Raw genomic sequence first — 55,331 nt, forward strand, 5'->3', positions numbered from 1 at the left:
GTACCAGGCAAACAGGTCACGCTGGCGCACCTGATTGCTCACCCGGGGGTGGAACTGGCGAAAAAGATCGGCGTACCCGAATCCGGCGCCATCGGCATTATGACGCTGACGCCGGGGGAAACGGCGATGATTGCCGGCGATCTGGCGATGAAGGCCGCCGATGTTCATATCGGTTTTCTCGACCGGTTTAGCGGCGCGCTGGTGATCTACGGCTCGGTCGGCGCGGTGGAGGAGGCGCTCCTGCAGACCATCGGCGGATTAGGAAGATTATTAAATTATACCTTGTGCGAATTAACGAAAAGTTAATTGAGAGCGACCATGAAGCGTATTGCGATTGTTGGCGCCGTCGGCGCAGGAAAAACCACGCTATTTAATGCCCTGCAGGGAAATTATTCCCTCGCCAGAAAAACGCAGGCGCTGGAATTTAACGATCGTGGTGACATTGATACGCCAGGGGAATATTTCAGTCATCCCCGCTGGTATCACGCCTTAATTACCACGCTACAGGATGTGGACACCCTGATTTATGTCCATGCGGCCAATGATACCGAGAGTCGCCTGCCTCCCGGGTTACTGGATATTGGCAGCCGAAAGCACCTTATCGTCGCGATCAGCAAAACGGACCTCCCGGATGCCAACGTCGCCGCGGTGCGGCAACTGCTGGAGGGGATGGGGTTCCAGGCGCCGGTTTTCGCCCTCAACGGTTGCGATCCGCAAAGCGTCGCACCTCTGGAAAATTACTTGAGTGAGCTCAGCCAAAAGGAGGAAGGGCCAGGTGAAGAAACTCATTACCGCTAACGATATTCGTGCCGCCCATGCGCGCGGCGAACAGACGATGTCGGTCGTACTGCGTGCCAGCATCATTACCCCGGAAGCGCGCGAAGTCGCCGAGCTGCTGGGATTCACTATCACCGAGGACGATGGCGCCGCGCCGGCGGCGACAGCGGCGGACAGCGACAAAACGGAAAGCCAGCGGATCCGCGAAACCATTCTGGCGCAGCTACCGGAAGGCCAGTTTACCGAAAGCCTGGTGGCTCAGCTGATGGAAAAGGTGATGAAGGAGAAGCAGTCCCTGGAGCAGGAGGCGATGCAGCCGGGATTTGACGCGGTGACCGGCAAAGGGGGCATCAAAGTGATCGACGGCAGCAGCGTGAAGTTTGGCTGCTTCGACGGCGCCCAGCCGCACTGCGTTGGTTTAACGGACCTGGTGACCGACCAGGATGGCAGCAGCATGGCGGCCGGATTTATGCAGTGGGAAAACGCCTTCTTCCCGTGGACGCTGAACTACGACGAAATCGATATGGTGCTGGAGGGCGAGCTGCATGTGCGCCATCAGGGGGAAACGCTGGTTGCCAAAGCGGGGGACGTTATGTTCATCCCGAAAGGCTCCAGCATCGAATTCGGTACCCCGTCGACGGTGCGCTTCCTGTACGTTGCCTGGCCGGCAAACTGGCAATCGCTATGAACGATTTTATTACCGAAGCGTGGCTCAGGGCGAACCATACGCTCAGCGAAGGCGGTGAAATCCATCTTCCTGCCGACGCTCGCCTGACGCCCTCGGCGAGGGAGCTGCTGGAAAGCCGCCACCTGCGGGTCAAATTTCTCGACAGCCAGGGACGCTTGTTTGTCGAAGATGACGAGCAGACGCCGCAGCCGGTGCATGTCCTGACCAGCAGCGACCATCCGCCCCAGGCCTGCTGTGAGCTCTGTCATCAGCCGGTGGGCAAAAAGCCGGACACCTTAACTCACCTGACGGCCGAGATCCTGGTAGCGAAAAACGATCCGCGACTGGCCTTCCGCGCGGTGCTGGACAGCACCATCGCCCTGACGGTATGGCTGCAAATTGAGCTGGCGGAGCCCTGGCAACCGTGGCTGACGGATATCCGTTCGCGGCTGGGCAACATCATGCGCGCCGACGCGCTTGAGGAGCCGCTGGCGGCGCAGTCGATCGCCGGGTTCAGTGAAGCGCAATTGCATCGTCTGTCCCATCAGCCGCTGCGCTATCTGGGGCACGATCACCTGGTACCGGAGGCCCGCCATGGGCGCGATGTCGCGCTGCTCAATCTGCTGCGCGGCAAAGTGCGCGAGGCGGAGGTCACCGCGGCGCAGGTGTTTATTACGCCGCAATTTACGGTGCGGCGCGCCGATATTATGCAGGCGCTCAACCGTCTCTCCAGCGCCGTCTACGTGATGATGGTGCTGGACGCGACGGACTCGCCGCCGGCGCTCAGTCAACTGCAGCAGCAGCTGGGAGGGGAAGATGATCATTGACCAGTGCCGCAAACTGGCCCTGCGCGCCCCCGCCAGGGTGGTGTTCCCGGATGCGCTGGACGTTCGGGTGCTGAAGGCCGCGCATTATCTGCAGCAGCAGGGCCTCGCGCATCCGATCCTCGTCGCCAGCCCCTTCGCGCTGCGGCAGTTCGCCCTCAGCAAGCGCCTGCCGCTGACCGGAGTGCAGGTTATCGATCCGCACAGCAACCTGGCGATGCGCGAGGCGTTTGCCGCCGCCTGGCAGGCGCGCGCCGGCGATAAAACGCCCGCTGACGCCGTCGACAAGCTGGCCGACCCGCTGATGTTCGCCGCGGCGATGGTCAGTGCCGGGCAGGCCGCGGTCTGTATCGCCGGGAATCTCTCGTCAACCGCCAGCGTGCTGCGCGCCGGTCTGCGCCTGATCGGCCTGCAGCCGGGGTGTAAAACGCTCTCTTCACTGTTTCTGATGCTGCCGCAGTATGCCGGCCAGCCGCTGGGGTTTGCCGACTGCAGCGTGGTACCGCAGCCGACGGCGGCGCAGCTGGCGGATATCGCTATCGCCAGCGCTGAGACCTGGCAAGCGATCACCGGCGAAGCGCCGCGGGTGGCAATGCTGTCTTTCTCGACGCACGGCAGCGCCCGCCATCCCTGTGTGGCTAATGTTCAGCAGGCCACGGAGATGGTGCGTCAACGGGCACCACAGTTGATGGTCGATGGCGAGCTGCAGTTTGACGCCGCCTTCGTACCGGACGTCGCTGCGCAAAAAGCGCCCGCCAGCCCCCTGCAGGGCCGGGCCAATGTGCTGGTCTTCCCGTCGCTGGAGGCGGGCAACATCGGCTACAAAATCGCCCAGCGGTTGGGCGGGTATCGCGCCATCGGGCCGCTGATTCAGGGCCTGGCCGCACCGCTTCACGACCTCTCGCGAGGCTGTAGCGTAGAGGAAATTATCGAACTGGCGCTGGTGGCGGCAGTACCGCGCCAGGCGGATGCGAGCCGGATCCCCGACTCGTCCACGCTGGTTGAATGAATGGTCCCGTTCAGGACCCCTTATGAGAGGAAAACACAATGGAAGCATTAGGAATGATTGAAACCCGGGGCCTGGTTGCACTGATTGAGGCCTCTGACGCCATGGTCAAAGCCGCCCGCGTCAAGCTGGTCGGCGTGAAACAGATTGGCGGCGGCCTGGTGACCGCTATGGTGCGCGGTGATGTCGCGGCGTGCAAAGCCGCGACGGATGCCGGGGCAGCGGCGGCTCAGCGTATCGGTGAGCTGGTGTCTGTACATGTCATCCCGCGTCCGCATGGCGATCTGGAAGAGGTTTTCCCGATCAGCTTTAAGGGCGATAGCAACATCTAAAGGGTAGCTGAGCCGAACAGTCCTGGCCGCATAAGAGGCAAACGGCGCGCCATCCGGCAATGACAAGGCATGAATGCCGGATGGCGCTGGGCTTATGCGGCCTGGACATCACACGCGGAGACGGAAATGAAGCTGGCTGTCGTTACCGGATATGTGGTCTGCACCGTACGTCATGAAGGGCTGGCCCACGACAAACTGCTGATGGTGGAGATGCTCAATGCCCGCGGCGAGCCGGACGGGCAGAGCGCGGTCGCCATCGACAACATTGGCGCGGGATGCGGAGAGTGGGTGCTGCTGGTCAGCGGCAGCTCGGCGCGACAGGCGCACGCACAGGGAGCCTCTCCGGTCGATTTGTGCGTGATTGGCATCGTGGATGAGGCCGCGGCCGGTGGTCAGGTGCTCTTCCATAAGTAGGGTGGAAAATCATGAATCAACAGGACATTGAACAGGTGGTGAAAGCGGTACTGCTGAAAATGAAAGACAGCAGTCAGCCTGCCGACACCGTTCATGGCATGGGCGTTTTTGCCTCTCTGGATGACGCCGTCGCGGCGGCAAAGGTGGCCCAGCAGGGATTGAAGCGGGTGGCGATGCGCCAGCAGGTGATTCAGGCCATTCGTGAGGCGGGTGAAAAGCATGCCCGGGAACTGGCGGAACTGGCGGTGACCGAGACCGGCATGGGACGCGTGGAGGATAAGTTTGCTAAAAACGTGGCGCAGGCGCGCGGCACACCGGGCGTGGAGTGTCTGACTCCGCAGGTGTTGACCGGCGATAACGGCCTGACGCTGATTGAAAACGCGCCCTGGGGCGTGGTGGCCTCGGTTACGCCGTCCACCAACCCGGCGGCGACGGTGATTAACAATGCTATCAGCCTGATTGCCGCTGGCAACAGCGTGGTGTTTGCCCCTCATCCGGCGGCGAAGAAGGTCTCGCAGCGGGCAATTACCCTGCTTAACCAGGCGGTAGTGGCCGCCGGTGGCCCGGCTAACCTGCTGGTGACCGTGGCGAATCCGGATATCGACACCGCCCAGCGGCTGTTTAAGTACCCTGGCATCGGCCTGCTGGTGGTGACCGGCGGCGAAGCGGTGGTCGAGGCGGCGCGCAAACATACCAATAAACGTCTGATTGCCGCCGGAGCCGGCAACCCACCGGTGGTGGTGGACGAAACCGCCGATCTGCCGCGCGCCGCGGAGGCAATCGTCAGGGGCGCCTCTTTCGATAACAACATCATCTGCGCCGACGAGAAGGTGCTGATCGTGGTCGATAGCGTCGCCGACGAGCTGATGCGCCTGATGGAAGACCAGCAGGCGGTGAAACTCACCGCGGCACAGGCCGAACAGCTTCAGCCGCTGCTGCTGAAAAATATCGATGAGCGCGGCAAAGGCACGGTCAGCCGCGACTGGGTCGGCCGCGATGCGGGCAAAATCGCCGCGGCGATTGGCCTGCAGGTGCCGGCGCAAACCCGTCTGCTGTTCGTTGAAACCTCCGCCACCCATCCGTTCGCAGTGACTGAACTGATGATGCCGGTGCTGCCGGTGGTGCGGGTGGCGAACGTCGACGAGGCGATCGCCCTGGCGGTCACGCTGGAAGGCGGTTGCCACCATACGGCGGCGATGCACTCACGCAATATCGACAACATGAACCAGATGGCGAATGCCATCGACACCAGCATCTTCGTCAAAAATGGGCCGTGCATCGCCGGGCTTGGGCTGGGCGGCGAGGGCTGGACCACCATGACCATCACCACCCCGACCGGCGAGGGCGTGACCAGCGCGCGCACCTTCGTTCGTCTGCGTCGCTGTGTGCTGGTGGATGCGTTTCGAATTGTATAAGGGATGAACATGGCGCACGACGAACAACGCTGGCTTTCGCCGCGACTGCAAACGGCGGCGGCCCTGTGTAACCAGACGCCCGCCGCCAGCGACTCACCGCTGTGGCTGGGCATCGATTTGGGCACCTGCGACGTGGTGTCAATGGTGGTCGATAGCGACGGCCAGCCGGTTGCGGTGTGTCTTGACTGGGCCGACGTGGTGCGCGACGGCATCGTCTGGGACTTCTTTGGCGCTGTCACCCTCGTGCGCCGTCATCTCGATACCCTCGAACAACAGCTGGGCTGTCGCTTCACCCATGCGGCGACCTCGTTTCCGCCGGGGACCGATCCGCGCATTTCGATCAATGTCCTGGAATCCGCCGGGCTGGAGGTCAGTCATGTCCTGGATGAGCCGACCGCGGTGGCGGATCTGCTGCAGCTCGATAACGCCGGGGTGGTGGATATCGGCGGCGGCACCACCGGGATCGCCATCGTTAAACAGGGCAAGGTGACGTATTCGGCGGATGAAGCCACCGGCGGCCACCATATCTCCCTGACGCTGGCCGGGAATCGCGACATTGGGCTTGAGGAGGCGGAGCAGTACAAGCGCCGCCATGCCGGGGAGATCTGGCCGGTGGTTAAGCCGGTGTACGAGAAGATGGCCGAGATTGTCGCCCGGCACATTGCCGGACAAGGGATTGATGATTTGTGGCTGGCGGGCGGCGCCTGTATGCAGCCGGGCGTGCATGCGCTGTTTCGTCAGCGCTTCCCGGCATTACCGGTGCATTTGCCGCAGCACAGCCTGTTTATGACCCCGCTGGCAATCGCCAACAGCGGGAAGGAAAAAGCGGAGGGGATCTATGCAAGCTGAACTGCAGACGGCGCTGTTCCAGGCCTTCGACAGCCTGAATCTCCAGCAGGTAAAAAGCTTCAACGTTCCGCCGGTGACGCTGCACGGCGTCGGCGCGCTGGCGGCCTGTGGACTGCAAGCCCACGCCCGTGGCCTGAAGCATCTGTTTGTTATGGTCGACAGTTTTCTCCATCAGGCGGGAATGACCGCCGGGCTGGAACGTAGCCTGGCGATGAAAGGGATAGCCATAACCCTCTGGCCCTGTCCCGCCGGCGAACCCTGCGTCACCGATGTCTGCGCCGCGGTCGCCCAGCTGCGGGACGCGGGTTGCGACGGGGTGGTGGCTTTCGGCGGTGGGTCGGTGCTGGATGCGGCGAAGGCGGTGGCGCTGCTGGTCACCAATCCTGAGCAGACGCTGAGCGGTATCACGGAACACAGCGCATTACATTCGCGTCTGCCGCTGATCGCGGTGCCGACCACCGCCGGCACCGGGTCAGAAACCACCAACGTGACGGTGATTATCGATGCGGTGAGCGGACGCAAACAGGTGCTGGCGCATGCCTCGCTGATGCCGGATGTGGCGATCCTCGACGCCGCGCTGACCGAAGGCGTTCCCCCGCCTGTCACGGCGATGACCGGGATCGATGCGCTGACCCACGCGATCGAGGCCTACAGCGCCCGCCACGCCACACCGTTTACCGACAGTCTGGCGATGGGAGCCATCGCCATGATCGGCGAAGCGCTGCCGAGAGCGGTGGGCTTCGGCCAGGATCTGGCGGCGCGGGAGAACATGCTGCTGGCCTCCTGCATGGCGGGGATGGCGTTCTCCAGCGCCGGGCTGGGGCTATGCCATGCCATGGCGCATCAGCCGGGGGCGGCGCTGCATATTCCGCACGGGCTGGCCAACGCCATGCTGCTGCCGACGGTGATGGAGTTTAACCGCATGGTGTGCCGGGCGCGCTTCAGCCAGATCGGCAGGGCGCTGACCGGCAGGAAAACCGATGACCTTGAGGCAATCGCCGCCGTGCGCGAACTGATTGCGGAAGTCGGTCTGACGATGCGGCTGTCGGATGCCGGCGCGACGCCCGCGCACTACGCCACCTGGGCACAGGCGGCGCAGGACGACATCTGTCTGCGCACCAATCCACGCACCGCCACCCGGGAGCAGATTATCGAGCTGTACGCGGCGGCGCAATAAATGCGGATTTTCCCGGGGGCGTGTAGCGGTGTCTTTCCCGGCTCGCGCTGCGCTTAGCCGGGCTACAGCGCCGCGACCCGGGAAAGTTCCCCGAGTGCGGCTAATGTCCCGGTATTCACAGTATCTACAAATCATAAATGACAGGGAGTAAGGGCTATGGGAATTAACGAAATCATCATGTACATCATGATGTTCTTTATGCTGATTGCCGCCGTGGACAGGATCCTGTCGCAGTTCGGCGGCTCGGCACGCTTCCTCGGCAGGCTGGGGAAAAGCATTGAAGGGTCGGGCAGTCAGTTTGAAGAAGGGTTTATGGCGATGGGGGCGCTGGGTCTGGCAATGGTCGGGATGACCGCCCTGGCGCCGGTGCTGGCCCATCTGCTCGGCCCGGTGATTATTCCGCTGTATGAGATGCTCGGCGCCAACCCGTCAATGTTCGCCGGCACGCTGTTGGCGTGCGACATGGGCGGTTTCTTCCTCGCTAAAGAACTCGCGGGCGGCGACGTGGCGGCCTGGATGTACTCAGGCCTGATCCTCGGGTCCATGATGGGCCCGACCATTGTGTTCTCCATTCCGGTGGCGCTCGGCATTATTGAACCAACCGATCGCCGCTGGCTGGCGCTCGGCGTGCTGGCGGGCATTGTCACCATTCCCATCGGCTGTATCGCCGGCGGTCTGGTGGCGATGTATTCCGGGGTGGAGATCAACGGCCAGCCGGTAGAGTTTACCTTCGCGCTGATCCTGATGAATATGATCCCGGTGATCATCGTCGCCGTACTGGTGGCGCTGGGGCTGAAGTTTATTCCGGAAAAAATGATCAACGGCTTCCAGATCTTCGCCAAATTCCTCGTGGCGCTGATCACCATCGGCCTGGCGGCGGCGGTGATCAAGTTTCTGCTCGGCTGGGAGCTGATCCCGGGACTCGACCCGATCTTTATGGCGCCTGGCGACCAGCCCGGCGAGGTGATGCGCGCCATCGAAGTCATTGGCTCCATCTCCTGCGTGCTGCTCGGCGCTTACCCGATGGTGCTCCTGCTGACCCGCTGGTTTGAAAAGCCGCTAATGCGCATCGGTAACCTGCTGAAAATCAACAATATGGCTGCTGGCGGTATGGTCGCCACCCTGGCGAATAACATCCCGATGTTCGGCATGATGAAGCAGATGGATACCCGCGGCAAAGTGATCAACTGCGCTTTCTCGGTGTCGGCGGCATTCGCGCTGGGCGACCATCTCGGTTTTGCGGCAGCCAACATGCACGCCATGATCTTCCCGATGATTGTCGGCAAGCTGGTCGGCGGCGTTACCGCGATTGGCGTGGCGATGCTGCTGGTGCCGAAAGAGAAAACGATCCCGGCGGCAGCGAAAAGCGACGCCGAAGTGGAGGCACACTCGTGAACACGCGCCAGCTGCTCAGCGTCGGTATTGATATCGGCACCACCACCACGCAGGTGATCTTCTCGCGTCTCGAGCTGGTTAACCGCGCCGCGGTCTCCCAGGTGCCACGCTATGAATTCATCAAACGCGAGATCAGCTGGCAAAGCCCGGTGTGCTTTACACCGGTCGATAAGCAGGGCGACCTGCAAGAAGCTGAACTGAAGGCGCTGATCCTCGCCCAGTACCAGGCCGCGGGTATCGCCCCGGAAGCGGTGGACTCCGGGGCGATCATCATCACCGGCGAAAGCGCGAAAACCCGTAATGCCCGCCCGGCCGTGATGGCACTCTCGCAGTCGCTGGGCGATTTCGTTGTCGCCAGCGCCGGGCCGCACCTTGAATCGGTCATTGCCGGCCACGGTGCCGGGGCGCAAACCTTGTCCCAGCAGCGGATGTGCCGGGTGCTCAATATCGATATCGGCGGCGGCACGTCGAACTATGCCCTGTTTGCATCCGGTAAAGCGATCGGCACCGCCTGCCTTAACGTCGGCGGCCGGCTGCTGGAGACCGACGGTCAGGGCCGGGTGATTTACGCCCATCAGCCGGGCCAGCGCATTGTCGATGCGGTATTCGGCCCGGGAACCGATGCTTTAGCCTTGACTGCGGGGCAGCTGGCGCAGGTGGCGCGCCGGATGGCGGCGCTGATCGTCGAGGTGATCGAGGGCACCCTCTCACCGCTGGCGCAGGCGCTGATGCAAACGGGTTTACTGCCGGCGGGTGTTCAGCCTGAGGTGATTACGCTTTCCGGTGGGGTGGGGGAGTGCTATCGCCATCAGCCCGCCGATCCTTTCTGCTTTTCCGATATTGGGCCGCTGCTTGCCACGGCCCTGCATGAGCACCCGCGACTGCAGGCGATGAACGTGCAGTTCCCGGCGCAAACCGTGCGCGCCACGGTGATTGGCGCCGGGGCGCATACCCTGTCGCTGTCCGGGAGCACCATCTGGCTGGAGGGGGTACAGCTGCCGCTGCGCAATCTACCGGTGGCCATCGCGCAGGACGTCGGCGATCTGCCGAATGCCTGGCTGCAGGCGTTGACGCAGCTCGACCTGGCCCCCGACGCGGACGCTTACGTGCTGGCGCTTCCCGCTTCACTTCCGGTGCGCTACGCCACCTTACTGGCGGTGATTGACGCCCTGCTGGCGTTTGTCGCCCGCTTTCCTAATCCCCACCCGCTGCTGGTGGTGGCTGAGCAGGATTTTGGTAAAGCGCTGGGCATGCTGCTGCGGCCTCAGCTACCACACCTTCCGCTGGCGGTCATCGATGAGGTGAGCGTGCGGGCGGGAGACTATATCGACATTGGTACGCCTCTTTTTGGCGGATCGGTTGTGCCGGTGACGGTGAAATCACTCGCATTTCCTTCCTGAGGGAACGACTTATGAAACTAAAGACCACATTGTTCGGCAATGTTTATCAGTTTAAGGATGTAAAAGAGGTACTGGCGAAAGCCAACGAACTACGTTCGGGGGATGTGCTGGCGGGCGTGGCAGCGGAGAGTTCGCAGCAGCGCGTGGCGGCCAAGCAGGTGTTGTCGGAGATGACGGTGGCGGATATCCGCAATAACCCGGTGATCCCGTACGAGGAGGACTGCGTGACGCGCCTGATTCAGGACGATGTCAACGAAACCGCCTATAACCGCATCAAAAACTGGACCATCAGCGACCTGCGTGAATACGTGCTGAGCGATGAAACCTCCGTGGACGACATCGCCTTCACGCGCAAGGGGTTAACCTCAGAAGTGGTGGCGGCAGTGGCCAAGATCTGCTCCAACGCCGATCTGATCTACGGCGGCAAAAAAATGCCGGTGATCAAAAAAGCCAATACTACCATCGGTCTGCCGGGAACCTTCAGCTGCCGCCTGCAGCCGAACGACACCCGTGACGATGTGCAGAGTATTGCTGCGCAAATCTATGAAGGGCTTTCTTTTGGCGCGGGCGACGCGGTGATCGGCGTTAACCCGGTCACTGACGACGTGGAGAACCTGAGCCGGGTGCTGGATACGGTGTACGGGGTTATCGACAAGTTTGCCATTCCTACCCAGGGCTGCGTGCTGGCGCACGTCACCACCCAGATTGAAGCCATCCGCCGCGGCGCGCCGGGCGGGCTGATTTTCCAGAGCATCTGCGGCAGCGAAAAAGGGCTCAAAGAGTTCGGCGTCGAGCTGGCAATGCTTGATGAAGCGCGGGCGGTGGGGGCGGAGTTTAACCGTATCGCCGGGGAGAACTGCCTCTATTTTGAAACCGGGCAGGGCTCGGCGCTCTCCGCGGGCGCTAACTTCGGCGCCGATCAGGTGACGATGGAAGCGCGTAACTATGGCCTGGCGCGGCACTACGATCCGTTCCTGGTGAATACCGTGGTGGGCTTTATCGGGCCGGAGTACCTCTATAACGACCGGCAAATTATTCGCGCCGGGCTGGAAGACCACTTTATGGGCAAGCTGAGCGGCATCTCGATGGGCTGCGACTGCTGCTACACCAACCATGCCGATGCCGACCAGAACCTCAACGAAAACCTGATGATCCTGCTGGCGACCGCTGGCTGCAACTACATCATGGGGATGCCGCTCGGCGACGACATCATGCTCAACTACCAGACCACCGCCTTCCACGACACTGCGACCGTGCGCCAGCTGCTGGGCCTGCGGCCGTCGCCGGAGTTTGAACGCTGGCTGGAAACGATGGGCATTATGGCAAATGGTCGCCTGACCAAACGGGCGGGCGATCCGTCACTGTTCTTCTGATGACGCGGGGATGACACACCATGGATCAAAAACAAATCGAAGACATTGTACGCAGCGTAATGGCGTCAATGGGACAACCACAGCCGCAGGCCCCCGCAGCGTCAACGCCGGCCTGTGAAACGAAATCGTGCGCAGCCGATGTCCCGGCGGAGAGCTGCGCGCTGGATCTGGGCTCAGCAGAAGCGAAAGCCTGGATTGGCGTACAAAACCCGCATCGCCCTGAGGTGCTCACCGAGCTGCGGCGCAGCACCGCGGCACGCGTCTGCACCGGTTGCGCCGGGCCGCGTCCGCGCACCCTGGCGCTGCTGCGCTTCCTGGCGGATCACTCGCGTTCGAAAGACACAGTGCTCAAAGAGGTACCAGAGGCGTGGGTGAAAGCGCAGGGGCTGCTGGAAGTGCATTCGGAAATTAGCGACAAAAATCACTACCTGACGCGCCCCGATCTGGGACGCCGTCTCAGTCCGGAGGCCATCGATGCGTTGAAGGCGCAGTGCGTGATGGATCCGGATGTGCAGGTGGTGGTCTCCGATGGCCTGTCGACGGATGCCATCACCGCCAACTATGAAGAGATCCTGCCGCCGCTGCTTGCCGGCCTGAAGCAGGCGGGGCTGAAGGTCGGCACACCGTTCTTCGTCCGCTATGGCCGCGTCAAGATTGAAGATCAGATCGGCGAGATCCTCGGCGCGAAGGTGGTGATCCTGCTGGTTGGCGAGCGCCCGGGGCTCGGCCAGTCGGAGAGCCTCTCCTGCTACGCGGTCTACTCCCCGCGGGTGGCCACCACCGTTGAGGCCGACCGGACCTGTATTTCCAATATCCACCAGGGCGGCACCCCGCCGGTAGAAGCCGCCGCGGTGATCGTGGATTTAGCCAAACGCATGCTGGAGCAGAAAGCCTCCGGCATCAATATGAGCCGTTAAGGAGGCATCATGCCAGCATTAGATTTGATTCGACCCTCAGTCACCGCCATGCGCGTGATTGCCTCGGTGAACGACGGTTTTGCGCGCGAACTGAAATTACCGCCGCATATACGGAGTCTCGGGCTCATCACGGCAGATTCGGATGACGTGACGTATATTGCCGCCGACGAAGCGACCAAACAGGCGATGGTGGAAGTGGTCTATGGCCGCTCTCTGTACGCCGGCGCGGCCCACGGCCCGTCGCCTACTGCCGGCGAAGTGCTGATTATGCTGGGTGGCCCAAACCCGGCGGAAGTTCGCGCCGGGCTGGATGCGATGGTGGCGCATATTGAAAGCGGGGCGGCGTTCCAGTGGGCCAACGACGCGCAAGATACTGCCTTTCTGGCGCATGTGGTGTCGCGTACCGGCTCTTACCTTTCATCGACCGCTGGCATCGCGCTGGGGGATCCGATCGCCTATCTGGTGGCGCCGCCGCTGGAAGCGACGTTCGGCATCGATGCGGCGATGAAGTCGGCCGACGTCCAGCTGGTGACCTACGTGCCGCCGCCGTCGGAAACCAACTATTCGGCCGCCTTTTTGACGGGAAGTCAGGCCGCCTGTAAAGCCGCCTGTAATGCCTTTACCGACGCCGTACTCGATATTGCCCGTCATCCTGTACAGCGTGCGTAATGGAGGGAGCGATGATCAATGCGCTGGGATTGCTCGAAGTGGAGGGTATGGTCGCTGCTGTAGACGCCGCGGATGCCATGCTCAAGGCGGCCAATGTGCGCCTGCTTAGTCACGAAGTGCTTGACCCCGGCAGGTTAACGCTGGTGGTGGAGGGCGACCTGGCGGCCTGTCGCGCCGCGCTGGATGCCGGGGCCGCCGCTGCCCGGCGTACCGGCTGCGTGATCAGCCGGCGGGAAATTGGCCGGCCGGAAGAAGATACTCAGCGGCTGATAGGCGGCTTTCAGCCACCGCCGCCCGCGCCCCAGCCGCCTGCTGACACGGCATCATCGGAAGCGTTACTGACGCTGCTGGCTTCAGTTCGTCAGGGCATGACGGCCGGCGAGGTGGCCGCGCATTTTGCCTGGCCGCTGGATAAGGCCCGCCAGGCGCTGGAGCAGCTCTTTTCCGCAGGGACGCTACGAAAACGCAGTAGCCGCTATCGTCTCAAAAATCCATAACCTGTCGGAGGTGCCGGGAGCGGCTTGCCCCCGGCTTTAACGATTATGAAAAAGCGTCGTTCTGCAAATTTGCACCATCTCTGTTGCGAGGCGTTACCTGATGACACCAGGCTGACGCCCCAGGTTGAAATTGACAATATTCATCAACGACACACGACGGATGTGTATGAGCACGCCCTGACCATTACCGCCTGGCAACAGATCTACGATCAGCTACATCCAGGTCAGTTTCGCGGCGAATTTACCGAAATCCTGCTCGATGAGATCCAGGTCTTTCGCGAATATACCGGGCTGGCGCTGCGTCAGTCCTGCCTGGTCTGGCCGAACTCCTTCTGGTTTGGCATTCCGGCGACCCGGGGAGAGCAGGGGTTTATCGGCTCGCAGTGCCTGGGCCGGGCAGAAATCGCCACCCGTCCCGGTGGGACGGAGTTCGAGCTGAGCACGCCTGATGATTACACCATCCTCGGGGTGGTGATTTCAGAGGAGGTGATTTCGCGTCATGCCAGTTTCCTGCACCATCCGGAGCGGGTGTTGCATATGCTACGCAACCAGTCAGCGCTGGCGGTACGCGAGCCGCATAAGGCCGCACTGTGGGGATTTGTCCAGCAGGCGCTGACCACTTTTAGCGAGCATCCTGATACCCTTCATCAGCCGGCTGTGCGTAAGGTCCTGCGGGATAATCTGTTGCTGGCGATGGGCACGATGCTCGAAGAGGCGCAGCCGATGGTGAGCGTGGAGAGCGTCAGCCACCAGAGCTACCGTCGCCTGCTGGCGCGGGCGCGTGAATATGTGCTGGAAAACAGCGCAGAGCCGTTAACCGTGCTCGACCTGTGTCAGCAGCTGCACGTCAGCCGACGTACTCTGCAAAACGCCTTCCATGCGATTCTGGGGATTGGTCCCAACGCCTGGCTTAAACGGATCCGCCTGAACGCCGTGCGCCGGGAGCTGATAAGCCCCTGGTCAGAGCGGGAGACGGTCAAGGAAGCGGCCATGCAGTGGGGGTTCTGGCATCTGGGGCAGTTCGCCACCGACTATCAGCAGCTGTTTGCCGAAAAACCGTCGATGACACTGCACCATCGCCTGCGCCAGTGGGTGTGAGCGAAGCGACGCCGCTGCCGGGGGCACAGCCGCCATCCGGCAGTTATAGCCAGTCGCGCACCTGAATAAACTCGTTCAGCGCCGCCTCCGGGCTGCCTTCTTCCGGCTGGTAATCATATTCCCAGCGTACCAGCGGCGGCATCGACATCAGAATGGATTCTGTCCGTCCCCCGGTTTGCAGGCCGAACAGGGTGCCGCGGTCCCAGACCAGATTGAACTCGACGTAGCGGCCGCGGCGATAGAGCTGAAAGTGGCGCTCGCGTTCGCCGTACGGCGTGGCTTTTCGGCGTTCGATGATGGGTAAATAGGCGTCAGCATAGCCGTTCCCTACCGCCTGCATAAAGGCGAAGCAGTGGTCAAAATCCGGGGTGTTCAGGTCGTCAAAGAACAGACCGCCGATACCGCGCTGTTCCTGGCGGTGCTTCAGATAGAAGTAATCATCGCACCATTTTTTATAGCGCGGATAGACATCTTCGCCGAACGGCAGACACAGATCGCGGGCGGTACGATGCCAGTGGACGGCATCCTCTTCAAAACCGTAGTAGGGGGTTAAATCAAAACCGCCGCCGAACCACCATACCGGGTCGGCGCCGGGCTTTTCGGCAATAAAGAACCGCACGTTGGCATGGCTGGTGGGCACGTAGGGGTTCAGCGGATGAACCACCAGCGAGACGCCCATGGCTTCAAAGCTGCGTCCGGCCAGCTCCGGGCGGTGCGCGGTCGCTGAAGCGGGCATCGCATCGCCGTGGACGTGGGAGAAGTTGACCCCGGCCTGTTCGAACACAGCGCCATCGCGCAACACCCGGCTGCGCCCGCCGCCGCCGCCTTCCCGCTGCCAGGCGTCTTCAATAAACGGGGCGCCATCGACAGCGCTCAGCTGCTGACAGAGGCTGTCCTGAAGCTGGAGCAAAAAAGTTTTAACCTGCGTGGCATCGGGTTTCATTAACGTCTCTTCGAATGGGCTTTCTGGTTATCGAACCAGTGGAAATAACTGATAATGCCGTTGGCAATGGCGGTGGCGATTTTCTGCCGGAAGGCGGTGGTACCGAGCAATTTCTCCTCGTTCGGGTTGGTAATAAACGAGGTTTCCACCAGCACGGATGGAATGGAAGGCGACTTCAGTACCACGAATGCCGCCTGTTCAGTATTGCGGCTGTGCAGCTTATGCACCGGCTTGATCTTTTTCAGGATATGCGAGCCCAGCGTCAGGCTGTTTTTAATGGTGTCAGTCTGCACCAGATCGAACAGCACCTGCTGCAGCAGATGATCTTTATCCGTCGCTTTCTTACCGGCAACTTCATCGGCGCGGTTTTCGCGATCGGAGAGGTATTTTGCCATGGCGCTACTGGCGCCGCGGTTTGACAGGGCGAACACCGAGGCGCCGGCAGCGCTCGGGTTAGTGAAGCCATCGGCGTGGATCGACATAAACAGATCGGCGCCGTGCTGATGGGCGATCTCCACCCGGTCATAAAGCGGAATAAAAGTATCGCCGGTGCGGGTCAGGCGAGCGTCGATGCCGTTGCTGCGCAGAATGCTGCGCACGTTTTTAGCGATCGCCAGCACCACATGCTTCTCTTTCGACCCGTTATGGCCGATAGCCCCGGTGTCGATACCGCCGTGGCCCGGGTCCAGCATCACAATGCGGCGGCCACCGGCCTTTTTGGCGGCGGGCTTGCTGTGTCCATTCGATGTTTTCAGTGGCTGTTCTTTTGCGCTGACCTGCGCGGCGACGCCACTCAGCGTCATCGCAGCCAGCCCGGCTTTCAGCACCTGACGGCGCGAAGCAAGTATTTTTAAGGGTTTAAAAGTGCTCATTCGGCCTGAATTGTAAACAAGTGATGTCCAATGTTATATCGTATCGCGTTTGCCGTTACGACCATTCAAAATAAGAATTGTTTTACTTTTCATTTCAATACATGACAAAGTCATATTATGCCATTTTTTGCCGCTGATTTCGCCTGATATTGGCTATCAGTTATATTCGCGCCATAATCACTGTTTTTAACCGTCAATGGTGGGGAATACCATGGAGATTCGCGTTTTTCGCCAGCAGGATTTTGAAGAGGTTGTGACGCTGTGGGAGCGCTGCGATCTGCTGCGCCCGTGGAACGATCCGGAGATGGATATTGAGCGTAAGCTGAATCATGACGTTAGCCTGTTTCTGGTGGCGGAAGTGAACGGTGAAGTCGTTGGTACGGTGATGGGCGGTTATGATGGTCATCGCGGCTCCGCATATTATCTGGGCGTCCATCCGGAATATCGTGGCCGGGGCATCGCAAACGCGCTGCTCAATCGTCTGGAGAAAAAGCTGATTGCCCGCGGCTGCCCGAAAATCAACATTATGGTCCGTGAAGACAACGACGTGGTGCAGGGAATGTATGAGCGGCTGGGCTATGAATACGCCGATGTCCTGACCCTGGGCAAGCGCCTGATCGAAGATGAAGAATACTGAGTTTATCCCCGCCGATTTTGATGCCCATGGCCGTCTGCGCCTGCCGTTTCTTTTCTGGTGCGTGCTGTTGTTGCAGGCCCGCACGTGGGTGCTGTTTTTAATGGCCGGAGCCTCACGCCAGCAGGGCGACGCGATTCTTAATCTGTTCTATCCCGATCACGACCGCTTCTGGCTCGGTTTACTGCCCGGCGTGCCGGCGGTACTGGCTTTTCTGCTTAGCGGCTATCGTCAGCGCCTGCCGCGCCTGTGGTCGGCGATGCGCTGGCTGCTGGTGCTCTCGCAGTTGCTGCTGTTGCTGTGGCAGCCGATGCTATGGCTTAGCGGTGAATCCCCCTCTTCATTAACCATCGGGCTGCTGGCGGCGGATGGCTATGCCCTGTGGTGGCTGCTAACCAGCCGTCGCCTGGGAGCCTGTTTTCGCCAGACCACCTTTTAATGGCACTTTTTGCCGATCGCGAACTCCAACATGCGTTGAATGACTCAGAAAGGATTGTGATATGAAATCGCTACGTGTAATGCTCTGCGCGCTTCCGCTGGCACTGACCGGCTGCTCCACGATGAGCGCGGTCAACTGGTCGGCGGCCTATCCGTGGAACTGGTTTGGCGCTTCCACCGAGGTGACCGAGCAGGGCGTGGGTAAACTGACGGCTTCCACGCCGCTCAATGAACAGGCCATTAGCGATGCGCTGGGCAGCGACTACCGTTTGCGCAGCGGGATGAAGACCGATAAGGGCAATATCGTCCACTACTTTGAAGCGCTGAAAGACAACAGCGTGGCGCTGACCATCAATGGCGACAACGGTACCATCAGCCGGATTGACGTGCGCGATGTCGAAATCAAAACCGCCAGCGGCGTGAAAATCGGCACACCGTTTAGCGACCTGTACAGCAAAGCCTTTGGCAACTGCCAGAAAGGCAGCAATGACAACGGCGCGGTCGTCGAGTGTCAGGCCGAGGGGAGTCAGCATATCAGCTACGCCTTTACCGGCCACTGGAGCGGCCCGGACGAGCTGATGCCCTCCGACGATACCCTGAAAAACTGGAAGGTCAGCAAGATTATCTGGCGTCGCTAAATTGATCTGAAGAGACACGACAGCTCTGAAAAACAGTTACAATAGCGCGTTAGCAACGCGACAGCGTTGTGGTTGCATCATTTCAGGAGGAGCGATGTCTCAGGTTCAGAGCGGCATTTTGCCGGAACATTGCCGCGCGGCGATTTGGATTGAAGCCAATGTTAAAGGGGACGTTAACGCCCTGCGCGAAGCGAGCAAAAAATTTATCGATACCCTTGCCACCTTCCAGGCTAAATTCCCCGACGCCAAACTCGGCGCGGTGGTGGCGTTCGGCAATAGCGTCTGGCGTCAGCTGAGCGGCGGCGTAGGGGCAGAGGAGTTAAAAGATTTTCCGGTCTATGGCAAAGGGCTGGCGCCGTCCACCCAGTATGACCTGCTGATTCATATTTTATCCGCCCGTCATGAAGTTAACTTCTCGGTGGCGCAGGCCGCGATGGCCGCCTTTGGCGACGCTATCGACGTGAAAGAAGAGATCCACGGTTTCCGTTGGGTGGAAGAGCGTGATCTCAGCGGCTTCGTCGACGGCACCGAAAACCCGGCGGGGGAAGAAACCCGCCGCGAAGTGGCAGTCATTAAAGACGGTGTGGACGCGGGCGGCAGCTACGTGTTCGTCCAGCGCTGGGAACATAATCTCAAACAGCTGAACCGCATGAGCGTACCGGATCAGGAGATGATGATCGGCCGTACCAAAGAAGCCAACGAAGAGATCGATGGTGATGCACGTCCTGAGACCTCGCATCTGTCGCGCGTTGACCTCAAGGAAGACGGTAAAGGGCTGAAAATTGTCCGCCAGAGCCTGCCGTATGGCACCGCCAGCGGCACCCATGGCCTCTATTTCTGCGCTTACTGCGCGCGCCTGTATAACATCGAGCAGCAGCTGCTGAGCATGTTTGGCGATACCGACGGCAAACGCGACGCGATGCTGCGATTCACTAAACCGGTGACCGGCGGCTATTACTTCGCACCATCGCTGGAGCGTATTCAGGCGCTGTAATTTTTTCCCCTCACCCTAACCCTCTCCCCAAGGGGGAGAGGGAACCGTTCGGTACGGTTGGCAAGCCCCAGTACGGACCGCCTTTCACCCTCTCCCTCAGGGAGAGGAGACGGTACGGTGCGGCTATGGAATCTGCGTGCGGACTCTCTTTCTCCCTCTCCCTCAGGGAGAGGGGCGGGGTGAGGGTATCGGCGACTCAAGCGCTTCAAGTATTCTCTCCATCACCGCATCCTCATACTCTTCAAACTCATTATTCCAGAAGCGTAAAACCCGCCATCCCTGGCTCTGTAGCCAGCGGGTGCGGCGAACATCGTAGGCACGCCTCTCATCGTGTTGGCCGCCGTCCAGTTCAATCGCCAGCCGTATTGCGCAGCAGGCAAAATCGAGAATATAGGGACCCACGGGATGCTGGCGGCGAAATTTATAGCAAGCAAAACGGCGGTTGCGCAGTAAGTACCATAGCCGACGTTCTGCTGGCGTTAAGCTACGTCTGAGCTGATGAGCAAAAATCTATGTGTTTTTCATATAAACACAGTGCACGCCTGGCTGCCGTTTGTCACAATGACACGTCTAATCTGCGAGCCGCTTTCAGCAAAGCTTTGCCAGTTGCTTATTCTCTTTTCGACTTCCAAATCGCCAAACGGTATATAAAACCGTTACTCCTTTCGTACCCGTTATAAATATGATGATCATCAGAAAATGTTCAACGTTGATAAGGGTGCGCAATGGCCGTTAAATCACTGAAAAAAGGATATCTGGCGCTGGCGGCTTCCATGCTGCTGGCCGCGCAGGCGCAGGCGACGGAGCTGCTGAACAGCTCCTATGATGTCTCCCGCGAGCTGTTTGCCGCCCTTAACCCGCCTTTTGAGCAGCAGTGGGCGAAGGACAATGGCGGGGACACGCTGACGATTAAGCAGTCGCATGCCGGTTCATCCAAGCAGGCGCTGGCTATTTTGCAGGGTCTGAAGGCGGACGTGGTCACCTACAACCAGGTGACGGACGTGCAGATCCTGCATGACAAAGGCAACCTGATCCCGGCCGACTGGCAAAGCCGCCTGCCGAACAACAGCTCACCGTTCTATTCGACGATGGGTTTCCTGGTGCGCAAAGGCAACCCGAAAAATATTCATGACTGGAACGATCTGGTTCGCTCTGACGTCAAGCTGATTTTCCCGAACCCGAAAACCTCGGGTAACGCCCGATACACCTACCTGGCGGCATGGGGCGCGGCGGATAAAGCCGACGGCGGCGATAAAGCCAAAACCGAACAGTTTATGACCCAGTTTCTGAAGAACGTCGAAGTCTTTGATACCGGCGGACGCGGGGCGACCACCACTTTTGCTGAACGCGGCCTGGGCGATGTGCTGATTAGCTTCGAATCGGAAGTGAACAATATTCGTAAGCAGTATGAGGCGCAGGGATTTGAAGTGGTGATCCCGAAAACCAACATTCTGGCGGAGTTCCCGGTGGCATGGGTGGATAAAAACGTCAAAGCCAATGGCACCGAAAAGGCGGCGAAAGCCTACCTGAACTGGCTCTACAGCCCGCAGGCGCAAACCATCATTACCGACTACTACTACCGGGTAAACAACCCGAAAGTCATGGACGCGCTGAAGGATAAATTCCCGCAGACCGAACTGTTCCGCGTGGAGGACAAGTTTGGCGCCTGGCCTGAGGTGATGAAAACCCACTTCGCCAGCGGCGGCGAACTGGACAAACTGCTGGCGGCGGGGCGTAAGTAATGTTTGCTGTGTCGTCTAAGCGCGTGCTGCCGGGCTTTACCCTGAGCCTCGGCACCAGCCTGCTGTTTGTCTGTCTGATTTTGTTGTTACCGCTCAGCGCGCTGGTAATGCAGCTGGCGCAGATGAGCTGGGCGCAGTACTGGGATGTGATCAGCAACCCGCAGGTGGTCGCGGCCTATAAGGTGACGCTGCTGTCGGCATTCGTGGCCTCGATATTTAATGGCGTATTCGGTCTGCTGATGGCGTGGATCCTGACCCGCTATCGTTTTCCGGGCCGCACGCTGCTCGATGCTTTAATGGATCTGCCGTTTGCGCTGCCCACCGCGGTGGCGGGCCTGACCCTGGCCTCGTTGTTTTCGGTTAATGGTATTTACGGGGAATGGCTGGCGAAGTTCGATATTAAAGTCACCTATACCTGGCTCGGCATCGCCGTGGCGATGGCCTTTACCAGCATCCCGTTTGTGGTACGTACCGTGCAGCCGGTGCTGGAGGAGTTAGGGCCCGAGTATGAGGAAGCGGCGGAAACGCTGGGCGCGACGCGCTGGCAAAGCTTCCGCAAGGTCGTACTGCCGGAGCTGTCGCCGGCGCTGCTGGCGGGTATTGCCCTGTCGTTTACCCGCAGTCTCGGCGAGTTTGGCGCGGTGATTTTTATCGCCGGCAACATCGCGTGGAAGACCGAGGTGACCTCGCTGATGATCTTTATTCGTCTGCAGGAGTTTGACTATCCGGCCGCGAGCGCGATCGCCTCGGTGATCCTTGCTGCTTCACTGCTGCTGCTGTTTTCCATCAATACCCTGCAGAGTCGCTTTGGTCGACGGGTGGTAGGTCACTAATGGCGGAAGTTACTCAATTGAAACGCTACGACGCGCCCCGCATTAACTGGGGTAAATGGTTTCTGATTGGCGTCGGGATGCTGGTCTCTGCCTTCATCCTCGTGGTGCCGATGGTCTATATCTTTGTCCAGGCTTTCAGCAAAGGATTGATGCCGGTGCTGGAAAACCTGGCCAACCCGGACATGCTGCATGCTATCTGGCTGACGGTAATGATTGCCTTGATTACCGTCCCGGTGAACCTGGTGTTCGGTACGTTGCTGGCCTGGCTGGTGACACGTTTTACCTTTCCGGGGCGCCAGCTGCTGCTGACGTTACTGGATATCCCGTTCGCCGTCTCGCCTGTGGTGGCCGGCCTGGTTTACCTGCTGTTCTACGGCTCTAACGGCCCGCTGGGCGGCTGGCTCGACGCGCATAATCTGCAAATCATGTTCGCCTGGCCGGGCATGGTGCTGGCGACCATCTTTGTCACCTGTCCGTTTGTGGTGCGCGAGCTGGTGCCAGTGATGATGAGCCAGGGCAGTAATGAGGATGAGGCCGCGGTGCTGTTGGGCGCTTCCGGCTGGCAGATGTTTCGCCGGGTGACGTTGCCCAATATCCGCTGGGCGCTGCTGTACGGCGTGGTGCTGACTAACGCTCGCGCCATCGGCGAATTTGGCGCGGTGTCGGTGGTCTCCGGTTCGATCCGCGGTGAAACGCTGTCGCTGCCGCTGCAAATTGAATTACTGGAGCAGGATTACAACACTGTCGGCTCGTTTACCGCCGCCGCCCTGCTGACATTAATGGCTATTCTGACCCTGTTTTTAAAGAGTATGTTGCAATGGCGTCTGGCCAATCAGGAAAAACGCGCGCAACAGGAGGGAAATCATGAGCATTGAGATTGCCAATATTAAGAAATCGTTTGGTCGCACCCAGGTGCTGAATGATATCTCGCTGGATATCCCTTCCGGACAAATGGTTGCGCTGCTGGGGCCCTCGGGCTCCGGAAAAACCACCCTGCTGCGAATTATCGCCGGTCTGGAGCATCAGACCAGCGGTCATATCCGCTTCCACGGTACCGACGTCAGTCGGATGCACGCTCGCGACCGTAAAGTGGGCTTCGTTTTCCAGCACTATGCGCTGTTCCGCCATATGACGGTGTTCGATAACATCGCCTTTGGCCTGACTGTGCTGCCGCGCCGCGAACGCCCCAATGCGGCGGCGATTAAAGCCAAGGTGACCAAACTGCTGGAGATGGTGCAGCTGGCCCATCTGGCGGATCGCTATCCGGCGCAGCTGTCCGGAGGCCAGAAGCAGCGCGTGGCGCTGGCGCGCGCCCTGGCGGTGGAGCCGCAAATTTTGCTGCTGGATGAACCTTTCGGTGCGCTGGATGCGCAGGTGCGTAAAGAGCTGCGCCGCTGGCTGCGTCAGCTGCATGAAGAGCTGAAATTCACCAGCGTGTTCGTCACCCACGATCAGGAAGAGGCGATGGAAGTTGCCGACCGGGTGGTGGTCATGAGCCAGGGCAACATCGAACAGGCCGATGCCCCGGAGCGCGTATGGCGTGAGCCGTCTACCCGTTTCGTGCTGGAGTTTATGGGGGAAGTGAACCGCCTGCAGGGGGTCATCCGCGGTGGACAGTTCCACGTCGGCGCCCACCGCTGGCCGTTAGGCTATACCCCGGCATACCAGGGGCCAGTGGACCTGTTCCTGCGCCCATGGGAAGTGGACATCAGCCGGCGGACCAGCCTGGATTCGCCGCTGCCGGTGCAGGTCCTGGAGGCCAGTCCGAAAGGGCACTACACCCAATTAGTCGTCCAGCCTCTGGGGTGGTATGACGAACCGCTGAGCGTGGTGTTAACGGGCGATGAGGCGCCGTCCCGCGGCGAACGGCTGTTCGTCGGGCTGCAAAACGCGCGTTTGTACAACGGTACCGAGCGTATCGAGCCGCGCGGCGAGCTTGCTCTGGCGGAGTCGGCCTGATAGCTTAAATCCATGTGCTTTTGCCGGGTGAGGCTCTGCTTACCCGGTCTGGAATTATCACGCGTCTGCCAGGCCGGGTAAGCGAAGCGCCGCCCGGCTTTTTTATTGAGTAAAAATCGTGAATACACTCGAACAAACCATCGGCAATACCCCTCTGGTCAAACTTCAGCGTCTGGGACCGGACAACGGCAGCGAAGTCTGGGTCAAACTCGAAGGCAATAATCCGGCCGGCTCGGTGAAAGATCGCGCCGCGCTGTCGATGATCGTCGAAGCGGAAAAACGGGGTGAAATCCAGCCTGGCGACGTACTGATCGAAGCGACCAGCGGCAACACCGGCATTGCGCTGGCGATGATCGCTGCGTTGAAAGGTTATCGCATGAAGCTGCTGATGCCCGACAACATGAGTCAGGAGCGTCGGGCCGCCATGCGCGCCTACGGCGCCGAGCTTATCCTGGTGACCAAAGAGCAGGGAATGGAGGGGGCTCGCGACCTGGCGCTGGAGATGGCCCAGCGCGGAGAAGGCAAACTGCTCGATCAGTTTAACAACCCGGATAACCCCTACGCCCACTACACCACTACCGGACCGGAAATCTGGCAGCAGACCGCGGGGCGAATTACCCACTTTGTCTCCAGCATGGGGACCACCGGCACCATTACCGGGGTATCGCGCTTTTTGCGCGAACAGAGTAAGCCGGTGGCTATTGTCGGCCTGCAGCCGGAAGAGGGCAGCAGTATTCCCGGGATCCGCCGCTGGCCAGCAGAGTATATGCCGGGCATTTTTAACGCTTCGCTGGTAGATGCGGTGCTGGATATTCATCAGCAGGATGCCGAGAACACCATGCGTCAGCTGGCGGTACGGGAAGGGATTTTCTGTGGCGTCAGCTCAGGCGGCGCGGTGGCGGGCGCGTTACGCATTGCCCGCGAAAATCCCGGCGCGGTGGTGGTGGCGATCGTCTGCGATCGTGGCGATCGCTACCTCTCCACCGGCGTATTCGGCGAGGAACATTTTAGCCAGGGGGCGGGCATTTAATCATCGAGCAGGTCAGTGCCGTAGGAGTTATCGACAGTGCACAGCCAGCGCTCGTCCTGCTTCTGAAAGACGTAGGTGGCGCGCCGCGTAACCTGGGATATCCCGTCCGCCGTCGGGATATCCAGCCGGGTTTCCATAATGACCAGCGCATTGCCGCCGCCTTCAATAACCTCCATTTTTCCCTGAGTCACCACCAGTCGGTGCTGGAAATAGTCGGCAATGGCGATAAAGGCTTTGCGGATATTCTCTTTCCCTCTGACCACCATGCCCGGTTTGACGACCAGCGCGGCGTCTTCTGCGTAATGGGCCATCAGGGTATCGTAATCCTCCTGCGAGATTGCGCGATCGCAGGCTTCAATGACTGCTTTTAACGTGGAGCTGGAGTGAGGCATTGCTGGGACTCCTGTTCGTGAGTTATTTTTCCGCCACCGTCACAGTTTTATCCGTCTGGGCGATCAGGGTATGCAGGTACGGCCGGGCCTGCTGATCGTTTTTACCAGGGAACCTGACGATATAAGGCTTGCCGGTGACAGAGGATGATGATGCCACCTTATCGATAAATTGTTCTGCAGTATCGATACGGTTGCGCGTATTACTTAATTTCAGCCTCAGATGTGCCACGGCTTCATCGCAAGTATGGGCATCGCCATTGCGCACGAAGATGAGATCGCTTTTTTGCGCCAGGGCATCAAGCATCGCATTAATGCGCGCTTCCTGGTAGGCGTTAAGTTTAGCTATAACGGGAAAAGAGAGTAACAGTGTCAGCAGCGCGCAGAAAATGCTTTTCATTTTGCGTCCCTTCCGGATTGGGTTGTCCGGTAAAGTCTACTCTCTTCGCGCCATGGCAATTAAGTTTTCGGAATAGCGCCTGTTTCCGGTTGTTTTTCCGTCAGTTTGTCGAGAAATGTCCAGAGTTTCTGATTCATCTCTCGATAGTCCCAGGTGCGCATTTCCTCTTCGCGACGGACAAAACGACGGCCTCTGGCGGCGTTAAGTTCCTGCTGTGAATTGGCGATCAGCAGTTCGATTACCGCAGTATCAAACTCCATATGGCACTGGAAACCGTAGACCCGTTCGCCATATTTGACTATCTGTCGTGGGCAGCCTTCGCTGGAGGCAAGCACTTCCGCCGTTGGGGTCAGGCCGGGCATATCGTTATGCCAGTGGCCAACCACTACGGTATGGCCGAAGTGAGCGATTTTGTCATCCATCAGTCCGGCGGTGGTTAGCGTCAGCGGATAATGGCCAATCTCTTTTTCCGGACTTTCCATCACCGGCGCGCCCAGCGCTTCGCCAATCAGCTGCGAGCCGAGGCAGATACCCACCACGATGCGACCCGCGTGAACGGCCTGAGCGATCAGCCGCTGTTCCGCCTGCGCATTAAAGTAGGGACATTCTGCCAGCGTAGTGCGTGGAGACTGCGGGCCGCCAAGCACCACCAGCATATCAAAATCGTGTGCGTTTGCCGGCAGTGGATCTCCGGCATAAATCCGCGACCAGGTGGTGGAATAGCCATGCTTTTGCACCCAGGTCAGGTAAGCGCCGGGCGCTTCAAAATGCTCATGAACAATAAAATGGACCCGCATGTTATGGCCTCCGTTAGGGGTGGGTTAGGACCAGCGCCAAATCTTCCGCCAGTCGGTTAATCTCAGCGTCATTCAGGCGACCCAACGACAGGCGCAGCCCGTGTGCTGGTGTTCGCACGCCAAATACTTCCCCTTCGCGTACCAGCCAGCCCGCGCGGGCCAGGCGTAACGCGTAAGGCTGGCTCGCCGCCGGCAGCGGCAGCCAGAAATTGAGGCCATCGCCCGGCGGAAAATGACGGGATCCGTGCCGGGCCAGTGCCGCCGCCAGTTTCTGATTTTGCTGTTGATAGTGATCGCGGCTCTCGGCCATCGAGGCGATAAACAGGTCATCGGTCAGGCAGGCGAGCGTCAGGTCCTGTAGCAGATGGCTGACCCACTGGCTGCCAGCGTTTAGCCGCAGACGCAGCGCGGCTGAGGTTTCGCTATCGCTGGCGATAAAGGCCAGCCGCAGGTCCGGCCCCAGGGTCTTCGACATTGAGCGGACCAGCGCCCAGCGTTGCGTGCTCGCGGGCAGAGGGGAGTACCACGGCGTGGCCGACAGCAGGGCAAAATGGTCATCGACGATAGCCAATACCTGCGGATAGCGGGCCAGCACCTCCCGCAGCGCTTGCGCCCGGGGTTCCGTCAGGCTACAGCCGGTAGGATTATGCGCCCGCGGGGTTAAGATCACTGCCCGCGCGCCGTTACGCAATGCCGTCTCCAGCTCGTCAGGATCCATCCCCTCGGCATCCACCGCCACCGGACAGGGGGTAAAACCAGCGTAACGCACCATATTGATACTGCTGAGAAAACAGGGATCTTCCACGACCACGCCATCCCCCGGGAGCAGCAGCGCGCACAGCAGGCGTTCCAGAGCGTCAATCGCCCCGCTGGCAAGATTGACTTCAAACGGAGCGGACAGTTCGCGAGCAAACCAGGCCGTGGCCCACTCCCCCAGTCGGGGGTCGACAGCGGCATCCCCATACAGGCGCGGCGTGCGGATAATGTGATCCAGATAGCGGGTGAGATTGGGTAGTCTGGCAGGATCTGGATTGCCGCCGGAGATATCGTTCAGCGGCGTGGATGGATCGCCTCCCTCCAGCACTGGCAGTGTGTCCCGCGCTTTGATGGCCGTACCGTTGCGTCCCTGACTGACGGCCAGGCCAGAGGTCACCAGGCGTTTATAGGCGGCGGCGACGGTATTGCGATTCACCGCCAGCTGACTGGCGAGCTCGCGTACCGGCGGCAGAATTTCGCCGGGTTGCAACGCGCCGCTTTGCACCAGGTGGCGTATATTATCGAAGATTTCGCTGGCGGTTTTTCCGGCTAACATTATTGACCTATGACAAAATGAAATTTAGCATAGGACGAATCATAATCAGAGCGTGACCCGCTGTCCAGCGGGGGGAGAAAAGATGGGCCAGCAAGATGACATACAATCAGTGCTCTTTCATGACAAAAGCCGGGCGTCGGAGGTTGATATCGTCGCCGTGCAGTCACAGGTAGTCTACGGCAGCGTCGGTAACAGCATCGCGGTTCCGGCGATTAAACAGCACGGCCTGCGCGTGCTGGCGGTGCCGACGGTGCTGTTCAGCAATACGCCTCATTATGAGACGTTCTATGGCGGCATTATCCCGGAGGAGTGGTTTGTCGGATATCTGCAGGCGCTGGAGGAGCGCGACGCGTTGCGTGAACTGCGGGCGGTGACCACCGGCTATATGGGCAATGCCGTGCAAATCGAGCGCCTGGCGCAGTGGCTGACACGGGTTCGTGTGCGCCATCCTGAGCTGTGCATCCTGGTGGATCCGGTCATCGGCGATGTCGACAGCGGCATCTACGTTAAGGCCGAGATCCCGGACGCCTATCGTCAGCATTTGCTGCCGCTGGCACAGGGGATCACCCCGAATCTGTTTGAACTGGAGACGCTGAGCGGCAGGCGCTGTCGCAATCAACAGGAGGCGGTTGCCGCGGCGCGAAGTCTGCTGTCAGATACCCTTAAGTGGGTGGTGATCACCAGTGCACCGGGGGAGGCGAGTTCGACGATCAATGTGCTGGTGGTAACAGCCGATGCGGTGGAGGTGGTGGTTCATCCACGGGTGGAGACAGATTTGAAGGGGACGGGCGATCTGTTCTGCGCCGAACTGGTGAGTGGCCTGCTCAGCGGCCTGGCACTGGGGGCCGCGACACAGGCTGCCGCGCAGCGCGTGCTGGAGGTGATGAACTGGACCGCCGCGCAGGGTTGCGATGAACTGATCCTGCCACCGCTGGAGAAAAATCGATGAAAAGCTACCGGTTAGTGATCCGCCAGCAGGGGCGTATTGTCGGTCATTTTGATACGACGGGGGAGGCGGCGCTGGAGGATGCCTGCGTGGCGCGGTCGCTGTTCGGCCTGGCCGGAGGGTATCAGTGCGAACTGCTGGTTTCTGACAGTGAAAGACGCATTCTGGAAAGTACGCCGGAAGGTATGCGCGTTCTTTCCCGGGAGAAATGCTACCAGGTAGTGACCAACGCGATATAAAAAAATGGCGCCTTTCGGCGCCATTTTTATGCAGCAAGCATTACTTCTTGATGCGGATAACCGGGGTTTCGCCCACAGTCACGCTACCGGACAGTTTGATCAGCTCTTTGATCTCGTCCATGTTGGAGATAACCACCGGCGTCAGGGTAGACTTGGCTTTCTCTTCCAGCAGCGGCAGATCGAATTCGATTACCGGGTCGCCGACTTTCACGCGCTGGCCTTCTTCAGCAATACGCTTGAAGCCTTCGCCTTTCAGTTCAACGGTATCAATACCGAAGTGAACGAAGAGCTCAATGCCGCTATCAGATTCAATAGAGAACGCATGGTTGGTTTCGAAAATTTTACCAATGGTACCGTCTACCGGCGCGACCATTTTGTTACCGGTCGGTTTGATGGCAATCCCATCGCCCACAATTTTTTCCGCAAAAACCACATCCGGCACGTCTTCGATGTTGACGATTTCACCGGAAAGGGGAGCAATAATCTCAATAGTTCCGGTGTCTTTCTTGTCATCAGAAACCAGAGATTTCAATTTATCAAACAAACCCATGATCTTCTCCTAAGCAGTAATTTGGGCCGCGCATCTCGTGGATTAGCAGATTGTTTTTTCTTCAATGAACTTGTTAACCAGCGTCATTAACTCGTCCGTTGTCGGTTGAGCAAGAGCCTGCTCTGCTAATACTTTTGCATCTTCGAAGTTCGTGTTACGAATAATCTTCTTGATGCGCGGGATGGAAATGGCGCTCATAGAGAATTCGTCCAGCCCCATACCCAGCAACAGAAGTGTAGCACGTTCATCGCCCGCAAGCTCACCGCACATGCCAGTCCATTTACCTTCAGCGTGAGAAGCATCAATAACTTGCTTAATCAGATTCAGTACAGACGGTGACATTGGCTGGTAAAGATGTGAAATCATATCATTACCACGGTCAACTGCCAGAGTATATTGCGTTAAATCATTGGTGCCGATACTAAAGAAATCAACTTCTTTGGCCAGATGACGAGCAATAGTCGCCGCAGCCGGTGTTTCCACCATCACGCCGATCTCAATGGATTCGTCAAATGCTTTACCTTCGTCACGCAGTTCCTGTTTGTAGATTTCGATCTCCTTCTTCAGTGCACGCACTTCTTCAACAGAGATGATCATCGGGAACATGATGCGCAATTTACCGAAAGCAGAGGCACGCAGAATAGCGCGAACCTGATCGCGCAGGATCTCTTTACGATCCATCGCGATACGTACGGCACGCCAGCCGAGGAACGGGTTCTCTTCTTTCGGGAAGTTCATGTACGGCAGCTCTTTGTCGCCGCCGATGTCCATGGTACGGACGATAACGGCCTGAGAGCCACAGGCTTCAGCCACCGCTTTATAAGCTGCAAACTGCTCTTCTTCTGTCGGCAGCGCGTCGCGATCCATGAACAGGAATTCGGTACGATACAGGCCTACGCCTTCGGCGCCGTTGCGCTCAGCACCTTCGACATCGCGAACGGTACCAATGTTGGCGCACACTTCAACCTGATGGCCGTCGAGGGTAATCGCCGGCAGATCTTTCAGTTTCGCCAGTTCGGCTTTTTCTTCCGCAACCTGAGCCTGCAGATTACGCAGCGCTTCAATTTGCTCGTTAGACGGGTTGATCAGAACCTGATTGTTCACCGCGTCAAGAATCAGATAGTCGCCGTTTTTCACCTGCGCCGTAATGTTGCCGGTGCCCACAATCGCTGGCAGTTCCAGGGAACGCGCCATGATGGAGGTGTGAGAAGTACGGCCGCCCGCGTCGGTGATGAAGCCCAGCACTTTTTTCAGGTTCAGCTGTGCGGTTTCAGACGGGGTCAGATCGGCAGCGACGAGGATAACTTCATCCTGAATCGCGCTCAGATCGATGATCGCCAGACCAAGGATGTTGCGCAGCAGGCGCTTACCGATATCACGTACGTCAGCGGCACGTTCTTTCAGGTATTCATCGTCCAGCTCTTCCAGGGCAGTGGCCTGACCGTCGATAACTTCATTGGCTGCCGCGTCGGCAGTCATGTGCTTATCTTTAATCAGGGCTATGATTTCCTGCTCAAGCTCCTCATCTTCCAGCAGCATGATATGCCCTTCGAAGATGGCTTCTTTTTCTTCACCGAAAGTTTCACCAGCTTTGGTTTTGATGACCTCCAGCTGGGCGGAGGCCTTGGCGCGGCCGCTCAGGAAACGTTCGACTTCCTGATCAACCTTATCGGCAGAAATTTTCTTCCGGTCGATGACAATTTCATCTTCCTTCAGCAGCAGTGCTTTGCCGAAGGCGATACCCGGGGATGCTAAAATGCCTGAAATCATAACCCTACCTTACTTGTGACTGATATGAAAAAGAACCCGTGAACTTACTCGAGTTCAGCCATCAGTTTAACCAGATGTTCAACAGCTTTCTGCTCATCTTCGCCTTCAGCGGAGAGGGTCACTACGGTGCCCTGGGTCAGGCCCAGAGTCTGCAGTTTGAACAGGCTTTTGGCGCTGGCGCTTTTGCCGTTGGAGGTTACAGTGATCTCAGAAGTGAAGCCTTTAGCTTCTTTAACAAACTGAGCAGCAGGGCGGGTGTGCAGACCGTTCGGAGCGGTAATGGTAACTTCTTGCTGGAACATTATATTTCCCCAACTTATAGGTTTAGTGTTGTGGACCTAAAGTCTAGTCTAACGACTCGACTTTAGCCTGTATTGTTAGCGCCGGCGTTACGTTTCCGGCCTTGGCGTCGGCAGCGCCTGGCGCTGCGAAGACCTGAGGGCCATTGACGTCTAGCACGTCATTAAACATTATGCCGCGAAAGGAAGACTTGAACCAAATCATAAAATCGATTCAGCTGGCGGAAATCCTCTTCTGAATAATTTCGCGCATCAAAATAAATGTGCTGGTTAAATACCAGACCCTACGAGGTGAATCAATGCCAGGAGGGGTAAAACTTTGACGTATGCCACAAAAAAGCACCTGAAAAGGTGCTTTTTTACACATTATTTACAAGCTGGCACTACTGTTGCAGTTCTTTCTCTGTGAAGAGATCGGCAAACAACGCGGTGCTTAAATAACGCTCACCTGAGGAAGGTAGGATAACCACAATATTCTTATTGGTAAAGGCCTCATCTTCCTGCAGCTTCAGCGCGGCGGCAACGGCGGCCCCGGAAGAGATACCTGCCAGAATGCCTTCTTCTTCCATCAGACGGCGTGCCGTCGAGATAGCTTCATCATTGGTGATACCGATGACTTTATCCACCAGCTTCAGATCCAGGTTGCCAGGGATGAAGCCAGCGCCGATACCCTGAATTTTGTGCGGACCCGGCTTGAGCTCTTCGCCTGCCAGCGCCTGAGAGATGACCGGCGAGTCGGTCGGTTCAACCGCGACGGTGATCAGATCTTTTTTACCCTTGGTGTTTTTAATATAGCGGCTGACACCGGTCAGCGTTCCGCCGGTACCAACGCCAGAGATAAACACATCCACTTGACCGTCGGTGTCTTCCCAGATTTCCGGGCCGGTGGTTTTCTCGTGAATTTCCGGGTTTGCCGGGTTGCTGAACTGCTGCAGCAGCAGGAATTTTTCCGGGTTGCTGGCGACAATCTCTTCCGCTTTCTGGATGGCGCCTTTCATACCTTTGGCGCCTTCGGTCAACACCAGGTTTGCGCCCAGCGCTTTCAGCAGCTTACGACGCTCAATGCTCATGGTTTCTGGCATGGTTAGCGTCAGTTTATAGCCGCGTGCCGCCGCCACGTAGGCGAGGGCGATACCGGTGTTGCCGCTGGTCGGTTCGACCAGTTCCACGCCAGGTTTCAGAACGCCGCGCTTTTCAGCATCCCAGATCATATTGGCGCCGATACGGCATTTTACGCTAAAGCTCGGGTTACGAGATTCTACCTTTGCCAGGATACGGCCGTTACCAATGCGGTTCAGTCGTACCAGCGGCGTATGACCGATAGTCAGGGAGTTGTCTTCAAAAATCTTACTCATGGCCCGTCCTTAACTGTATGAAATTTGGGGGTACGGCATCAGCATACCCGCTTAAAGAATATGCGGAAGTAAGGATTTAGCATATCTATATGCGGAAGGGAAATAATGGTGAGCAAGAAGGAATAAGCGAGATATAAGGAGCGGCCTTTGCCGCTCCTGGATGGACGTATAAGAGCTACTTCCAGAGACCGTGTTTATCGCGATAGCAATCAACCCACATGGCGGTGGCGCCGCAGATAGCCACCGGGAGGATCACCAGGTTTACTACCGGGATCATGGTGAACAGGCTGGTGAGCGCCCCAAACTGCATATTCATCACCTTGCGGCTGCGCAGTGCTTCACGCATGGTTTTGAAGGGGACCTTATGATTATCAAAAGGATAATCACAGTATTGAATCGCCAGCATCCATGCGCTGAACAGGAACCAGAGTACCGGTGCTACTGTCTGGCCAACGCCAGGAATAAAATAGAGCAATAACAGCACGATGGCACGCGGCAGATACCAGGCTAGCTTCTGCCACTCCCGTTTCATAATGCGCGGAATATCCTTCATGATGCCAAACACGCCGACATCCGGCGGGGTGGCGCCGGTCAGGCGTGCTTCCAGCTGTTCTGCCAGCAGTCCACTGAACGGGGCGGCTATCCAGTTGGCGATTGTCGAAAAGAAGTAGCCAAACACCAGCAGGATTGAGATCACTACCAGCGGCCACAGCAGATAATTCAGCCACTGCAACCAGTCCGGTACATGGCTCATCAGCGAGGGGATCCAGCTGCCGAGACGGGTAAACAGCCACCAGAAGGCACCGCCCATCAGCAACACGTTAACCAGCAAAGGCAGGAAGACATAACGACGTATGCCCGGCAGACCGATGAGTTTCCAGCCCTGCGAAAAATAATAAACGCCGCTACGCGGGGTTGGTGCGGATGATGAAACCATAGCCAGGCAATGCTCCTTTTTTAACATCCAGGGTGAATGCGCGCTTATTTTATCGGGTCGTCAGACAATAACCAGTTAGGAAATGTTCGAAAAAACAGCAAAAAGCACGATTTAGTTCATCTTTATGTGGTGAAAGCCACCGACGCACTTGCACTTGAGGTAATCGGCAAATACTCTTAGTGAGTAAATGTTTGCCGTGGTGGCAAGGTGTTAGAACAACAGAGAATATAATGATGCAGGATTTGCGTCTGATATTAATCATTGTTGGCGCGATCGCCATAATCGCTTTACTGGTACATGGGTTCTGGACCAGCCGTAAAGAACGTTCTTCGATGTTTCGCGATCGCCCACTGAAACGTATGAAGTCGCGCGACGATGAGTCAGAATATGACGACTTTGATGATAATGTTGAAGGCGTAGGTGAAGTCCGCGTTCATCCGGTCACTCACGCCCCGCACGGCGCGCATGGGGAGCATGAAGCCCCTCGTCAGGCGCCACAGCACCAGTACCAGCCGCCTTACGAGCGTCAGATGCAGCAGCCTGTGCGTCCCGAAGAACCGGTTCGCCAGCCGCCGCGCCAGGCTCCGGTTCCGCCGCAGGGGCAGCAGCCTGTGCCGCATGCGGCACCACAGCCCGGCTGGCAACAGCCACAGCCCGCGCAGCCGCCCGTGCAACCTCAACACCAGCCGCAGCCGGTTGTGCAGCAGCCCGTGGCGCCACAACCGGTGACGCCGTCTGTCGCCCAGCCGCAGCCGACCGCACCGCAGCAGCCTGTCGCCGCGCCGCAGCCCACTGTGGCTGAGCCACAGCCAGCGGAACCGCAGCAGCCTGCTGCCCCTCAGCCGAAAGAGCGCAAAGAGACGGTTATCGTGATGAACGTCGCCGCTCATCACGGCTCGCAGCTTAACGGTGAGGTGCTAATCAACAGCATTCAGCAGGCCGGTTTCAAGTTTGGCGAAATGAATATTTTCCACCGTCACCTGAGCCCGGACGGCAGCGGACCCGTGCTGTTTAGCCTGGCCAACATGGTGAAGCCGGGGACCTTTAATCCGGACAGTATGGCGGATATGATGACCCCCGGGGTGACTATCTTTATGCAGGTCCCTTCCTATGGCGATGAACTGCAGAACTTCAAGCTGATGCTGCAGTCTGCGCAGTATATCGCTGATGAAGTGGGCGGCGTGGTGCTTGACGATCAGCGTCGCATGATGACGCCGCAAAAACTGCGTGAATATCAGGATCGTATTCGCGAAGTGAAAGACGCGAACGCCTGACGTCCCGCGTTATCTCAACTCCTTCTCAACCCCCGCCTGTCGGGGGTTTTTTATCATTGATGGTGTGATATGGAACCGATCGAACAACAACTGACTGAACTGCGAACCACGCTTCGCCATCATGAATATCTGTACCACGTTATGGACGCACCGGAAGTACCCGATGCGGAATATGACCGCCTGATGCGCGAGCTGCGCGAGCTGGAGAGTCAGCATCCGGAGCTGATTACCCCGGACTCGCCGACGCAGCGGGTGGGGGCGGCGCCACTGACCGCCTTCAGCCAGATCCGCCATGAAGTACCGATGCTGTCGCTGGACAACGTATTTGATGAAGAGAGTTTTCTTGCCTTCAACAAGCGGGTGCAGGATCGTCTGAAAAGTACTGACGGTCTCACCTACTGCTGCGAGCTTAAGCTCGACGGCCTCGCGGTGAGTATTCTCTATGAAAACGGCGTGTTAATGCAGGCGGCGACCCGCGGCGATGGCACCACCGGCGAAGATATTACCTCTAACGTGCGAACCATTCGCGCCATCCCGCTCAAGCTGCATGGCGAAAATATCCCCGCCCGCCTTGAGGTGCGCGGTGAGGTGTTCCTTCCGCAGGCCGGGTTTGAAAAAATCAATGAAGAAGCGCGCCGCACCGGCGGAAAAGTGTTTGCTAACCCGCGTAATGCGGCGGCGGGTTCGCTGCGCCAGCTCGATCCACGCATCACAGCGAAGCGACCGCTTACTTTCTTCTGCTATGGCGTGGGCGTGCTGGAGGGCGGCGAGCTGCCCGCCAGCCACTCGGCCCGTTTGCTGCAGTTTAAAGCCTGGGGGCTGCCGGTGAGCGATCGCGTCACCCTGTGCCATACCCCCGAGGAAGTGCTCACTTACTATCGTAAAGTTGAGGAAGATCGTCCTCATCTGGGCTTTGACATTGATGGCGTAGTGATCAAAGTCGATTCGCTGGCATTGCAGGAACAGCTGGGTTTCGTGGCCCGCGCGCCGCGCTGGGCTGTGGCCTTTAAGTTCCCGGCACAGGAGCAGATGACTTTCGTCCGGGACGTGGAGTTCCAGGTGGGGCGCACCGGAGCGATTACCCCAGTGGCGCGCCTGGAGCCGGTCCATGTTGCCGGCGTGCTGGTGAGCAATGCCACCCTGCATAACGCCGATGAAATCGAGCGCTTAGGTTTGAAAATCGGCGACAAGGTGGTGATTCGCCGGGCTGGCGACGTGATCCCGCAGGTGGTCAACGTGGTGCTTTCCGAGCGTCCGGCAGATGCCCGGGATGTGGTCTTCCCGACCCACTGCCCGGTATGTCAGTCAGACGTTGAGCGGGTCGAGGGCGAAGCGGTGGCTCGCTGTACGGGCGGCCTTATCTGCGGTGCGCAGCGCAAAGAGTCGCTCAAGCACTTTGTCTCTCGTCGCGCACTGGACGTTGACGGCATGGGCGACAAAATCATCGATCAGCTGGTAGAGAAAGAGTATGTCCATACCCCGGCGGATCTTTTCCGCCTGACGGCAGGAAAACTGACCGGGCTGGATCGGATGGGGCCGAAGTCTGCGCAAAACGTGGTGAACGCCCTGGAGAAAGCCAAAGAGACAACCTTTGCGCGCTTCCTTTACGCGTTGGGTATTCGCGAGGTAGGAGAAGCGACGGCGGCGGGGCTGGCGGCGCATTTTGGCACCCTTGACGCTCTGGAGCAGGCGTCCATTGAGGATCTGCAAAAGGTCCCTGACGTTGGCATCGTAGTCGCCACCCATACCTTCAACTTCTTTGCCGAAGAGAGCAACCGCGATGTCATCGCGCAGCTGCTGGCCGAAGGCATCCACTGGCCGGCGCCCGTGGTGGTGAAGGCGGAAGAAATTGATAGTCCGTTTGCGGGTAAAACCGTGGTTCTGACCGGTAGCCTGAGTCAGCTGTCGCGGGATGATGCCAAGGCACGTCTGGTGGCGCTGGGGGCGAAGGTAGCGGGCAGCGTGTCGAAGAAAACCGATCTGGTGATTGCCGGCGAAGCTGCGGGCTCTAAGCTGGCGAAAGCGCAGGAGCTGGGCATTGAGGTGATTGACGAAGCCGAAATGATGCGCCTGCTGGGAGAATAACGTGGATAAAGCGCAGCTGGTCGAGATAGCCAATACCGAGATGCCGTTCGGTAAATACAAGGGACGTCGTTTAATCGACGTCCCGGAAGAGTATTTGTTGTGGTTTGCGCGCAAGGATCAGTTCCCTGCCGGCCATCTCGGCGAACTGATGGCGTTGACCCTGCTGATTAAAACCGAGGGGCTGAGCGATCTGGTCCAGCCCCTGAAGAAAGCGCGTTAAGCTTTGGCGGCGTTGGCCTTTTCCTGCGCGATACGCGCATCGGTTTGCTGCTTGTAGCGCCGCGCCAGCACTGCGCAGACCATCAACTGGATTTGATGGAAGATCATCAACGGCAGCACCATGATGCCGAGAATGGAGGTCGGGAAGAGAATATTGGCCATCGGAATGCCGTTGGCCAGACTCTTTTTCGAACCGCAGAAGACGATAGTTATTTCATCGGCTTTGTTAAAGCCGCAGCGGCGGGCGACAAACATATTGACCGCGATGACGATGGCCAGGAGCACCAGGCTGACAATCACGATAAACAGCAGCGATCCCAGACCGACTTTATGCCAGATGCCGTTCACCACCGCCTCGCTAAAGGCGGAGTAAACCACCAGCAGAATTGAAGTCTGGTCGGTTTTACCAATCCACTTCTTATGTTTCGCCACCCAGTTGCCGATCCACGGCCGTGATAAATGGCCAAGCACGAAAGGCAGCAGCAGTTGCAGCATGATCTTCCCGACCTGCTCGAGGCTGCCGCCTGCGCCATGGAGGTTCATCAGTACCCCCACCAGCAGCGGGGAAATAAAGATGCCCAGCAGGCTGGAGGCCGAGGCTGAACAGACTGCCGCCGCGACGTTGCCTCCGGCCAGGGAGGTAAAAGCGATAGCAGATTGCACGGTGGCCGGCAGAATGCACAGATAGATAAAGCCGCTGTAGAGCATCGGATCGACATTCACCGGGGCCCACCAGGCAAACAAAACCCCCAGTACCGGGAAGAGGATGAACGTGCTGCACATCACCCACAGATGCAAGCGCCAGTGACTGCCGCCGGCGATAATCGCTTCCCGGGAGAGTTTAGCGCCGTGCATAAAGAACAGCAGGGCGATGGCCGCGGTGGTCAGATGTTCAAAGAAGGGGACGAATGCGCCACGGGCCGGAAAGAATGAGGCCAGCAGGACAACGACGATCAGCGTTGCCGTAAAGGGATCGAGAATGCGGAAAAGTTTCATAAACGCTCCTGAAAAGAGATGCGCTATTGTGCTTTTTTTCATTTGAGAAATAAAATTGATTTATTGCATCTATTCATGAATAAAAAAGATGAATTACTCTCTGCGTCAGTTAAAAGTGTTCGTCACCGTCGCCCGGGCTAAAAGCTTCAGCCGGGCAGGGGAGATGATTGGCTTGAGCCAGTCGGCTGTCAGCCACAGCGTTAAAGAGCTGGAGCATCAGACCGGCGTTCGTCTGCTCGATCGTACCACCCGCGAAGTGGTGCTTACCGAAGCGGGCCAACAGCTGGCGGGCAGGCTGGAGCGTTTGCTTGATGAACTGGCGGTGACGCTGCGCGACGCCGGGCGGGTAGGACAGCAGCTGAGCGGGACCGTTAAGGTCGCCGCCAGCCAGACGATTTCGGCCCACCTGATCCCGCAGTGTATAGCTCACAGTAATCGTCGTTATCCCGATATAGATTTTGTGCTGCACGACCGGCCCCAGCAGTGGGTGCTGGAGAGTATTCGTCAGGGAGAAGTGGATTTCGGCATTGTGATCGACCCCGGCCCGGCGACAGACCTGCAGTGTGAGGGCGTACTGGCGGAGCCCTTTTTACTCCTGTGTCGGGAGGATCATCCTTTTGCCGACCTGACGGAAGTACCATGGCAGGCGCTCCAGGATGAAAGACTGATCCTGCAGGATTATGCCTCCGGTAGTCGCCCTCTGATTGATGCGGCCCTCAGCAGGCTGGCTATCCGGGCGAATATTGTGCAGGAGATTGGCCACCCGGCAACTCTCTTTCCGATGGTGGAATCGGGGATTGGCATTAGCGTACTGCCGGCGCTGGCGTTGCCGTTACCGCAGGGAAGCCATTTGACGGTGAAGCGACTGACCCCGGTGGTCGAGCGGCAGCTGATGCTGGCATGCCGGAAAAATCGTTCGCTGTCGACTGCCGCTCAGGCGTTATGGGAAATTGTGCGTGAGGAAGGAGAGAATTTAACCGCCGCCAGGGTTGAAGATCCGCTTTATCAGCGCTGACAAGGGGACTGCTGGGGGCGAACTCGCGGCAGGTTGTGTTTTACGCATAGCAAAAAGGCGCCTTTAGGGCGCCTTTTTACATTGGTGGGTCGTGCAGGATGACTCGGCTTCGCCTCGCCCTTCGGGCCGTCGCCGTGAGCGGCTCCGTTGTCTCACTTCGTTCGACCCGAACCTGCTGCAGGTCCGAATCGTTGAGTTCAGCGCATAGCAAAAAGGCGCCTTTAGGGCGCCTTTTTACATTGGTGGGTCGTGCAGGATTCGAACCTGCGACCAATTGATTAAAAGTCAACTGCTCTACCAACTGAGCTAACGACCCGAAGTGGTGGGTGATGACGGGATCGAACCGCCGACCCCCTCCTTGTAAGGGAGGTGCTCTCCCAGCTGAGCTAATCACCCACTTCGGTACTTCATATTTTGACAGAAAATCCAGCTGGCGAGAAAGTGGTGGGTGATGACGGGATCGAACCGCCGACCCCCTCCTTGTAAGGGAGGTGCTCTCCCAGCTGAGCTAATCACCCACTTCTCAATTTTCTGTTCTACACGGCGGAGACTACGTTAAGTAGTGGTGGGTGATGACGGGATCGAACCGCCGACCCCCTCCTTGTAAGGGAGGTGCTCTCCCAGCTGAGCTAATCACCCCCGCTGTGTGGAGTCGCATTATAGGGAGAGTTGAAAATGAGTCAACGCCTTTTCTAAAGAATTCGTTCGTTCGTCGTAAAATTAAACAAAGCGATCGCAAAACCGGCGGCATAGTATGATTTATAAACAAAAATGGCAAACCGTGACGTTCCGACGGGAACAACATTGAGGAATCAGCCCACGGTGTTAGAATATTGACCCATAATTTCCACCGGACATTGCCGGCTATCGGCATCTTTATTAAACGTAAGGCCAATTCATGAAAATCAAAACTCGCTTCGCGCCAAGCCCAACAGGCTATCTGCACGTTGGCGGTGCGCGTACTGCTCTCTATTCCTGGCTTTTTGCCCGTAACCACGGCGGTGAGTTTGTGCTGCGTATTGAAGACACCGATCTCGAACGCTCCACCCCGGAAGCAATTGAAGCCATCATGGACGGCATGAACTGGCTGAATCTGCAATGGGATGAAGGTCCCTATTACCAGACCAAACGTTTCGACCGTTATAACAACGTGATCGATGAGATGCTGGAAGCCGGCACCGCTTATAAATGCTATTGCTCGAAAGAGCGTCTGGAAGCGCTGCGTGAAGAGCAGATGGCGAACGGTGAGAAGCCGCGTTACGACGGCCGCTGCCGCCATAGTCACGAGCATCATGCGGATGATGAGCCTTGCGTCGTGCGTTTCGCTAACCCGCAGGAAGGTTCGGTTATCTTTGACGACCAGATCCGCGGACCGATTGAGTTCAGCAACCAGGAGCTGGACGATCTGATCATTCGCCGCACCGATGGTTCCCCGACCTATAACTTCTGCGTCGTCGTGGATGACTGGGATATGGCGATCACTCACGTGATCCGTGGTGAAGATCATATCAACAACACGCCGCGCCAGATCAACATCCTCAAAGCGCTGAATGCGCCGGTGCCGGTTTACGCCCACGTATCGATGATCAATGGCGATGATGGTAAAAAACTGTCCAAACGCCACGGTGCGGTCAGCGTGATGCAGTATCGTGACGACGGCTACCTGCCGGAAGCGTTGCTCAACTATCTGGTTCGTCTGGGCTGGTCCCATGGCGATCAGGAGATCTTCACCCGCGAAGAGATGATCGAGTTCTTCTCGCTGGGGGCGGTGAGCAAGTCCGCCAGCGCGTTCAACACCGATAAACTGCTGTGGCTGAACCATCACTACATCAATACGCTGCCGGCGGATTATGTGGCGACGCATCTGCAGTGGCATATCGAGCAGGAAAATATCGATACCCGGAACGGCCCGCAGCTGGCCGAGCTGGTGAAACTGCTGGGCGAACGTTGCAAAACGTTGAAAGAGATTGCCCAGAGCTGCCGCTACTTTTATGAAGAGTTCGCAGAGTTCGACGCTGATGCAGCGAAGAAACATCTGCGTCCGGTGGCACGTCAGCCGCTGGAAGTGGTTCGCGATAAGCTGGCGGCGATCGGCGACTGGACGGCGGAAAACGTTCACCACGCCATTCAGGCAACCGCTGATGAGCTGGAAGTGGGCATGGGTAAAGTCGGTATGCCGCTGCGCGTGGCGGTGACCGGGGCAGGGCAGTCTCCTGCGCTTGACGTTACCGTTCACGCTATTGGTAAATCGCGGAGCGTAGAGCGTATTAATAAAGCACTGGCTTTTATCGCGGAACGTGAGGCTCAGGCCTCCTGATAGCGATGTAGAGGAAACAACGGCAGGTCATCCCTGCCGTTTTTTATGCCCGCTACCTGGGGCTGGCGATGCCCAGGCGGCTAAGAAAACCGCTAATCCCTTCCCGGGCCAGCAGATCGCGTAGCCGTAATTGTTCTTCCTGAGTCATCAGATGAAGGGTCTCTGTGATCTGCCGCCAGACCACGTCGGCTTCATTGACCAGGTAAGCGCCCGGCGATTCCGCGAGATCATTATCGCTAAACAAATGGCGCCTGGCAGGGATGTTAGTGAGAAATTCCAGCACCGGCTGGTCGATGACCACCAGTCGTGCTCGTCCACCTTTGACGCCGGGAATTGCCTCCGTACGCCATTTTTTCTCCCGAACCCAGCGATTGATGGTTTGTCTTGCCAGCCCCAGACAGTCAGCAAGCTCTGCGGGTGTCATTTTATCTTTCAGTTTCATCATCGTTTACCGATCGCGGATCCCTAACCGAAGCAGTAACCCGGTGATCCCTTCGCGCAGCAGCAGCGACATAAGCTGTTTCTGCTCGCTGGGGGTCAATTCTTTACAGAGGGTCAACAGCAGCGATTCCAGATCGCTGTCGTGGGTGGAATAGGCGCCGGGCGTCTCTGCCACGCGCTGAGCACTGCGGATGAACTCTCTGACCTGCTCATTGACATGGACCAGTCGCGCTTTGCCCCCCTGGACGCCAGGCCGTGGAGAGGTCTGCCAGCCTTCTTTCCGCACCCACTTATTGATAGTTTGCCGGCTGTAGCCAGTCAGATGGGCGATTTCTTCAGGTGTCATTCGTTCCTTGAGCATACTATTTCCTGAGTAAATGTATGGGAATTAGCTGTCCATGTTATAGCATCCTTTTACTTGAAAAGGTGACCAGTTTAACTTCTGGCTGCGATAAGGCTCGCATTGTCAGCAAGTTGCCTGCTTTTTCAGCGATTGAATCGGGTGGGATAATTTTGCCGTTGACACCTGAGCGAGGAATTCATATTATGCCGCCCGTCAACACGACACGCTTTACGTTACGGGGCTATAGCTCAGCTGGGAGAGCGCTTGCATGGCATGCAAGAGGTCAGCGGTTCGATCCCGCTTAGCTCCACCAAATTCTGCACCCAGCGGATTTGGTTCGTAAAGAGGTCCTGTGGGGCTATAGCTCAGCTGGGAGAGCGCTTGCATGGCATGCAAGAGGTCAGCGGTTCGATCCCGCTTAGCTCCACCAAAATTCAGAACCCTCGCCTTGGCGGGGGTTTTTGTTTTTATATGCTTTCATGTAAAGCACTTTCTGGTTAAGTCAGTTAATCTCCAGCAATTAAAATCGAAAGTAATTTCAGACTTTTTTCTGATAAATCACCTTGCCTGCCCTAAATAAGCAACATAACATTCCCCCATTAAACGTAATGAGGTTGTTGGAGTTTTAATTAACAATAATGGTTGATAAAATTAACATTAATATCAAAAAAACTCTTTTGGCCTTTATCGTCTGTTTAGTCGCCATTCCGCTGGCCCGTTTTATTTCACCGCAAACGGTTATTGATGGCAATCTTATTTATATTGCCTGGCTGCCAATCGGCGTAATGTTTTCTGTTATTTTTATCTTCGGCCGCTATGCGATCGCGCCATTAATTCTCGCGTTTGCCATCACCAATAGTTTTATCATCAAATTAACGCTACCACAGGCGTTTATCTTACTTTTTTGTCAGCTATTCGCGGTATTCGTTTCCTGCGCTATTTTACGTCTGATAGTGGGTAAGCGCTGGCGCTGTGGTCCTACGGCGAAGCATATGGGGGCGCGAATCTTCTGGGGCGGCTTCTTTGCACCGGTACTGTTGAAGATCACCATGTATCTCGCCGGGCAATATTTTGCGTTTCCATTATCGATTACCAGCTATTTTGGTAGTATGCCGTTGATTTATACCGTGATAGATATCCAAAGTTTAATCAGCGCGGCATTAATTTTTACCACGTTCCTTTATTATCCAATGCGGATGATTATCAGTCTACGCTATGCCCGGCGTTTTTGGCGGCAGGAATGTTTACCGTGGCTGGCACCGCAATATCGCTCCTTTACCCTATATTGGTTTATCGCGCTGGCGCTGATATTAACGCTATTATGTGCGCCGTATCAGTCTGAATTTATTGCCGGTTATTTAGTTCCGGTTATTTTTATTGTCTACTTTATCGGTATCAGTCGAATAGGTCATGCGCTGCTGCGTATTTCATGGTCTGTCTCGGCCTTTTTGCTGGTGGTATATAACAAAAACTTTCTCCAGGGAGTGCAAAGTGAGTATTCACTGTCCTTTGTGCTGTCGGTACTGATCTCCTTTACTATCTGTTTGTTTTATATGGCCGACATTTATGCCCGCAGCGACCGTAATAAGCGCCGCTGGCGCAGCCAGGCGGAAGAGGATCCGCTGACCGGCTTGCCTAACCTGCGCGCGCTGGAGAGTCATTTACAGAGTGGTTCTCAGCAAGCCGTCTGCAGCCTGCGTATTGATAATCTCGATTTCCTCAGTCGGCATTATGGCCTGATGATGGGGGTAGACTGTAAACGGCAAATCATTCGGGCGCTGCAGCCTCTGCTGGGGGCAGCGGATAAAGTCTTCCAGGTACCGGGTAGTGAATTAATCCTTGTGCTAGGCGGACCCGATCCCGCGGCGCGACTGAACCATATGGTCGCCATTCTCAACCACAAAAAATTCAGCTGGCACAATCAGCCTCTGGACCTGGAGTTTGGCGCGGCATGGAGCCGCTACGATGGCCAGGGTGAGGCGCTACATCCGATGCTCGGCCAGCTAAGCTGGCTGTCCGAACAGGCGGGGAGCGAACGTCGGGTGCTGGCGCTGGATGAGGAGCAGGAGCTGGTGGTGGATCAAACGACCGAGCAGGTACGCCTTCTGATGCGTGTTAAACAGGTCCTTAAAGCACGGGCGCTGGTGCTCTATGCACAGCCGATTCAGAATGCGGCAGGAGAGGGGTATTACGAGATCCTTACCCGTATGCGCAGTGGCGACAACGTCATCATGCCCGATCAGTTTATTCCGCTGATTGTGCAGTTTAACCTAAGCCAGCGCTTTGACATGCTGGTACTGGAGACTTTGTTTAGTTCGCTTCATCGGCATCCTGGGCAACAATTCTCGGTCAATCTGTTGCCTTCAACCCTGATGCAAAAAGACAGCGCCGCGCAGATTATCGCGCTGTTTAAACGCTATGGTGTTTCACCGGGTCTTATCACGATTGAAGTGACTGAAGAGCAGGCGTTCTCCAATTCCGATACCAGCCAGAAAAACCTTGAAGCGCTGCGCGCGTTTGGTTGCGCTATCGCCATTGATGATTTTGGCACCGGATATGCGAACTATGAACGGCTGAAGAACTTGCAGGCCGATATCATTAAAATTGACGGCTGCTTCGTGCGCGACATTCTGACCGATCCCCTGGACGCCATCATGGTGAAATCGATTGTTGAGATGGCGCGAGTGAAACAGATGAGCGTGGTGGCGGAATATGTCGAAAGCGAACCGCAAAAAAGGCGCCTGCTGGAGCTGGGCGTGAATTATCTGCAGGGTTACCTGGTCGGTAAGCCGCAGCCGTTGAATGAGTGAAAGATAAAAAAAAGCCGGGCATTGCCCGGCTCAGATGATTGACGTGTATTACAGAACCAGTGCCGCAATGGAAGCGGACAGCACGCTGACCAGCGTGGAGCCGTAAACCAGCTTCAGGCCGAAGCGAGATACCACGTTGCCCTGTTCTTCGTTCAAGCCTTTGATCGCCCCGGCGATGATACCGATAGACGAGAAGTTGGCGAAGGAAACCAGGAAGATGGAGATAATGCCTTCCGCGCGTGGAGAGAGCGTTGAGGCGATTTTCTGCAGATCCATCATGGCGACGAATTCATTGGAGACCAGCTTAGTGGCCATAATACTGCCCACCTGCAGTGCTTCGCTTGCCGGCACGCCCATCACCCAGGCGACCGGGTAGAAGATATAGCCGAGGATCCCCTGGAAGGAGATGCTGTAACCAAACCAGCCGGTCACGGTGGCGAACAGCGCGTTCAGCGCGGAGATCAGTGCGATAAAACCGATCAGCATCGCTGCCACGATGATCGCAACTTTAAAGCCCGCCAGAATATACTCGCCCAGCATTTCGAAGAAGCTTTGACCTTCGTGCAGATTCGACATCTGCAGATTTTCTTCACTTTGTTCCACGCGGTACGGGTTAATCAATGACAGCACGATAAAGGTGCTGAACATGTTTAGCACCAGCGCCGCGACGACATATTTCGGCTGCAGCATGGTCATGTACGCGCCTACGATGGACATCGACACGGTAGACATCGCCGTCGCCGCCATGGTGTACATGCGGTTGCGCGACATTTTGCCGAGAATATCTTTATACGCGATAAAGTTTTCCGACTGACCGAGGATCAGCGAGCTCACGGCGTTGAAGGACTCCAGCTTGCCCATACCGTTGACTTTTGACAGAACGGTACCGATAGCGCGGATGACAATCGGCAGGATACGAATATGCTGCAAAATACCAATCAACGCGGAAATGAAGACGATAGGGCACAGAACCTTAAGGAAGAAGAAGGCCAGACCTTTGTCGTTCATGCTGCCGAACACGAAGTTTGTCCCTTCGTTGGCAAAGCCGAGGAGTTTTTCAAACATCTCGGAGAAGCCTTTCACAAAACCCAGACCAATATCGGAGTTCAGGAAGAACCAGGCCAGCAGGACTTCAATGACAAGCAGTTGAACAACATAACGAATACGGATCTTTTTACGGTCATGACTGACCAACAGGGCCAGTATAGCCACCACAACGATCGCGAGGACAAAATGCAAGACGCGGTCCATAGTTGCTCCAAATATGAGGCAGGTTAAATTTCCGTGCACATTCTATGCAACGGCTTTAAAGAAAACGAGATCAATTGCACACTATTGCAAGGAACTGTGACCAATGGCAAAAATAGTGATCAAACATCCACTTTTGTTATGTTACGTAAAGGTTTTAAAAGTTGCATTCTTGTACTATTCTTAATAGCGGGCTCGATCTCGTTTTCTGACGCCCGTATTTCATTTCCGGCCAGCAATTGTTCCCTTCTATCACAGCAATCATTATCTCCATCCCAAATGAACTTGATAATCATTCGCATTTTGATAGCATGAAACATAGCAAAGGCTATATTTCCAGAGGCAGAAGATGACTAGCAGTCGCGTTGAGAATAGCAGTAGTCGCGCCGCACGCAAGGTGAAGCTCGCCTTAATGGGGCCAGCCTTCGTCGCTGCCATTGGCTATATCGATCCCGGTAATTTCGCCACAAACATTCAGGCCGGCGCCAGCTTTGGCTATCAGTTGCTATGGGTGGTGGTGTGGGCCAACCTGATGGCGATGCTGATCCAGGTGCTCTCTGCCAAACTGGGCATAGCCACCGGCAAAAACCTGGCCGAGCAGATCCGCGATCATTACCCGCGACCAGTGGTGTGGTTTTACTGGGTACAGGCAGAAATTATTGCCATGGCCACCGATCTGGCTGAATTTATCGGCGCCGCGATCGGCTTTAAACTGGTGCTGGGCGTGTCGCTCCTGCAGGGAGCGGTGCTGACCGGAGTGGCAACGTTCCTGATCCTGATGTTGCAGCGGCGTGGACAAAAACCGCTTGAAAAGGTGATCGGCGGGCTGCTGCTGTTTGTCGCTGTGGCCTATGTCGTGGAGTTAATCTTTTCTCAGCCTGCGCTGGCTCCCCTGACTAAAGGGCTGGTGATCCCGACGCTGCCCAACGGCGAAGCGGTATTCCTGGCCGCCGGGGTGCTGGGCGCGACCATCATGCCGCACGTTATCTACTTACACTCCTCGCTTACTCAGCATCTGCACGGCGGGACGCGGAAAGAGCGCTATAACGCGACCCGCTGGGATGTGGCGATCGCCATGACTATTGCCGGGTTCGTCAATCTGGCGATGATGGCAACGGCCGCCGCGGCGTTCCATTTTAATGGCCATACCGGCGTGGCCGATCTCGATCAGGCCTACAGGACGCTGGAGCCGCTGTTGAGCCACGCGGCGGCGACTATCTTTGGTCTCAGTCTGGTCGCCGCAGGCTTGTCGTCGACGGTGGTGGGCACGCTGGCAGGCCAGGTCGTGATGCAGGGATTCATCCGTTTTCATATTCCGCTGTGGTTTCGCCGGGCGGTCACCATGCTGCCGTCGTTTGTGGTGATCCTGCTGGGGCTGGATCCTACGCGCATTCTGGTAATGAGTCAGGTCCTGCTGAGCTTTGGTATTGCACTTGCCCTGGTGCCGCTGCTGATATTTACCAGCAATGCGAAACTGATGGGAGATTTAGTGAATTCCCGTTGGGTGAGTGGTATTGGCTGGGCCATTGTGGTTATCGTGGTGAGTCTCAACGGCTGGTTAATTGTGGGGTCGCTGCTCGGGGTGGCGTAATTCATTACCCGTGCTGGTTAAAGTAAAGGGGAGCCAATAGGCTCCCCTTTAAGTCTGTTGTTAGTGATGGCCATGTCCATGCCCGTGACCGCGCCCACCCGGGCCGCGTCCCCAGCCGCCGCGGTGGTCGTCGCGGTCGCTCCAGCCCGCACGATAGCCGCGCTCCCAGGCTTTATTTTTGCCCTTATCCCAGCCGCGGTGCCAGCCGTTGTCATGACGATGCCAACGGTTATCACGCCATTCATAGTGACGACGCCAGTAATCACGGTCGCGCCAGCCGCCACCGTCCCAGTAGTTACCGTAATTGTCACGATCGCCTATTTGTAATTTTACCGATGGCAGCAGGGTGATTTCACCAGCGTTAGCGACTAGTGGCGCTGCGGCCAGCAGTACTGCTGCCAGAATCAGTGACCTGAACATACTCTTCTCCTTCACGATCGGGGCCGTAAGCGGCCTGTTAACCTGATATTACGGGCCGGTAAAGACCCGTCGCATCGGACGAACTCCGAAAGCACAGAAAAGAGCACTTTTTGCTAAAGTAACATTTGCTTTACAGTTCAAGGATGGCATCAATGGCCGCGCATTCCTCGGCGCTGAAATGACGATTCTGTAGCATGCCGACCGCATCATCCAGCTGTGCGGTTTTACTGGCGCCGATCAACACAGAGGTGACTTTCTCCTCGCGCAGCACCCAGGCCAGAGCCATCTGCGACAGCTTCTGCCCGCGCGCTTCCGCCAGGGCATTCAGCTGACGGATTTTATCTACTTTGGCGGCGGTGAGTTGCTCCGGCTGCAGAAAGCGGCTGCTGCTGGCGGCGCGCGAGTCGGCCGGGATACCGTTCAGATAGCGATCGGTAAGCTGTCCGCCGGCCAGCGGTGAAAACGCTATGCTTCCCACCCCTTCCGTCTGCAGAAAATCTAATAGACCCTCTTCCACTCCACGTTCAAACATCGAGTAGCGAGGCTGGTGAATGATGCAGGGCGTACCGAGGTCGTTAAGGATCTTCACCGCCTCCCGCGCCTGGGGCAGAGGATAGTTGGAAATGCCGACGTACAGCGCTTTACCCTGACGGACCAGATGATCGAGCGCACGCATCGTTTCCATTAGCGGCGTCTGTGGATCAGGCCGGTGATGGTAAAAAATATCGACGTATTCCAGCCCCATGCGTTTAAGGCTCTGGTTAAGACTGGCCACCAGATATTTACGTGATCCCCAGTCGCCGTAAGGGCCGTCCCACATGGTGTAACCTGCTTTGGTGGAGATGATCAACTCATCGCGATAGGGCAGGAGCGACTCTTTCAGGATGCGGCCAAAATTGCTCTCCGCCGAACCCGGCGGCGGCCCATAGTTATTGGCCAAATCGAAATGGGTAATACCGAGATCAAAGGCGTGCAGGAGCATCTGACGGCTGATCTCCACGCGCGTTTCATCACCAAAGTTGTGCCACAGACCAAGGGAAATTGCCGGCAGCTGCAGGCCGCTGCGTCCGCAACGGCGATACTCCATCGTTTGATATCGCGTGGTACTTGCCTGGTAAACCATTCTTCCTCCGCAGATAAAACAGGGTGTGTATACGTTTACACTAATCAATGTTTTGCGTGGAGTACACTGCTTTTTCGGCGTAATTATTGCTTTACACTGCCATTATCGTCCCCCTTCTGGACAGGCGGATCGCTTATTCAATACTCAAATTACACCTGCGCCACAATGAGGATAATGGATATGCAACCGACCTACACTATTGGGGATTATCTGCTGGATCGCCTCGTCGACTGCGGTATTGACCGCTTGTTCGGCGTGCCGGGAGATTACAACTTACAGTTTCTCGACCGCGTCATTGCGCATAATGCGTTGGGGTGGGTCGGCTGCGCCAACGAGCTGAATGCGGCGTATGCTGCTGACGGTTATGCGCGCATCAAAGGCGCCGGTGCGCTGCTGACCACCTACGGCGTCGGCGAACTGAGCGCGCTGAACGGCATTGCGGGGAGCTATGCCGAGCATATTCCGGTGCTGCATATCGTCGGGGCGCCCTCTACCGGTGCCCAGCAGCGTGGCGAACTGCTGCACCATACTCTTGGCGACGGCGATTTTCGCCATTTCGCCCGCATGAGCGAGCAGATCACCTGTAGCCAGGCGCTGCTGACCGCCGGTAACGCCTGCCATGAAATCGACCGCGTTCTGCGCGACATGCTGACGCATCATCGGCCCGGCTATCTGATGCTGCCGGCCGATGTCGCCAGAGCAGCAGCGATTGCGCCGGCCCAGCGCTTGCAGGTGGACGCGACCCCGGCGGATGAAAACCAACTGGCCGGATTCAGCGAACATGCCAGTCGCCTGCTGCGGGGCAGTCGACGCATTTCCCTGCTGGCAGACTTCCTGGCGCAACGCTATGGTCTGCAGAACACGCTCCAGGCGTGGGTGGCGAAAACCCCCATTGCCCACGCGACGATGTTAATGGGCAAGGGGTTGTTCGATGAGCAGCAGCGCGGTTTTGTCGGGACCTACAGCGGGATTGCCAGCGCGCCGCAGACCCGGGAGGCGATCGAAAATGCCGACACCATCATCTGTATCGGTACGCGCTTCACCGACACCATCACCGCGGGATTTACCCAGCATCTGGCGCGGGAGAAGACCATAGAGATCCAGCCCTTCGCCGTCAGGGTGGGTGATCACTGGTTCAGCGGCGTGCCGATGGATCAGGCTCTGGCTGCGCTGATGACACTCTCCGCTCCGCTGGCGGCGGAGTGGGCGGCGCCTCAGGTCGTGCCACCGGAAGTGGAAGAGGAGGCCGAAGGCGAGTTAACCCAGAAGAATTTTTGGTCGACAGTGCAGGATGCGCTGCGCCCCGGCGATATTATCCTCGCCGATCAGGGGACGGCGGCATTTGGCATCGCGGCGCTAAAGCTGCCGTCAGAGGCATCCCTGATCGTCCAGCCGCTATGGGGTTCGATTGGTTTTACCCTTCCGGCCGCGTATGGCGCGCAAACCGCGGCAGCAGAGCGGCGGGTGGTGCTGATCGTCGGCGATGGTGCCGCCCAGCTGACGATCCAGGAGATGGGCTCTATGCTTCGCGATAAACAAAAGCCGCTTATTTTGCTGCTCAATAATGAAGGGTATACCGTAGAGCGAGCTATTCATGGCCCTGAGCAGCGCTACAATGACATTGCCCTGTGGGACTGGCAGCGGCTGCCGGAAGCTTTTGCCCCGGACGTTGCCTCGCGCTGTTGGCGGGTCACGCACACGGCTGAGTTACGGGAAGCGATGGCGGAAAGCATCACCTCCGATACCCTTACCCTGGTCGAGGTGATGCTGCCGAAAATGGATATCCCCGATTTCCTGCGCGCGGTGACCCAGGCGCTGGAGGAGCGAAACAGCCGCGTTTAGTCGGTATGTCGTTTAGCAATCATCAATGGCCTCCCGGCCAGTAACAGCCAGGCCGGGAGCATCACAATGCACAGCAGCGGCAGCAGAGTCGTATCCGGGACCACCACGGCGGCCATAAACAGGCTCAGCCAGCCGTCGCGGGTGACGACCAGCACCATGCCGAGGATCGCACAGGAGACGGTGATCGCCGCCGGTACGGCGTCAACGTGGGCATGCAGCATCAGCCCCAGCGCTACCCCGACGAAGACCGCCGGGAAAATCCGTCCGCCGCGAAAGCCACAGGCCGAGGCGAGAACCAGTGCCGCAAGCTTCACCAGCGCGATAAGCAGAAAATCGGCAGCGGTCAGCGTCTGGCTGAAGGCCAGCTGCTGCATCTCATCCAGTCCCTTAAACAGAGTGACATGCCCGCCAATGGTTCCGAGGATCCCCAGCAGCAATCCGCCAATGCCCAGAGTCAGGATTGGGTTTTTCAGCCGATGCATCAGGGTATGCAAACGCGGCAGGCACCACACGGCAACCATACCGACGGCGATCGCAATCAGGGCAACGATGATGCCGCTGATGATATCGACGAAGCGCATCTGGACATAGTGCGGAATGGGTAGCGAGAACTGAGGATGGAAAAACAATCGGGTGGTCAGCGCGCCAGCGGCGGCAGCGAGCAGCGGGGCAAACAGACGATCCCACAGCGGGGTATCATTATTGCTGTTGAGGGTTTGCGAAAAAATCAGCGCGGCAGCCACCGGGGTGCCGAAGAGGGCGCCGATAGTGCCTGAGGCCGCGAGAATGGTCCAGTCCAGTGAACTGACGCGTGGGAACAGCCGCGAGCCGATAGCGACGGCCAGCGCAATATTCACCACCATAATCGGATGCTCCGGGCCGAGGCTGACGCCGCCGGCGAGGCCAAGGATCAGCGCTGCCAGTAGTCCGGGCAGCGCGCCGGAGGCTATAGGAGCGCCAATGAGCGATTCCGTTGCCGGATCCGGCCCGGCGTGACCGGGGCTGTAGCGAACCACCAGGCCCACGGCCAGACCTGTCGCGGTGAGCATAGCGATGATCCACAATGGGCTGTCGGCGCTCACCCCAAACTGTCCTGGCAGATTACTCCACAGCACCTGCTGCAGTAGCGCGGCAACTTTCATCGCGACAATCAGGACCAGACTGGAGGCGATACCAATCAGGATGGCTGGCACCGACAGGATCAGCATTGTTCTGGCGCGAGGATGGAGCATGAAAAGGTCCTTGTCAAAGTTCTGGAGCACTACTTTGCCTTCGTCGGCCGGGACCGTCGATGCAAATGGTGCTGAAACGATAAAGTTAAGGTGGCGTCTGATATCCGGTGCGTCCTTTACAGGCTACTTTGCATAGATTACAAACTAAATGTGACCTGTGTCGCTAAACAAGGGGCGTCTGCGCGTTGGACGTTGTTGTTAAGCCGCCATGAATTTACAGTGTGCCAAAAGATTTATTTTGACTTTAGCGGAGCCGTAACGGAATGACAAAATTTGCTTTAGTAGGAGATGTCGGGGGGACAAATGCCCGCCTGGCGCTATGTGATCTGGCGAGCGGAGAGATCTCTCGTGCAAAGACCTATTCCGGGCTCGATTTTCCTAGTCTGGAGGCGGTGGTGCGCGTCTATCTGGAGGAGCACCAGGTGACGGTCAAGGAAGGTTGTATCGCCATCGCCTGCCCGATCACCGGCGACTGGGTGGCCATGACCAACCATACCTGGGCTTTCTCTATCGCCGAGATGAAGCGCAACCTTGGCTTTGCGCACCTGGAGATTATTAACGATTTTACCGCCGTTTCAATGGCCATTCCGATGCTCAAAGCTGAACACCTCATTCAGTTTGGCGGCAGCGCGCCGGTAGCCGGCAAACCGATCGCCGTGTATGGTGCCGGAACCGGGCTGGGCGTGGCACATCTGGTCCACGTTGATAAGCGTTGGGTCAGCCTGCCGGGCGAAGGCGGCCATGTCGATTTTGCGCCGAATAGCGAAGAAGAGGGGATTATTCTGGAAGAGCTGCGCGCTGAGCTGGGACATGTCTCCGCAGAACGCGTGCTTTCCGGTCCGGGACTGGTCAATTTGTACCGTGCGATTGTCAAATCGGATGGCCGACTGCCAGAGAACCTGCAGCCGCGCGAGGTGACTGAGCGGGCGCTGGCTGACAGCTGCACCGACTGCCGCCGGGCGTTGTCGCTGTTCTGCGTCATTATGGGGCGCTTTGGCGGTAACCTGGCGCTGACTCTGGGGACGTTTGGCGGGGTGTATATCGCCGGAGGCATCGTGCCACGCTTCCTGGAGTTTTTTAAAGCCTCCGGCTTCCGCGGCGGCTTTGAAGATAAAGGCCGTTTCAAAGCCTATGTCCAGGATATTCCGGTTTACCTGATCGTACATGATAATCCAGGTCTGCTGGGCTCTGGCGCCCATCTGCGCCAGACGCTGGGCCAGGTGCTTTAAGCGTATTTCCTCCCGGGCTACCGCCGTAGCCCGGACGGCGGAGCTCTCCGCCGTCTTACAGATTCATCAGCTGGCGAAACTCTTTCACCTTACTGCGGCTTACCGGGACCTGAAACTCAAGGTCGCGCAGGCGTAGCACATAGGTATTGTTGAACCACGGTTCAATTTCACGAATTTTGCTGAGGTTCACGCAGTACGAGCGGTGGCAGCGGAAGAAGTGCGCGGCGGGTAGCTTATTACAGAATTCGGTGATGTTCATCGGCATGACGAATGATTCCCGCCGGGTGTAGACGAAGGTCATCTTCTCATGCGCCTCGGCGTAGTAGATATCATGGATGCTGGTGACGATGATCCGCTCATCTTTAATCAGGTTGATAGTATCGTTTTCACGCGGCGCCGCGCTGCCTCCCCCGGAAGCGGCGTTATTCTGCTGTTGCCAGGCGGCGGTCAGTTTTTGCAGCATATTGATGATGCGCGACTCCTGGTAGGGTTTGAGAATATAGTCAAACGCCTCCAGCTCAAAGGCTTCCACGGCATGTTCTTTCCATGCGGTGATAAAGACAATAAAAGGCTTATGAGCAAACTGACTGATGTTCTGCGCCAGCAGGACGCCGTCCAGCGACGGAATATTGATATCGAGAAAAATGGCGTCGACCTTGTTGTGCTGGAGGAATTTCAGCACGTCCAGGCCGTCGTCGAAACTGCCGACGATCTCCATCTGGCTGTGGGTGTTAATAAGCCAGGAGAGTTCCTGCTGGGCCAGAAACTCATCCTCCACAATGATAACTTTCATCTTTTCTCCGCTCATGACAACAGAGACTCCGTCAGCGCCTGCGGCGTTTGGTGATTGGGGACATAAAAGGCAATTTCTGTTCCCGGCGTGAGCGTGCGAATATGTAGCCCCTCGCCGTAGAGAAGCTTCACCCGATGATGAACGTTGAGCAGACCAATTTTATTCCCCGGCATTTCATCGGCTTCCACGCGGGCAACCACGGCGGGATCGATGCCATTACCGGTATCGCGAACGCTGATACGTACCCGATTGCCGCACTCATTGACGCCGATCGTCACCACGCCTTTGCCTTTACAGGGCTGTATGCCGTGAACGATGGCGTTTTCCACCAGCGGCTGGATAAGCAGGCTCGGGATCACGCAGCTAACGTCGTCGTCAATATCATAGATGACCGTCAGCTTGTCACCGAATCGCGCCTGTTCAATGGCGATGTAATCTTTGATCTGATACAGCTCTCTTTTGATAT

General features: G+C 57.6%; 58 protein-coding genes, 6 tRNA genes and 1 other RNA gene (2 of these 65 cut by a window edge). 39 read left to right on the top strand and 26 right to left on the bottom strand.

Going from position 1 to position 55,331, the window contains the following annotated elements; genetic code table 11:
• The 17 genes from eutS to eutR form a co-directional block, all read left to right on the top strand.
• Window positions 1-306, top strand: the 3' portion of a protein-coding gene (gene eutS, locus ACKLKD_RS03345; protein WP_087805090.1) for an ethanolamine utilization microcompartment protein EutS. It extends 30 nt beyond the left edge of the window; 306 of the gene's 336 nt are visible here — the last part of the coding sequence; the start codon falls outside the window, past its left edge; its stop codon occupies window positions 304-306.
• Window positions 307-318: 12 nt separating this feature from the next.
• Window positions 319-798, top strand: coding sequence for an ethanolamine utilization acetate kinase EutP (eutP, locus tag ACKLKD_RS03350; protein ID WP_025711469.1), 480 nt, complete (start codon window positions 319-321; stop codon window positions 796-798).
• The gene (eutQ, locus tag ACKLKD_RS03355) at window positions 776-1,465 is read left to right on the top strand and encodes an ethanolamine utilization acetate kinase EutQ (RefSeq protein ID WP_025711468.1); all 690 of its coding nucleotides are present in this window, start codon (window positions 776-778) and stop codon (window positions 1,463-1,465) included. Before eutP ends, eutQ begins: the two co-directional genes overlap by 23 nt.
• Window positions 1,462-2,271 (top strand): ethanolamine utilization cob(I)yrinic acid a,c-diamide adenosyltransferase EutT, encoded by an 810-nt coding sequence (gene eutT, locus ACKLKD_RS03360; RefSeq protein ID WP_087805088.1) that lies wholly within the window; start codon window positions 1,462-1,464, stop codon window positions 2,269-2,271. Before eutQ ends, eutT begins: the two co-directional genes overlap by 4 nt.
• Entirely contained in the window at window positions 2,261-3,277 is a 1,017-nt protein-coding gene (pta, locus tag ACKLKD_RS03365) for a phosphate acetyltransferase (RefSeq protein ID WP_087805086.1), read from the top strand. The genes eutT and pta overlap by 11 nt, the downstream gene beginning before the upstream one ends.
• Window positions 3,278-3,315: 38 nt before the next feature.
• Window positions 3,316-3,606 carry an ethanolamine utilization microcompartment protein EutM gene (gene eutM, locus ACKLKD_RS03370; RefSeq protein WP_000387720.1) on the top strand — a complete coding sequence of 97 codons (291 nt, stop codon included), beginning with the start codon at window positions 3,316-3,318 and terminating at the stop codon, window positions 3,604-3,606.
• A 126-nt stretch (window positions 3,607-3,732) separates the two neighbouring features.
• Window positions 3,733-4,020 carry an ethanolamine utilization microcompartment protein EutN gene (eutN, locus tag ACKLKD_RS03375; RefSeq protein ID WP_025711464.1) on the top strand — a complete coding sequence of 96 codons (288 nt, stop codon included), beginning with the start codon at window positions 3,733-3,735 and terminating at the stop codon, window positions 4,018-4,020.
• Window positions 4,021-4,031: 11 nt separating this feature from the next.
• Complete coding sequence (locus ACKLKD_RS03380; RefSeq protein ID WP_025711463.1) at window positions 4,032-5,435, top strand: aldehyde dehydrogenase family protein; 1,404 nt, start codon at window positions 4,032-4,034, stop codon at window positions 5,433-5,435.
• Window positions 5,436-5,444: 9 nt separating this feature from the next.
• Window positions 5,445-6,284 (top strand): ethanolamine utilization protein EutJ, encoded by an 840-nt coding sequence (eutJ, locus tag ACKLKD_RS03385; protein WP_087805084.1) that lies wholly within the window; start codon window positions 5,445-5,447, stop codon window positions 6,282-6,284.
• The gene (gene eutG / locus ACKLKD_RS03390; protein WP_087805082.1) at window positions 6,274-7,461 is read left to right on the top strand and encodes an ethanolamine utilization ethanol dehydrogenase EutG; all 1,188 of its coding nucleotides are present in this window, start codon (window positions 6,274-6,276) and stop codon (window positions 7,459-7,461) included. Before eutJ ends, eutG begins: the two co-directional genes overlap by 11 nt.
• 156 nt (window positions 7,462-7,617) lie before the next feature.
• A complete protein-coding gene (gene eutH, locus ACKLKD_RS03395; protein ID WP_025711459.1) occupies window positions 7,618-8,856 on the top strand; it encodes an ethanolamine utilization protein EutH in 1,239 nt (412 codons plus the stop codon).
• Window positions 8,853-10,256 (top strand): ethanolamine ammonia-lyase reactivating factor EutA, encoded by a 1,404-nt coding sequence (gene eutA, locus ACKLKD_RS03400; RefSeq protein WP_025711458.1) that lies wholly within the window; start codon window positions 8,853-8,855, stop codon window positions 10,254-10,256. The genes eutH and eutA overlap by 4 nt, the downstream gene beginning before the upstream one ends.
• Before the next feature lie 11 nt (window positions 10,257-10,267).
• Window positions 10,268-11,629 (top strand): ethanolamine ammonia-lyase subunit alpha, encoded by a 1,362-nt coding sequence (gene eutB, locus ACKLKD_RS03405; protein ID WP_025711457.1) that lies wholly within the window; start codon window positions 10,268-10,270, stop codon window positions 11,627-11,629.
• A gap of 20 nt (window positions 11,630-11,649) precedes the next feature.
• A complete protein-coding gene (eutC, locus tag ACKLKD_RS03410; RefSeq protein ID WP_025711456.1) occupies window positions 11,650-12,546 on the top strand; it encodes an ethanolamine ammonia-lyase subunit EutC in 897 nt (298 codons plus the stop codon).
• A gap of 9 nt (window positions 12,547-12,555) precedes the next feature.
• On the top strand, window positions 12,556-13,215 hold the full coding sequence (gene eutL, locus ACKLKD_RS03415; protein WP_025711455.1) for an ethanolamine utilization microcompartment protein EutL: 660 nt from the start codon (window positions 12,556-12,558) through the stop codon (window positions 13,213-13,215).
• An 11-nt stretch (window positions 13,216-13,226) separates the two neighbouring features.
• Window positions 13,227-13,712, top strand: a complete 486-nt coding sequence (gene eutK, locus ACKLKD_RS03420) for an ethanolamine utilization microcompartment protein EutK (protein ID WP_025711454.1) — start codon at window positions 13,227-13,229, stop codon at window positions 13,710-13,712.
• A 45-nt stretch (window positions 13,713-13,757) separates the two neighbouring features.
• Window positions 13,758-14,810: an HTH-type transcriptional regulator EutR gene (gene eutR, locus ACKLKD_RS03425; protein WP_025711453.1), complete on the top strand. Its 1,053-nt coding sequence runs from the start codon at window positions 13,758-13,760 to the stop codon at window positions 14,808-14,810.
• A gap of 43 nt (window positions 14,811-14,853) precedes the next feature.
• On the opposite strand, the gene hemF is transcribed toward eutR, so the two are convergent.
• A complete protein-coding gene (hemF, locus tag ACKLKD_RS03430; RefSeq protein WP_025711452.1) occupies window positions 14,854-15,753 on the bottom strand; it encodes an oxygen-dependent coproporphyrinogen oxidase in 900 nt (299 codons plus the stop codon).
• Window positions 15,753-16,625 (bottom strand): N-acetylmuramoyl-L-alanine amidase AmiA, encoded by an 873-nt coding sequence (gene amiA, locus ACKLKD_RS03435; RefSeq protein ID WP_025711451.1) that lies wholly within the window; start codon window positions 16,623-16,625, stop codon window positions 15,753-15,755. Before amiA ends, hemF begins: the two co-directional genes overlap by 1 nt.
• A 211-nt stretch (window positions 16,626-16,836) precedes the next feature.
• Here amiA and ACKLKD_RS03440 point away from each other — a divergent pair, with 211 nt between their 5' ends.
• From ACKLKD_RS03440 to ACKLKD_RS03455, 4 genes are all read left to right on the top strand, one after another.
• Window positions 16,837-17,262 carry a GNAT family acetyltransferase gene (locus ACKLKD_RS03440; protein WP_002913637.1) on the top strand — a complete coding sequence of 142 codons (426 nt, stop codon included), beginning with the start codon at window positions 16,837-16,839 and terminating at the stop codon, window positions 17,260-17,262.
• Window positions 17,249-17,698: a DUF2919 domain-containing protein gene (locus tag ACKLKD_RS03445; protein ID WP_025711450.1), complete on the top strand. Its 450-nt coding sequence runs from the start codon at window positions 17,249-17,251 to the stop codon at window positions 17,696-17,698. Before ACKLKD_RS03440 ends, ACKLKD_RS03445 begins: the two co-directional genes overlap by 14 nt.
• 61 nt (window positions 17,699-17,759) lie before the next feature.
• Window positions 17,760-18,335: an RpoE-regulated lipoprotein gene (locus ACKLKD_RS03450; RefSeq protein ID WP_025711449.1), complete on the top strand. Its 576-nt coding sequence runs from the start codon at window positions 17,760-17,762 to the stop codon at window positions 18,333-18,335.
• 94 nt (window positions 18,336-18,429) lie between these two features.
• On the top strand, window positions 18,430-19,329 hold the full coding sequence (locus ACKLKD_RS03455; protein ID WP_025711448.1) for a Dyp-type peroxidase: 900 nt from the start codon (window positions 18,430-18,432) through the stop codon (window positions 19,327-19,329).
• A 162-nt stretch (window positions 19,330-19,491) separates the two neighbouring features.
• Here the strand turns inward: ACKLKD_RS03455 and ACKLKD_RS03460 are convergent, their stop codons facing one another.
• The gene (locus tag ACKLKD_RS03460; RefSeq protein ID WP_071993242.1) at window positions 19,492-19,839 is read right to left on the bottom strand and encodes an endonuclease domain-containing protein; all 348 of its coding nucleotides are present in this window, start codon (window positions 19,837-19,839) and stop codon (window positions 19,492-19,494) included.
• A gap of 215 nt (window positions 19,840-20,054) precedes the next feature.
• Here ACKLKD_RS03460 and cysP point away from each other — a divergent pair, with 215 nt between their 5' ends.
• From cysP to cysM, 5 genes are all read left to right on the top strand, one after another.
• Window positions 20,055-21,071: a thiosulfate/sulfate ABC transporter substrate-binding protein CysP gene (cysP, locus tag ACKLKD_RS03465; RefSeq protein WP_025711447.1), complete on the top strand. Its 1,017-nt coding sequence runs from the start codon at window positions 20,055-20,057 to the stop codon at window positions 21,069-21,071.
• Window positions 21,071-21,904 (top strand): sulfate/thiosulfate ABC transporter permease CysT, encoded by an 834-nt coding sequence (cysT, locus tag ACKLKD_RS03470; RefSeq protein WP_025711446.1) that lies wholly within the window; start codon window positions 21,071-21,073, stop codon window positions 21,902-21,904. Before cysP ends, cysT begins: the two co-directional genes overlap by 1 nt.
• On the top strand, window positions 21,904-22,779 hold the full coding sequence (cysW, locus tag ACKLKD_RS03475) for a sulfate/thiosulfate ABC transporter permease CysW (protein WP_025711445.1): 876 nt from the start codon (window positions 21,904-21,906) through the stop codon (window positions 22,777-22,779). Before cysT ends, cysW begins: the two co-directional genes overlap by 1 nt.
• Window positions 22,769-23,863: a sulfate/thiosulfate ABC transporter ATP-binding protein CysA gene (gene cysA, locus ACKLKD_RS03480; RefSeq protein WP_002913623.1), complete on the top strand. Its 1,095-nt coding sequence runs from the start codon at window positions 22,769-22,771 to the stop codon at window positions 23,861-23,863. Before cysW ends, cysA begins: the two co-directional genes overlap by 11 nt.
• Window positions 23,864-23,981: 118 nt before the next feature.
• The gene (gene cysM / locus ACKLKD_RS03485; protein WP_025711443.1) at window positions 23,982-24,893 is read left to right on the top strand and encodes a cysteine synthase CysM; all 912 of its coding nucleotides are present in this window, start codon (window positions 23,982-23,984) and stop codon (window positions 24,891-24,893) included.
• Here the strand turns inward: cysM and ACKLKD_RS03490 are convergent.
• The 4 genes from ACKLKD_RS03490 to ptsJ are packed head-to-tail and all read right to left on the bottom strand — an operon-like array spanning window position 24,890 to window position 27,791.
• A complete protein-coding gene (locus tag ACKLKD_RS03490) occupies window positions 24,890-25,285 on the bottom strand; it encodes a YybH family protein (RefSeq protein ID WP_025711442.1) in 396 nt (131 codons plus the stop codon). The genes cysM and ACKLKD_RS03490 overlap by 4 nt on opposite strands.
• Before the next feature lie 22 nt (window positions 25,286-25,307).
• Window positions 25,308-25,682, bottom strand: a complete 375-nt coding sequence (locus ACKLKD_RS03495; RefSeq protein WP_080896875.1) for a YfeK family protein — start codon at window positions 25,680-25,682, stop codon at window positions 25,308-25,310.
• Between the two features lie 59 nt (window positions 25,683-25,741).
• On the bottom strand, window positions 25,742-26,479 hold the full coding sequence (locus ACKLKD_RS03500; protein ID WP_080924269.1) for a type 1 glutamine amidotransferase: 738 nt from the start codon (window positions 26,477-26,479) through the stop codon (window positions 25,742-25,744).
• Between the two features lie 13 nt (window positions 26,480-26,492).
• On the bottom strand, window positions 26,493-27,791 hold the full coding sequence (gene ptsJ, locus ACKLKD_RS03505; RefSeq protein ID WP_080896876.1) for a transcriptional regulator PtsJ: 1,299 nt from the start codon (window positions 27,789-27,791) through the stop codon (window positions 26,493-26,495).
• An 82-nt stretch (window positions 27,792-27,873) separates the two neighbouring features.
• On the opposite strand from ptsJ, the gene pdxK reads away from it, so the two are divergent.
• Both pdxK and ACKLKD_RS03515 read left to right on the top strand, forming a co-directional pair.
• Window positions 27,874-28,740 (top strand): pyridoxine/pyridoxal/pyridoxamine kinase, encoded by an 867-nt coding sequence (gene pdxK / locus ACKLKD_RS03510; protein WP_080896877.1) that lies wholly within the window; start codon window positions 27,874-27,876, stop codon window positions 28,738-28,740.
• Window positions 28,737-28,976: a cytoplasmic protein gene (locus ACKLKD_RS03515; protein ID WP_080896878.1), complete on the top strand. Its 240-nt coding sequence runs from the start codon at window positions 28,737-28,739 to the stop codon at window positions 28,974-28,976. The genes pdxK and ACKLKD_RS03515 overlap by 4 nt, the downstream gene beginning before the upstream one ends.
• A 40-nt stretch (window positions 28,977-29,016) precedes the next feature.
• Here the strand turns inward: ACKLKD_RS03515 and crr are convergent, their stop codons facing one another.
• The 5 genes from crr to cysZ form a co-directional block, all read right to left on the bottom strand.
• Window positions 29,017-29,526, bottom strand: coding sequence for a PTS glucose transporter subunit IIA (crr, locus tag ACKLKD_RS03520; protein ID WP_008803873.1), 510 nt, complete (start codon window positions 29,524-29,526; stop codon window positions 29,017-29,019).
• A 42-nt stretch (window positions 29,527-29,568) separates the two neighbouring features.
• On the bottom strand, window positions 29,569-31,296 hold the full coding sequence (gene ptsI, locus ACKLKD_RS03525; protein WP_025711436.1) for a phosphoenolpyruvate-protein phosphotransferase PtsI: 1,728 nt from the start codon (window positions 31,294-31,296) through the stop codon (window positions 29,569-29,571).
• Between the two features lie 44 nt (window positions 31,297-31,340).
• Window positions 31,341-31,598, bottom strand: coding sequence for a phosphocarrier protein Hpr (gene ptsH / locus ACKLKD_RS03530; protein ID WP_002913505.1), 258 nt, complete (start codon window positions 31,596-31,598; stop codon window positions 31,341-31,343).
• A 380-nt stretch (window positions 31,599-31,978) separates the two neighbouring features.
• Complete coding sequence (gene cysK, locus ACKLKD_RS03535; protein WP_004202001.1) at window positions 31,979-32,950, bottom strand: cysteine synthase A; 972 nt, start codon at window positions 32,948-32,950, stop codon at window positions 31,979-31,981.
• A 175-nt stretch (window positions 32,951-33,125) separates the two neighbouring features.
• Window positions 33,126-33,887: a sulfate transporter CysZ gene (gene cysZ, locus ACKLKD_RS03540; RefSeq protein ID WP_025711435.1), complete on the bottom strand. Its 762-nt coding sequence runs from the start codon at window positions 33,885-33,887 to the stop codon at window positions 33,126-33,128.
• Window positions 33,888-34,117: 230 nt separating this feature from the next.
• Here cysZ and zipA point away from each other — a divergent pair, with 230 nt between their 5' ends.
• From zipA to ACKLKD_RS03555, 3 genes are all read left to right on the top strand, one after another.
• The gene (zipA, locus tag ACKLKD_RS03545; RefSeq protein WP_165931772.1) at window positions 34,118-35,161 is read left to right on the top strand and encodes a cell division protein ZipA; all 1,044 of its coding nucleotides are present in this window, start codon (window positions 34,118-34,120) and stop codon (window positions 35,159-35,161) included.
• A 69-nt stretch (window positions 35,162-35,230) separates the two neighbouring features.
• Entirely contained in the window at window positions 35,231-37,246 is a 2,016-nt protein-coding gene (ligA, locus tag ACKLKD_RS03550) for an NAD-dependent DNA ligase LigA (protein WP_025711433.1), read from the top strand.
• Window position 37,247: 1 nt separating this feature from the next.
• Complete coding sequence (locus ACKLKD_RS03555; RefSeq protein ID WP_002913440.1) at window positions 37,248-37,466, top strand: DUF3820 family protein; 219 nt, start codon at window positions 37,248-37,250, stop codon at window positions 37,464-37,466.
• Here ACKLKD_RS03555 and ACKLKD_RS03560 read toward each other — a convergent pair.
• Window positions 37,463-38,461, bottom strand: a complete 999-nt coding sequence (locus ACKLKD_RS03560) for a bile acid:sodium symporter family protein (protein ID WP_025711432.1) — start codon at window positions 38,459-38,461, stop codon at window positions 37,463-37,465. The genes ACKLKD_RS03555 and ACKLKD_RS03560 overlap by 4 nt on opposite strands.
• 88 nt (window positions 38,462-38,549) lie before the next feature.
• On the opposite strand from ACKLKD_RS03560, the gene ACKLKD_RS03565 reads away from it, so the two are divergent.
• Window positions 38,550-39,476, top strand: a complete 927-nt coding sequence (locus ACKLKD_RS03565; RefSeq protein ID WP_025711431.1) for a LysR family transcriptional regulator — start codon at window positions 38,550-38,552, stop codon at window positions 39,474-39,476.
• Between the two features lie 82 nt (window positions 39,477-39,558).
• Here ACKLKD_RS03565 and ACKLKD_RS03570 read toward each other — a convergent pair.
• The 5 genes from ACKLKD_RS03570 to ACKLKD_RS03590 form a co-directional block, all read right to left on the bottom strand.
• Window positions 39,559-39,694, bottom strand: a non-coding RNA gene (locus ACKLKD_RS03570) — RtT sRNA.
• A gap of 22 nt (window positions 39,695-39,716) precedes the next feature.
• Window positions 39,717-39,792: transfer RNA gene (locus ACKLKD_RS03575), tRNA-Lys, on the bottom strand.
• Between the two features lie 4 nt (window positions 39,793-39,796).
• Window positions 39,797-39,872 (bottom strand) — tRNA-Val (locus ACKLKD_RS03580).
• Window positions 39,873-39,918: 46 nt separating this feature from the next.
• Window positions 39,919-39,994 (bottom strand) — tRNA-Val (locus ACKLKD_RS03585).
• 45 nt (window positions 39,995-40,039) lie between these two features.
• Window positions 40,040-40,115: transfer RNA gene (locus ACKLKD_RS03590), tRNA-Val, on the bottom strand.
• A 259-nt stretch (window positions 40,116-40,374) separates the two neighbouring features.
• Here ACKLKD_RS03590 and gltX point away from each other — a divergent pair.
• Window positions 40,375-41,793 (top strand): glutamate--tRNA ligase, encoded by a 1,419-nt coding sequence (gltX, locus tag ACKLKD_RS03595; RefSeq protein ID WP_025711430.1) that lies wholly within the window; start codon window positions 40,375-40,377, stop codon window positions 41,791-41,793.
• A 52-nt stretch (window positions 41,794-41,845) separates the two neighbouring features.
• Here the strand turns inward: gltX and ACKLKD_RS03600 are convergent, their stop codons facing one another.
• A complete protein-coding gene (locus ACKLKD_RS03600; protein ID WP_080896880.1) occupies window positions 41,846-42,238 on the bottom strand; it encodes a MerR family transcriptional regulator in 393 nt (130 codons plus the stop codon).
• A 3-nt stretch (window positions 42,239-42,241) separates the two neighbouring features.
• Window positions 42,242-42,595 (bottom strand): YfeC-like transcriptional regulator, encoded by a 354-nt coding sequence (locus ACKLKD_RS03605; protein WP_025711428.1) that lies wholly within the window; start codon window positions 42,593-42,595, stop codon window positions 42,242-42,244.
• A 219-nt stretch (window positions 42,596-42,814) separates the two neighbouring features.
• Here ACKLKD_RS03605 and ACKLKD_RS03610 point away from each other — a divergent pair.
• The 3 genes from ACKLKD_RS03610 to ACKLKD_RS03620 all read left to right on the top strand — a co-directional run bounded on the left by ACKLKD_RS03610 (window position 42,815) and on the right by ACKLKD_RS03620 (window position 45,387).
• Window positions 42,815-42,890: transfer RNA gene (locus tag ACKLKD_RS03610), tRNA-Ala, on the top strand.
• Between the two features lie 41 nt (window positions 42,891-42,931).
• Window positions 42,932-43,007: transfer RNA gene (locus tag ACKLKD_RS03615), tRNA-Ala, on the top strand.
• A gap of 208 nt (window positions 43,008-43,215) precedes the next feature.
• On the top strand, window positions 43,216-45,387 hold the full coding sequence (locus tag ACKLKD_RS03620) for an EAL domain-containing protein (RefSeq protein ID WP_087806153.1): 2,172 nt from the start codon (window positions 43,216-43,218) through the stop codon (window positions 45,385-45,387).
• A gap of 48 nt (window positions 45,388-45,435) precedes the next feature.
• Here the strand turns inward: ACKLKD_RS03620 and nupC are convergent, their stop codons facing one another.
• Window positions 45,436-46,638, bottom strand: coding sequence for a nucleoside permease NupC (nupC, locus tag ACKLKD_RS03625; protein ID WP_025711426.1), 1,203 nt, complete (start codon window positions 46,636-46,638; stop codon window positions 45,436-45,438).
• A 346-nt stretch (window positions 46,639-46,984) separates the two neighbouring features.
• On the opposite strand from nupC, the gene ACKLKD_RS03630 reads away from it, so the two are divergent.
• Window positions 46,985-48,226, top strand: coding sequence for an Nramp family divalent metal transporter (locus ACKLKD_RS03630; RefSeq protein WP_080896882.1), 1,242 nt, complete (start codon window positions 46,985-46,987; stop codon window positions 48,224-48,226).
• 60 nt (window positions 48,227-48,286) lie between these two features.
• On the opposite strand, the gene ACKLKD_RS03635 is transcribed toward ACKLKD_RS03630, so the two are convergent.
• Entirely contained in the window at window positions 48,287-48,646 is a 360-nt protein-coding gene (locus ACKLKD_RS03635; protein WP_023340588.1) for a DUF2502 domain-containing protein, read from the bottom strand.
• A 130-nt stretch (window positions 48,647-48,776) separates the two neighbouring features.
• Window positions 48,777-49,769: an L-glyceraldehyde 3-phosphate reductase gene (gene mgrA, locus ACKLKD_RS03640; RefSeq protein ID WP_025711423.1), complete on the bottom strand. Its 993-nt coding sequence runs from the start codon at window positions 49,767-49,769 to the stop codon at window positions 48,777-48,779.
• Window positions 49,770-49,949: 180 nt separating this feature from the next.
• Between mgrA and ACKLKD_RS03645 the strand changes: the two genes are divergently transcribed.
• Complete coding sequence (locus ACKLKD_RS03645) at window positions 49,950-51,611, top strand: alpha-keto acid decarboxylase family protein (protein ID WP_025711422.1); 1,662 nt, start codon at window positions 49,950-49,952, stop codon at window positions 51,609-51,611.
• On the opposite strand, the gene ACKLKD_RS03650 is transcribed toward ACKLKD_RS03645, so the two are convergent.
• Window positions 51,608-52,843 carry an ion channel protein gene (locus ACKLKD_RS03650; protein WP_025711421.1) on the bottom strand — a complete coding sequence of 412 codons (1,236 nt, stop codon included), beginning with the start codon at window positions 52,841-52,843 and terminating at the stop codon, window positions 51,608-51,610. The genes ACKLKD_RS03645 and ACKLKD_RS03650 overlap by 4 nt on opposite strands.
• Before the next feature lie 263 nt (window positions 52,844-53,106).
• On the opposite strand from ACKLKD_RS03650, the gene glk reads away from it, so the two are divergent.
• On the top strand, window positions 53,107-54,072 hold the full coding sequence (gene glk, locus ACKLKD_RS03655) for a glucokinase (RefSeq protein WP_025711420.1): 966 nt from the start codon (window positions 53,107-53,109) through the stop codon (window positions 54,070-54,072).
• Window positions 54,073-54,127: 55 nt separating this feature from the next.
• Here the strand turns inward: glk and ACKLKD_RS03660 are convergent, their stop codons facing one another.
• Entirely contained in the window at window positions 54,128-54,865 is a 738-nt protein-coding gene (locus ACKLKD_RS03660) for a LytR/AlgR family response regulator transcription factor (RefSeq protein ID WP_025711419.1), read from the bottom strand.
• Between the two features lie 11 nt (window positions 54,866-54,876).
• Window positions 54,877-55,331 carry the end of a sensor histidine kinase gene (locus ACKLKD_RS03665; RefSeq protein WP_087806155.1) on the bottom strand. Its footprint extends 1,243 nt past the window's final position, so the window shows 455 of its 1,698 coding nt (coding positions 1,244-1,698); its start codon lies beyond the right edge, outside the window; the stop codon is at window positions 54,877-54,879.

Origin of the sequence: Klebsiella sp. 10982, assembly GCF_048589245.1 — a bacterium.
In the GTDB taxonomy this organism is placed as follows: Bacteria; Pseudomonadota; Gammaproteobacteria; order Enterobacterales; family Enterobacteriaceae; genus Klebsiella; species Klebsiella quasivariicola.

Coding starts and splice junctions, on each gene's coding strand:
- ACKLKD_RS03650 (WP_025711421.1), bottom strand. CDS start 52,843: ATGCTCCATCCTCGCGCCAGAACAATGCTGATCCTGTCGGTGCCAGCC.
- crr (WP_008803873.1), bottom strand. CDS start 29,526: ATGGGTTTGTTTGATAAATTGAAATCTCTGGTTTCTGATGACAAGAAA.
- ACKLKD_RS03565 (WP_025711431.1), top strand. CDS start 38,550: ATGAATTACTCTCTGCGTCAGTTAAAAGTGTTCGTCACCGTCGCCCGG.
- eutN (WP_025711464.1), top strand. CDS start 3,733: ATGAAGCTGGCTGTCGTTACCGGATATGTGGTCTGCACCGTACGTCAT.
- ACKLKD_RS03630 (WP_080896882.1), top strand. CDS start 46,985: ATGACTAGCAGTCGCGTTGAGAATAGCAGTAGTCGCGCCGCACGCAAG.
- glk (WP_025711420.1), top strand. CDS start 53,107: ATGACAAAATTTGCTTTAGTAGGAGATGTCGGGGGGACAAATGCCCGC.
- amiA (WP_025711451.1), bottom strand. CDS start 16,625: ATGAGCACTTTTAAACCCTTAAAAATACTTGCTTCGCGCCGTCAGGTG.
- zipA (WP_165931772.1), top strand. CDS start 34,118: ATGATGCAGGATTTGCGTCTGATATTAATCATTGTTGGCGCGATCGCC.
- cysW (WP_025711445.1), top strand. CDS start 21,904: ATGGCGGAAGTTACTCAATTGAAACGCTACGACGCGCCCCGCATTAAC.
- nupC (WP_025711426.1), bottom strand. CDS start 46,638: ATGGACCGCGTCTTGCATTTTGTCCTCGCGATCGTTGTGGTGGCTATA.
- ACKLKD_RS03455 (WP_025711448.1), top strand. CDS start 18,430: ATGTCTCAGGTTCAGAGCGGCATTTTGCCGGAACATTGCCGCGCGGCG.
- ptsI (WP_025711436.1), bottom strand. CDS start 31,296: ATGATTTCAGGCATTTTAGCATCCCCGGGTATCGCCTTCGGCAAAGCA.
- eutT (WP_087805088.1), top strand. CDS start 1,462: ATGAACGATTTTATTACCGAAGCGTGGCTCAGGGCGAACCATACGCTC.
- ACKLKD_RS03645 (WP_025711422.1), top strand. CDS start 49,950: ATGCAACCGACCTACACTATTGGGGATTATCTGCTGGATCGCCTCGTC.
- ACKLKD_RS03450 (WP_025711449.1), top strand. CDS start 17,760: ATGAAATCGCTACGTGTAATGCTCTGCGCGCTTCCGCTGGCACTGACC.
- pta (WP_087805086.1), top strand. CDS start 2,261: ATGATCATTGACCAGTGCCGCAAACTGGCCCTGCGCGCCCCCGCCAGG.
- ACKLKD_RS03495 (WP_080896875.1), bottom strand. CDS start 25,682: ATGAAAAGCATTTTCTGCGCGCTGCTGACACTGTTACTCTCTTTTCCC.
- ptsJ (WP_080896876.1), bottom strand. CDS start 27,791: ATGTTAGCCGGAAAAACCGCCAGCGAAATCTTCGATAATATACGCCAC.
- eutJ (WP_087805084.1), top strand. CDS start 5,445: ATGGCGCACGACGAACAACGCTGGCTTTCGCCGCGACTGCAAACGGCG.
- cysT (WP_025711446.1), top strand. CDS start 21,071: ATGTTTGCTGTGTCGTCTAAGCGCGTGCTGCCGGGCTTTACCCTGAGC.
- eutL (WP_025711455.1), top strand. CDS start 12,556: ATGCCAGCATTAGATTTGATTCGACCCTCAGTCACCGCCATGCGCGTG.
- pdxK (WP_080896877.1), top strand. CDS start 27,874: ATGGGCCAGCAAGATGACATACAATCAGTGCTCTTTCATGACAAAAGC.
- eutR (WP_025711453.1), top strand. CDS start 13,758: ATGAAAAAGCGTCGTTCTGCAAATTTGCACCATCTCTGTTGCGAGGCG.
- ACKLKD_RS03445 (WP_025711450.1), top strand. CDS start 17,249: ATGAAGAATACTGAGTTTATCCCCGCCGATTTTGATGCCCATGGCCGT.
- ACKLKD_RS03600 (WP_080896880.1), bottom strand. CDS start 42,238: ATGATGAAACTGAAAGATAAAATGACACCCGCAGAGCTTGCTGACTGT.
- ACKLKD_RS03635 (WP_023340588.1), bottom strand. CDS start 48,646: ATGTTCAGGTCACTGATTCTGGCAGCAGTACTGCTGGCCGCAGCGCCA.
- eutH (WP_025711459.1), top strand. CDS start 7,618: ATGGGAATTAACGAAATCATCATGTACATCATGATGTTCTTTATGCTG.
- gltX (WP_025711430.1), top strand. CDS start 40,375: ATGAAAATCAAAACTCGCTTCGCGCCAAGCCCAACAGGCTATCTGCAC.
- cysP (WP_025711447.1), top strand. CDS start 20,055: ATGGCCGTTAAATCACTGAAAAAAGGATATCTGGCGCTGGCGGCTTCC.
- ACKLKD_RS03515 (WP_080896878.1), top strand. CDS start 28,737: ATGAAAAGCTACCGGTTAGTGATCCGCCAGCAGGGGCGTATTGTCGGT.
- eutB (WP_025711457.1), top strand. CDS start 10,268: ATGAAACTAAAGACCACATTGTTCGGCAATGTTTATCAGTTTAAGGAT.
- ACKLKD_RS03440 (WP_002913637.1), top strand. CDS start 16,837: ATGGAGATTCGCGTTTTTCGCCAGCAGGATTTTGAAGAGGTTGTGACG.
- ACKLKD_RS03490 (WP_025711442.1), bottom strand. CDS start 25,285: ATGCCTCACTCCAGCTCCACGTTAAAAGCAGTCATTGAAGCCTGCGAT.
- ACKLKD_RS03660 (WP_025711419.1), bottom strand. CDS start 54,865: ATGAAAGTTATCATTGTGGAGGATGAGTTTCTGGCCCAGCAGGAACTC.
- cysA (WP_002913623.1), top strand. CDS start 22,769: ATGAGCATTGAGATTGCCAATATTAAGAAATCGTTTGGTCGCACCCAG.
- ACKLKD_RS03605 (WP_025711428.1), bottom strand. CDS start 42,595: ATGCTCAAGGAACGAATGACACCTGAAGAAATCGCCCATCTGACTGGC.
- eutC (WP_025711456.1), top strand. CDS start 11,650: ATGGATCAAAAACAAATCGAAGACATTGTACGCAGCGTAATGGCGTCA.
- eutP (WP_025711469.1), top strand. CDS start 319: ATGAAGCGTATTGCGATTGTTGGCGCCGTCGGCGCAGGAAAAACCACG.
- hemF (WP_025711452.1), bottom strand. CDS start 15,753: ATGAAACCCGATGCCACGCAGGTTAAAACTTTTTTGCTCCAGCTTCAG.
- eutG (WP_087805082.1), top strand. CDS start 6,274: ATGCAAGCTGAACTGCAGACGGCGCTGTTCCAGGCCTTCGACAGCCTG.
- eutM (WP_000387720.1), top strand. CDS start 3,316: ATGGAAGCATTAGGAATGATTGAAACCCGGGGCCTGGTTGCACTGATT.
- ACKLKD_RS03380 (WP_025711463.1), top strand. CDS start 4,032: ATGAATCAACAGGACATTGAACAGGTGGTGAAAGCGGTACTGCTGAAA.
- mgrA (WP_025711423.1), bottom strand. CDS start 49,769: ATGGTTTACCAGGCAAGTACCACGCGATATCAAACGATGGAGTATCGC.
- ligA (WP_025711433.1), top strand. CDS start 35,231: ATGGAACCGATCGAACAACAACTGACTGAACTGCGAACCACGCTTCGC.
- eutK (WP_025711454.1), top strand. CDS start 13,227: ATGATCAATGCGCTGGGATTGCTCGAAGTGGAGGGTATGGTCGCTGCT.
- ACKLKD_RS03620 (WP_087806153.1), top strand. CDS start 43,216: ATGGTTGATAAAATTAACATTAATATCAAAAAAACTCTTTTGGCCTTT.
- ptsH (WP_002913505.1), bottom strand. CDS start 31,598: ATGTTCCAGCAAGAAGTTACCATTACCGCTCCGAACGGTCTGCACACC.
- ACKLKD_RS03560 (WP_025711432.1), bottom strand. CDS start 38,461: ATGAAACTTTTCCGCATTCTCGATCCCTTTACGGCAACGCTGATCGTC.
- ACKLKD_RS03500 (WP_080924269.1), bottom strand. CDS start 26,479: ATGCGGGTCCATTTTATTGTTCATGAGCATTTTGAAGCGCCCGGCGCT.
- cysK (WP_004202001.1), bottom strand. CDS start 32,950: ATGAGTAAGATTTTTGAAGACAACTCCCTGACTATCGGTCATACGCCG.
- cysZ (WP_025711435.1), bottom strand. CDS start 33,887: ATGGTTTCATCATCCGCACCAACCCCGCGTAGCGGCGTTTATTATTTT.